The organism is Halochromatium roseum, from assembly GCF_016653315.1.
Lineage (GTDB): Bacteria > Pseudomonadota > Gammaproteobacteria > Chromatiales > Chromatiaceae > Lamprobacter > Lamprobacter roseus.
The window spans coordinates 1-56,952 of the sequence record NZ_NHSH01000076.1 but is presented as its reverse complement, the minus strand read 5'-3'; the positions used below and the strand labels follow the sequence as shown (position 1 = coordinate 56,952).

General features: G+C 62.3%; 53 protein-coding genes and 2 tRNA genes (1 of these 55 only partly in view). 16 read left to right on the top strand and 39 right to left on the bottom strand.

All coding sequences use genetic code 11. The annotated features are described in order from the left end of the window. Window positions 1–1,243 carry the 5' portion of a TonB-dependent receptor gene (locus CCR96_RS21380; protein ID WP_201223438.1) on the bottom strand. It extends 863 nt beyond the left edge of the window, so 1,243 of the gene's 2,106 nt are visible here — the first part of the coding sequence; its start codon is at window positions 1,241–1,243; its stop codon lies beyond the left edge, outside the window. Between the two features lie 648 nt (window positions 1,244–1,891). On the opposite strand from CCR96_RS21380, the gene CCR96_RS21375 reads away from it, so the two are divergent. Further along, complete coding sequence (locus tag CCR96_RS21375; protein ID WP_201223436.1) at window positions 1,892–3,070, top strand: ATP-binding protein; 1,179 nt, start codon at window positions 1,892–1,894, stop codon at window positions 3,068–3,070. A gap of 283 nt (window positions 3,071–3,353) precedes the next feature. Beyond that, window positions 3,354–4,928: an AAA-like domain-containing protein gene (locus CCR96_RS21370; protein WP_201223434.1), complete on the top strand. Its 1,575-nt coding sequence runs from the start codon at window positions 3,354–3,356 to the stop codon at window positions 4,926–4,928. A 132-nt stretch (window positions 4,929–5,060) separates the two neighbouring features. Here the strand turns inward: CCR96_RS21370 and CCR96_RS21365 are convergent, their stop codons facing one another. The 3 genes from CCR96_RS21365 to CCR96_RS21355 all read right to left on the bottom strand — a co-directional run bounded on the left by CCR96_RS21365 (window position 5,061) and on the right by CCR96_RS21355 (window position 8,344). Continuing rightward, window positions 5,061–5,393: a TonB-dependent receptor gene (locus CCR96_RS21365; RefSeq protein ID WP_242519276.1), complete on the bottom strand. Its 333-nt coding sequence runs from the start codon at window positions 5,391–5,393 to the stop codon at window positions 5,061–5,063. Between the two features lie 230 nt (window positions 5,394–5,623). Beyond that, window positions 5,624–6,076, bottom strand: coding sequence for a DsrE family protein (locus CCR96_RS21360; RefSeq protein WP_201223432.1), 453 nt, complete (start codon window positions 6,074–6,076; stop codon window positions 5,624–5,626). Between the two features lie 27 nt (window positions 6,077–6,103). Further along, the gene (locus CCR96_RS21355) at window positions 6,104–8,344 is read right to left on the bottom strand and encodes a TonB-dependent receptor (RefSeq protein WP_338035926.1); all 2,241 of its coding nucleotides are present in this window, start codon (window positions 8,342–8,344) and stop codon (window positions 6,104–6,106) included. 519 nt (window positions 8,345–8,863) lie between these two features. Between CCR96_RS21355 and CCR96_RS21350 the strand changes: the two genes are divergently transcribed. The 3 genes from CCR96_RS21350 (at window position 8,864) to CCR96_RS21340 (ending at window position 10,975) form a co-directional block, all read left to right on the top strand. After that, window positions 8,864–9,517 (top strand): sulfite exporter TauE/SafE family protein, encoded by a 654-nt coding sequence (locus tag CCR96_RS21350; protein ID WP_274601173.1) that lies wholly within the window; start codon window positions 8,864–8,866, stop codon window positions 9,515–9,517. A 67-nt stretch (window positions 9,518–9,584) separates the two neighbouring features. After that, window positions 9,585–10,553, top strand: a complete 969-nt coding sequence (locus CCR96_RS21345) for a sigma-54 interaction domain-containing protein (protein ID WP_201223428.1) — start codon at window positions 9,585–9,587, stop codon at window positions 10,551–10,553. 77 nt (window positions 10,554–10,630) lie between these two features. Then, the gene (locus CCR96_RS21340; RefSeq protein WP_201223426.1) at window positions 10,631–10,975 is read left to right on the top strand and encodes a hypothetical protein; all 345 of its coding nucleotides are present in this window, start codon (window positions 10,631–10,633) and stop codon (window positions 10,973–10,975) included. A gap of 84 nt (window positions 10,976–11,059) precedes the next feature. On the opposite strand, the gene CCR96_RS21335 is transcribed toward CCR96_RS21340, so the two are convergent. Continuing rightward, window positions 11,060–11,338, bottom strand: coding sequence for an ArsR/SmtB family transcription factor (locus CCR96_RS21335; protein ID WP_201223424.1), 279 nt, complete (start codon window positions 11,336–11,338; stop codon window positions 11,060–11,062). A 273-nt stretch (window positions 11,339–11,611) separates the two neighbouring features. Between CCR96_RS21335 and CCR96_RS21330 the strand changes: the two genes are divergently transcribed. Genes CCR96_RS21330 through cobJ form a run of 3 tightly spaced genes read left to right on the top strand, consistent with a single transcriptional unit; the run spans window position 11,612 to window position 13,844 of the window. Further along, window positions 11,612–12,235 (top strand): precorrin-8X methylmutase, encoded by a 624-nt coding sequence (locus CCR96_RS21330; RefSeq protein WP_201223607.1) that lies wholly within the window; start codon window positions 11,612–11,614, stop codon window positions 12,233–12,235. Then, entirely contained in the window at window positions 12,235–13,047 is an 813-nt protein-coding gene (locus CCR96_RS21325; protein ID WP_201223422.1) for a precorrin-2 C(20)-methyltransferase, read from the top strand. Before CCR96_RS21330 ends, CCR96_RS21325 begins: the two co-directional genes overlap by 1 nt. Continuing rightward, window positions 13,044–13,844 carry a precorrin-3B C(17)-methyltransferase gene (gene cobJ / locus CCR96_RS21320; protein ID WP_201223420.1) on the top strand — a complete coding sequence of 267 codons (801 nt, stop codon included), beginning with the start codon at window positions 13,044–13,046 and terminating at the stop codon, window positions 13,842–13,844. The genes CCR96_RS21325 and cobJ overlap by 4 nt, the downstream gene beginning before the upstream one ends. 44 nt (window positions 13,845–13,888) lie before the next feature. On the opposite strand, the gene CCR96_RS21315 is transcribed toward cobJ, so the two are convergent. From CCR96_RS21315 to tcuA, 3 genes are all read right to left on the bottom strand, one after another. After that, a complete protein-coding gene (locus CCR96_RS21315) occupies window positions 13,889–14,725 on the bottom strand; it encodes a cobalt-precorrin-6A reductase (protein WP_201223418.1) in 837 nt (278 codons plus the stop codon). Window positions 14,726–14,835: 110 nt separating this feature from the next. Continuing rightward, window positions 14,836–16,074 carry a tricarballylate utilization 4Fe-4S protein TcuB gene (gene tcuB / locus CCR96_RS21310; RefSeq protein WP_242519274.1) on the bottom strand — a complete coding sequence of 413 codons (1,239 nt, stop codon included), beginning with the start codon at window positions 16,072–16,074 and terminating at the stop codon, window positions 14,836–14,838. Between the two features lie 31 nt (window positions 16,075–16,105). Beyond that, the gene (gene tcuA / locus CCR96_RS21305) at window positions 16,106–17,428 is read right to left on the bottom strand and encodes an FAD-dependent tricarballylate dehydrogenase TcuA (RefSeq protein WP_201223416.1); all 1,323 of its coding nucleotides are present in this window, start codon (window positions 17,426–17,428) and stop codon (window positions 16,106–16,108) included. A 372-nt stretch (window positions 17,429–17,800) separates the two neighbouring features. Between tcuA and cobM the strand changes: the two genes are divergently transcribed. Then, window positions 17,801–18,586, top strand: a complete 786-nt coding sequence (gene cobM, locus CCR96_RS21300) for a precorrin-4 C(11)-methyltransferase (protein ID WP_201223410.1) — start codon at window positions 17,801–17,803, stop codon at window positions 18,584–18,586. Window positions 18,587–18,612: 26 nt separating this feature from the next. Here cobM and cobF read toward each other — a convergent pair whose 3' ends face one another. After that, window positions 18,613–19,461: a precorrin-6A synthase (deacetylating) gene (cobF, locus tag CCR96_RS21295; RefSeq protein ID WP_201223407.1), complete on the bottom strand. Its 849-nt coding sequence runs from the start codon at window positions 19,459–19,461 to the stop codon at window positions 18,613–18,615. A gap of 162 nt (window positions 19,462–19,623) precedes the next feature. Here cobF and hemP point away from each other — a divergent pair, with 162 nt between their 5' ends. Continuing rightward, window positions 19,624–19,806, top strand: a complete 183-nt coding sequence (gene hemP, locus CCR96_RS21290) for a hemin uptake protein HemP (RefSeq protein WP_201223406.1) — start codon at window positions 19,624–19,626, stop codon at window positions 19,804–19,806. A 178-nt stretch (window positions 19,807–19,984) separates the two neighbouring features. Here the strand turns inward: hemP and CCR96_RS21285 are convergent, their stop codons facing one another. Both CCR96_RS21285 and pssA read right to left on the bottom strand, forming a co-directional pair. Then, the gene (locus CCR96_RS21285; RefSeq protein WP_201223403.1) at window positions 19,985–20,452 is read right to left on the bottom strand and encodes a CBS domain-containing protein; all 468 of its coding nucleotides are present in this window, start codon (window positions 20,450–20,452) and stop codon (window positions 19,985–19,987) included. Between the two features lie 87 nt (window positions 20,453–20,539). After that, a complete protein-coding gene (gene pssA / locus CCR96_RS21280) occupies window positions 20,540–21,325 on the bottom strand; it encodes a CDP-diacylglycerol--serine O-phosphatidyltransferase (RefSeq protein WP_201223394.1) in 786 nt (261 codons plus the stop codon). Between the two features lie 300 nt (window positions 21,326–21,625). On the opposite strand from pssA, the gene hoxE reads away from it, so the two are divergent. Beyond that, window positions 21,626–22,120 (top strand): bidirectional hydrogenase complex protein HoxE, encoded by a 495-nt coding sequence (hoxE, locus tag CCR96_RS21275; RefSeq protein ID WP_201223392.1) that lies wholly within the window; start codon window positions 21,626–21,628, stop codon window positions 22,118–22,120. Next, complete coding sequence (gene nuoF / locus CCR96_RS21270; RefSeq protein WP_201223390.1) at window positions 22,117–23,745, top strand: NADH-quinone oxidoreductase subunit NuoF; 1,629 nt, start codon at window positions 22,117–22,119, stop codon at window positions 23,743–23,745. The genes hoxE and nuoF overlap by 4 nt, the downstream gene beginning before the upstream one ends. Before the next feature lie 31 nt (window positions 23,746–23,776). Here nuoF and CCR96_RS21265 read toward each other — a convergent pair whose 3' ends face one another. After that, complete coding sequence (locus CCR96_RS21265) at window positions 23,777–24,652, bottom strand: lytic transglycosylase domain-containing protein (protein WP_242519273.1); 876 nt, start codon at window positions 24,650–24,652, stop codon at window positions 23,777–23,779. 216 nt (window positions 24,653–24,868) lie between these two features. On the opposite strand from CCR96_RS21265, the gene CCR96_RS21260 reads away from it, so the two are divergent. The 3 genes from CCR96_RS21260 to CCR96_RS21250 all read left to right on the top strand — a co-directional run bounded on the left by CCR96_RS21260 (window position 24,869) and on the right by CCR96_RS21250 (window position 28,055). After that, window positions 24,869–25,813 carry a hypothetical protein gene (locus CCR96_RS21260; RefSeq protein WP_201223386.1) on the top strand — a complete coding sequence of 315 codons (945 nt, stop codon included), beginning with the start codon at window positions 24,869–24,871 and terminating at the stop codon, window positions 25,811–25,813. A gap of 148 nt (window positions 25,814–25,961) precedes the next feature. Further along, window positions 25,962–27,119 carry an ATP-grasp domain-containing protein gene (locus CCR96_RS21255; RefSeq protein ID WP_242519272.1) on the top strand — a complete coding sequence of 386 codons (1,158 nt, stop codon included), beginning with the start codon at window positions 25,962–25,964 and terminating at the stop codon, window positions 27,117–27,119. 9 nt (window positions 27,120–27,128) lie between these two features. Continuing rightward, entirely contained in the window at window positions 27,129–28,055 is a 927-nt protein-coding gene (locus CCR96_RS21250) for an isoaspartyl peptidase/L-asparaginase family protein (RefSeq protein ID WP_242519271.1), read from the top strand. Between the two features lie 56 nt (window positions 28,056–28,111). Here the strand turns inward: CCR96_RS21250 and CCR96_RS21245 are convergent, their stop codons facing one another. The 15 genes from CCR96_RS21245 to rpoE form a co-directional block, all read right to left on the bottom strand. Next, the gene (locus CCR96_RS21245; protein WP_201223384.1) at window positions 28,112–28,687 is read right to left on the bottom strand and encodes an endonuclease III domain-containing protein; all 576 of its coding nucleotides are present in this window, start codon (window positions 28,685–28,687) and stop codon (window positions 28,112–28,114) included. Between the two features lie 281 nt (window positions 28,688–28,968). Further along, a complete protein-coding gene (locus tag CCR96_RS21240) occupies window positions 28,969–30,192 on the bottom strand; it encodes a glucose-1-phosphate adenylyltransferase family protein (protein WP_201223382.1) in 1,224 nt (407 codons plus the stop codon). 297 nt (window positions 30,193–30,489) lie between these two features. After that, window positions 30,490–32,085, bottom strand: coding sequence for a 2,3-bisphosphoglycerate-independent phosphoglycerate mutase (gene gpmI, locus CCR96_RS21235; RefSeq protein ID WP_201223380.1), 1,596 nt, complete (start codon window positions 32,083–32,085; stop codon window positions 30,490–30,492). Window positions 32,086–32,222: 137 nt separating this feature from the next. After that, window positions 32,223–32,981: a pyridoxine 5'-phosphate synthase gene (pdxJ, locus tag CCR96_RS21230; protein WP_201223378.1), complete on the bottom strand. Its 759-nt coding sequence runs from the start codon at window positions 32,979–32,981 to the stop codon at window positions 32,223–32,225. Window positions 32,982–33,030: 49 nt separating this feature from the next. Beyond that, the gene (gene recO, locus CCR96_RS21225; protein WP_201223376.1) at window positions 33,031–33,909 is read right to left on the bottom strand and encodes a DNA repair protein RecO; all 879 of its coding nucleotides are present in this window, start codon (window positions 33,907–33,909) and stop codon (window positions 33,031–33,033) included. Between the two features lie 77 nt (window positions 33,910–33,986). Then, window positions 33,987–34,991 carry a GTPase Era gene (gene era, locus CCR96_RS21220; RefSeq protein ID WP_201223374.1) on the bottom strand — a complete coding sequence of 335 codons (1,005 nt, stop codon included), beginning with the start codon at window positions 34,989–34,991 and terminating at the stop codon, window positions 33,987–33,989. A 4-nt stretch (window positions 34,992–34,995) separates the two neighbouring features. Further along, window positions 34,996–35,679 carry a ribonuclease III gene (rnc, locus tag CCR96_RS21215; RefSeq protein WP_201223367.1) on the bottom strand — a complete coding sequence of 228 codons (684 nt, stop codon included), beginning with the start codon at window positions 35,677–35,679 and terminating at the stop codon, window positions 34,996–34,998. Window positions 35,680–35,681: 2 nt separating this feature from the next. Beyond that, window positions 35,682–36,143, bottom strand: a complete 462-nt coding sequence (locus CCR96_RS21210) for a DUF4845 domain-containing protein (protein ID WP_201223365.1) — start codon at window positions 36,141–36,143, stop codon at window positions 35,682–35,684. A gap of 8 nt (window positions 36,144–36,151) precedes the next feature. Next, a complete protein-coding gene (lepB, locus tag CCR96_RS21205) occupies window positions 36,152–37,003 on the bottom strand; it encodes a signal peptidase I (protein WP_201223363.1) in 852 nt (283 codons plus the stop codon). A gap of 101 nt (window positions 37,004–37,104) precedes the next feature. Further along, window positions 37,105–38,910 (bottom strand): translation elongation factor 4, encoded by a 1,806-nt coding sequence (lepA, locus tag CCR96_RS21200; RefSeq protein WP_201223361.1) that lies wholly within the window; start codon window positions 38,908–38,910, stop codon window positions 37,105–37,107. Between the two features lie 110 nt (window positions 38,911–39,020). Beyond that, the gene (locus CCR96_RS21195; RefSeq protein WP_420827286.1) at window positions 39,021–40,436 is read right to left on the bottom strand and encodes a DegQ family serine endoprotease; all 1,416 of its coding nucleotides are present in this window, start codon (window positions 40,434–40,436) and stop codon (window positions 39,021–39,023) included. Window positions 40,437–40,634: 198 nt separating this feature from the next. After that, window positions 40,635–41,111 carry a SoxR reducing system RseC family protein gene (locus CCR96_RS21190; RefSeq protein ID WP_201223359.1) on the bottom strand — a complete coding sequence of 159 codons (477 nt, stop codon included), beginning with the start codon at window positions 41,109–41,111 and terminating at the stop codon, window positions 40,635–40,637. A 10-nt stretch (window positions 41,112–41,121) separates the two neighbouring features. Continuing rightward, on the bottom strand, window positions 41,122–42,159 hold the full coding sequence (locus CCR96_RS21185; RefSeq protein ID WP_201223350.1) for a MucB/RseB C-terminal domain-containing protein: 1,038 nt from the start codon (window positions 42,157–42,159) through the stop codon (window positions 41,122–41,124). Window positions 42,160–42,190: 31 nt separating this feature from the next. Next, on the bottom strand, window positions 42,191–42,784 hold the full coding sequence (locus CCR96_RS21180; RefSeq protein WP_201223342.1) for an RseA family anti-sigma factor: 594 nt from the start codon (window positions 42,782–42,784) through the stop codon (window positions 42,191–42,193). Between the two features lie 65 nt (window positions 42,785–42,849). Then, window positions 42,850–43,428: an RNA polymerase sigma factor RpoE gene (gene rpoE / locus CCR96_RS21175; protein ID WP_201223340.1), complete on the bottom strand. Its 579-nt coding sequence runs from the start codon at window positions 43,426–43,428 to the stop codon at window positions 42,850–42,852. A gap of 357 nt (window positions 43,429–43,785) precedes the next feature. Between rpoE and nadB the strand changes: the two genes are divergently transcribed. Next, window positions 43,786–45,456: an L-aspartate oxidase gene (gene nadB, locus CCR96_RS21170; RefSeq protein ID WP_201223338.1), complete on the top strand. Its 1,671-nt coding sequence runs from the start codon at window positions 43,786–43,788 to the stop codon at window positions 45,454–45,456. A gap of 161 nt (window positions 45,457–45,617) precedes the next feature. On the opposite strand, the gene hypF is transcribed toward nadB, so the two are convergent. From hypF to CCR96_RS24260, 12 genes are all read right to left on the bottom strand, one after another. Further along, window positions 45,618–48,104, bottom strand: coding sequence for a carbamoyltransferase HypF (gene hypF / locus CCR96_RS21165; RefSeq protein WP_201223336.1), 2,487 nt, complete (start codon window positions 48,102–48,104; stop codon window positions 45,618–45,620). Window positions 48,105–48,380: 276 nt separating this feature from the next. Then, window positions 48,381–48,457 (bottom strand) — tRNA-Pro (locus CCR96_RS21160). A 35-nt stretch (window positions 48,458–48,492) separates the two neighbouring features. Continuing rightward, the gene (locus tag CCR96_RS21155) at window positions 48,493–48,861 is read right to left on the bottom strand and encodes a MerR family transcriptional regulator (protein ID WP_201223334.1); all 369 of its coding nucleotides are present in this window, start codon (window positions 48,859–48,861) and stop codon (window positions 48,493–48,495) included. After that, window positions 48,842–49,141: an integration host factor subunit alpha gene (gene ihfA / locus CCR96_RS21150; protein WP_201223332.1), complete on the bottom strand. Its 300-nt coding sequence runs from the start codon at window positions 49,139–49,141 to the stop codon at window positions 48,842–48,844. Before ihfA ends, CCR96_RS21155 begins: the two co-directional genes overlap by 20 nt. Before the next feature lie 109 nt (window positions 49,142–49,250). Then, window positions 49,251–51,752 (bottom strand): phenylalanine--tRNA ligase subunit beta, encoded by a 2,502-nt coding sequence (pheT, locus tag CCR96_RS21145; protein WP_201223330.1) that lies wholly within the window; start codon window positions 51,750–51,752, stop codon window positions 49,251–49,253. 89 nt (window positions 51,753–51,841) lie between these two features. Beyond that, complete coding sequence (pheS, locus tag CCR96_RS21140; RefSeq protein WP_201223328.1) at window positions 51,842–52,888, bottom strand: phenylalanine--tRNA ligase subunit alpha; 1,047 nt, start codon at window positions 52,886–52,888, stop codon at window positions 51,842–51,844. Between the two features lie 71 nt (window positions 52,889–52,959). After that, window positions 52,960–53,325, bottom strand: coding sequence for a 50S ribosomal protein L20 (gene rplT / locus CCR96_RS21135; protein WP_200251272.1), 366 nt, complete (start codon window positions 53,323–53,325; stop codon window positions 52,960–52,962). A gap of 88 nt (window positions 53,326–53,413) precedes the next feature. Next, a complete protein-coding gene (gene rpmI / locus CCR96_RS21130) occupies window positions 53,414–53,611 on the bottom strand; it encodes a 50S ribosomal protein L35 (protein WP_201223326.1) in 198 nt (65 codons plus the stop codon). 175 nt (window positions 53,612–53,786) lie between these two features. Further along, window positions 53,787–54,338: a translation initiation factor IF-3 gene (infC, locus tag CCR96_RS21125; RefSeq protein ID WP_420827285.1), complete on the bottom strand. Its 552-nt coding sequence runs from the start codon at window positions 54,336–54,338 to the stop codon at window positions 53,787–53,789. A 167-nt stretch (window positions 54,339–54,505) separates the two neighbouring features. Continuing rightward, window positions 54,506–56,437, bottom strand: coding sequence for a threonine--tRNA ligase (thrS, locus tag CCR96_RS21120; RefSeq protein ID WP_201223324.1), 1,932 nt, complete (start codon window positions 56,435–56,437; stop codon window positions 54,506–54,508). Window positions 56,438–56,621: 184 nt separating this feature from the next. Then, window positions 56,622–56,698, bottom strand: a tRNA-Val gene (locus CCR96_RS21115). 14 nt (window positions 56,699–56,712) lie between these two features. Then, window positions 56,713–56,952 (bottom strand): hypothetical protein (locus tag CCR96_RS24260; protein WP_207192042.1); only part of this gene is annotated, 240 nt, incomplete at its 5' end.

The following is a 56,952-nucleotide window of genomic DNA, read 5'->3' as shown; positions in this document are numbered from 1 at the left end:
CATCCCCAGTCACAGAGTGCCAGTCGTGGCGCAGCCCCGCTTGCAGGGTCCAGTCGCCGATGTCCTTGCTCTCGAAGGCGAACAGCGCCAGGTTACTCACCTCGCCGCCTGGCGCCAGTACCGTGGTCCCGCGCGAGTATTGAATCTTGTTGCTGTACTCGACGCCCAAGGTGCCGCCATCGAAGGGTCCGAGCGGACCATGAATGGCCTCGAGCCGGGCGACATAGCGATCGAATTCGAGATGGATGGTCCCATCATAGCCGGCGCTCAGTGGCTGTCCGGGGCTATTGGCCCGGCGCAGGTTGTGCTGCCAGGACAGGGTCGGCTTCAGCTCCCAGTCGGAGGCGAGCGGCATGGCGCCCGTCAGCTGGAGCTGGTCATTGTTCAGCCACAGGCCGATGCCTTGGCCGGTCGGCAGCAGAAAGTTGTTCTCGTTATTCCATTGGTTGTAGCGGACACCGAATTCGCCCACGTCGGTCAGCATGCCAGCGCCAAACTGAGCGTTGAGCTGATCGAAGTTGGTGAAGGGAAGCTCGCCGGTGAACTTGGGATCGCTCGGATTGCCCGACTCGGCGGCCGTCGCGGCATTGGGGGTCGTCAGGTTGCCCGCGGATCGGCCCATGATGCCGGCATCCAGGCTGAACCGATCGCTGCTCGCGCGCGCCTTGGCGCCGGTATCCCATTGTTCGTTGTTGCTGTGATAGACGAACAGGGTATCGGCCAGGGCTTCGCTCTCGCCCTCGGGCATGAACACGAACGCGGGGGCCTGCACATCGATGGCGCCACCAAGCGCACCCGAGCCGTAGAGCAGACTCGAGGCACCCCGGACCACCTCGATGCGCCCGGCGAGGAAGGGATCGATGTTGGGTGGATGCCGCTCGCCATACTGTTGATAATCGACACCGATGCCGTTCGACAACACCTGGATCTGATTGCCGCTGAGGCCGCGAATCACCGGCTTGCCGACCATGTTTCCGGCGGTGATCGAGGCAACGCCAGGCAAGGTCTCCAGGGTCTCACCGAGCGTGAACCGTTGGCGGCGACGCAGGTCTTCGCCGGAGAGCACCGCAATGTTCGCCGCCTGCAACAGCGGATCGCCCGGCACCGGCACGCCGGCGGTGACCTCGATGGCATCGAGCTCAATCGAGAACTCCTGATCATCGTTCATCGGTTGCGCGAGCAGTGACGTGGCAGGACTGCCGACGAGCAGCCCCGCTAAGAACGTGCGATGGACCTTGTGCATCAGGTTCGGCCTCATTGAGCAGCAGGGGTTTAGGGCGGAAACGTGATGGTATAACATAGACCATCGAGCAGCATCGACGCAACAGTCGTTGCTTTTCCGTCCTAGCGATCCTGGCTTTCCAACGAGCGGAACGCCGCGCTGCGTTCAATCAAGCCTGATGGCAAGCGGGGCCTAACGGTTGATCTGCCTCGCATCAATGACTGACCCCAGACAGTTTTCATACCTTTTTTAAAAAAAGTAAGATTCCTGCTGCATCAAACGATTCATAGCAAGAGGCAAACATGCCCCGTCGTGGTCTTCAGCAGCGCGGCATCGCCGTCGTTATCATCGGTTTATCCTTGACCTGCAATGGGATGATCGCGCAAGCACAAGTGGCAATCAGCATCGATGATGAGGTCTTGCTGCTTGACCCGATCGAGGTCAGCGCCGCACCGATCTACTCGGTCCAGTACCCTGGCGATACGTTTTGCGCACCGTCAGATCGACCCGAGCCAGGCGGTTGCCGAACGCCCACCGGAGCCCGTGTCTTACCGGCATCCCCGGCCATGGGGTACCAGTCGAGGCGCAGCCCCCCGCATCGGTATCCGTGCTGCTTCAGCATTTGTAAGCTGAACTTACAATCCATGCACTCTGGTCTAAACTGAGTGCATGATTCCTCGCGCCCTCGACCCCCATCTGCGCCAACTTGCGACCTATTATCCTGTGGTCGCGGTCACCGGCCCGCGTCAGTCCGGCAAGACCACGCTGTGTCGCGCCGTCTTCCCTGACCACCCCTATGTCTCGCTCGAGACCCTGGACACGCGTGATTTTGCCCGCGATGATCCCCGTGGCTTCCTCGCCCAGTACCGCCAAGGCGCGGTGCTCGACGAGATCCAGCGGGTTCCGGAATTGCTGAGCTACCTGCAAACCGAGGTCGATGAGCGACCTGAGGTCGGCCGTTTCGTTCTGACCGGGTCGCAACATCTTGGTCTCAGCGAGGCCATTGCCCAATCGCTCGCCGGCCGCTGTGGGCTGCTGACGCTCCTGCCACCCAGCTTATCCGAGCTGCGTGCGTTCCCGAACACGCCAGACGACCTCTGGACACTGCTCTGGCAAGGCAGCTATCCGCGCATCTATGATCGCGCCATTCCCGCCCATCAATGGCTCGGTGACTATCTTGCGACTTACATTCAGCGGGATGTGCGCCAGATCATCAATGTTGGCGACCTGCAGAGCTTCATGACGTTCGTGCGCCTCTGTGCCGGGCGCAGTGGACAAGAAATCAACCTCAGCGCGCTGGGCGCCGATGCGGGCGTCTCGCATAACACCGCGCGGGCCTGGTTGTCGGTGCTGGAGACCAGCTTTGTCCTGCATCGCCTCCCAGCATGGCATGCCAATGTCCGCAAGCAGATCGTCAAGGCGCCCAAGCTCCACCTCTTCGACAGCGGTCTGCTGTGTTACCTGCTGGGCATGCGTGAGCCCGAGCAGTTGCAATCACATCCGTTACGCGGGGCCATCTTCGAGAGCTGGGTGGTCGCCGAGGTTTACAAGGGGATCGTGCACAGCGGCCAACGGCCGAATCTGTTTCATTATCGCGAGAGCCGAGGGATCGAGCTCGACCTGCTGATCGAGAACGGACTTCGGCTCGACCGCGTTGAGATCAAATCGGGCGCCACCATCGCCAGCGACTTTTTTCGCAACCTGAAGCGTTTCCCCGAACGACCCGTGGATGGGTCCGCAAGCGATGACCAGAGGGCATTCTTGGTGTACGGGGGCGACAGCACCCAGCAGCGCTCAGACGCCTTGGTGTTGTCTTGGCGTGATGTTGGGAGAATAACGACGCCCTGAGCAAGGCCAGGGCCTGATCACGACCGGCCACCCTGGCGAGGTCGTTTCAGAACTTGACCTCGGCATGAGAACCGGCCGAGGCAAGGCGGAGTGGATTGAGGCGGTCATCCGACATACCCTCTAAACCCAAAATGAGCCTAGGGATTTTGGGAGGAGGATGCGCCCGATTCTCGGCCTGCGTATGCTACCACCTCTCAGTTTCTTTGCACCAAGGCAGGATCGTATTCAATAATGCCGCCCCCTTTCCGGTTTTCGCTCCTTTTCGCTCCTGCGACCGCTGCCGATGCGTTTTTTCAACACCGAAGGCCCAGTGCGGCCCGACGATCATTATTGTCTGCCGCCGCTACGCCGCTGGGATCTGGCGGAGGTGTTGGGGCTGATCGAGCAGAAGAAATACTTCCTGCTGCATGCCCCGCGGCAGACCGGCAAGACCTCCTGTCTGCTGGCACTGATGACGCATCTGAACCGCGAAGGGCGGTATCGGGCGGTCTATGCCAATCTGGAAACCGCCCAGACCGCGCGCGAGGACGTCGCCCGTGGCATGCGCGCGGTCTGTGGCGCGATCGCATCCGCGGCCGAACTCTACCTTGGTGACGAACGCCTCTTCGATTGGGTCGATACGGTCTGGCCTCGATACGGCGCCGACGGGGTGCTCAACGGTCTGTTGAAGCGCTGGAGCGAAGAGAACCCGCAACCTCTGGTGCTGCTCCTTGACGAGGTCGATGCCCTGGTCGGGGACACCCTGATCTCGTTGCTGCGCCAGTTGCGCGCAGGCTACACGCAGCGCCCGGTGGCCTTTCCGTCCACGGTGGTGCTGTGCGGGGTGCGGGATCTGCGCGACTACCGCATCCATGCCCGCTCAGAGGCCTCACCGATCACCGGTGGCAGTGCATTCAACATCAAGGCCAAGTCCCTGCGTCTGGGGGATTTCAACGCCGAGGACGTAACAACCCTGCTGGGCGAGCACACCGCCGAGACTGACCAGGTCTTCACGCCCGAGGCGCTCGCACGCGTTTGGCACCTGACCTTGGGTCAGCCGTGGCTGGTGAATGCCCTGGCCTACGAGGCCTGCTTTGAGATGGCTGAGGGGCGCGAGCGCACCCGCCCAATCGATGTGGCGCTGATCGAGGAAGCCAAGGAGCGCCTGATCTTACGTCGGGTCACGCATCTGGACCAGCTTGCCGACAAGCTGCTGGAGCCCCGGGTGCGGCGCATCATCGAGCCGATGCTGGCGGGCACCGCCCCCAAGGTGGTACCGGAGTCCGATCGGGATTATCTGCTCGATCTGGGTCTGCTGCGTCGCGCCGAGGGCGGTGGTCTGGTGGTGGCCAACCCGATCTATCGCGAGGTGCTGCCGCGTGCGCTGGCGTCCGGTCCGCAGGACTTCTTACCGCAGATCAGTCCGACCTGGCTGAATCCCGATGGTAGTCTCAACCCGGAGCAGTTGCTGGCCGCCTTCCTGGCCTTTTGGCGCCAACATGGTGAGCCGCTGCTCGGCAGTGCCCCCTACCACGAGATTGCACCGCATTTGGTGCTGATGGCCTTCCTGCAGCGGGTGGTCAACGGCAACGGCACGGTTGAGCGCGAATATGCGATCGGCCGCGGGCGCATGGATCTCTGCGTGCGCTATGCCGACGCCACCCTCGGCATCGAGATCAAGGTCTGGCGCGAAGGGACCCCGGACCCGCTCGGGGATGGGATGGTGCAGCTCGACGGCTATCTGGCCGGTCTTGGCCTAGACACCGGCTGGTTGGTGATCTTCGACCGCCGCGCCGCGGCCCCACCGCTCGCCGAGCGCCTCGCCGAAGAGGCGCACCTCAGCCCCGGTGGGCGCCGCATCCGCGTGATTCGGCTCTGAGTGGGCGAGCAGAGAGGGTTTGAGGAGGTCCCAGTCCGGCATCGGCTCGGGGGCCTCGTTCCAGGCGAGCGGTCCGCGTGCGGGCGGGATCGGGGCTGGATGTGGCAGCTCACCGATGTGGGTGAGTATCCATTACCCCCCAAACGGCACACTCAAACTGACCCGGATATCACGCCCCGGGCTCAGCGCATAGCCCTTGTAGGTATCGAGAAAATCCCGGTACTCGGTATCGAACAGATTGCGCACCGTGAGATCGACCCGAGCCAGGCGGCTGCCGAAGGCGCGGAAGGCAAAGCCCAGATCGAGATCGGCCAGGGTGTAGGCATCGGTCGATGCCGTACCAAAGGGCATCAGGTCGAACTGCGAGAACGGCTCGCCGGGCGCCGCGTCTTTTGCCGCAGCATGGCGCATGCCGATCGTTAGATAGGGCTCGCGAATCGGGCCGCGCTCGGAGTAGTCGGTCATCGCCTCGATAAAGGTTTAGCTCGGCTGACACAGCGCAGACTACTAAAACAGTTGAATAACTGTTCATCTATAGGCTAGAAGCCAGCCAAGCCTCAGTCAAGCCAGCCCATCGAAGGCCGCTTGTCCTGAATCAACACGATGACGATGCGATCGGCCGCTCCGATCGTCACCAAGCCGAGTATCTCAACCGCTCATCTAAGCCGGCCCCCTGGGCCGGCCATCTGAGCCGATCACCAGGAAAGCGTCTTCACCGTCGGATCGAACAGAATGCCCAGTACCAGGTCCGGATTCCCCATCTGAACGCCTTCGATAAAATCGTCCTCGGTGAGGCCCGCCGCCTTGGAGCAGACCGCGCAAGCGATCACCAGTCCGCCGTCCTTCGCAAACGCCTGCAGCATGTCTTGAATGGACCGGCCCTGCTCTTTCATCAGACCGTGGACATGGGATGGCCGCTTCTTGTCGGCCAGGTAGATCCCGTGCACATTGAGCCAGATCGCCACCGGCTTGTAGCCGCGCTTCAAGACCTTCTCATGCGCAAACTGGATCGCTTTGGCCGCCGCCCAGGTGTCATCGGTGGTCAGGTTGATGAACAGCCCGCCTTTGGCCTCCTCGGCCTGGGCGTTCCAGGACAAGCCCGTCAACGACAATAGCAAGATAAACGTCACAAAGAACCGATTCTTCATCGCTCAATCTCCGGTTGGTTAAGGTGGTCAGAAGCGGTAGCTTAAGGCCGCGTACAGCGAGCGACCCGGGCCCGGCACAGCGGTGCCCCACTGTGGCTGATTCGGCGCCGGCGGGATGGTCATGGTCGTGCCCTGGCCAACGTAGGCGCCTCCTAACGGCAAATCGTAGAAGCGATCGAAGAGATTCTCGACCCCCAGCTCCAGGGTCCAGCGCTGGGTCTGATAGCGGCTGCGGAGGTGCAGCAACGCATAACCGGCCGTCTCGATCTCGTTGCGTACCTGCGAGACGTCGTCCTTGGCCGCGACAAACTCGCCTTCCAAGGCATTCTGCCACCGGCCCTTGGTCTGGGTCAGGATCAATGTCGCATTCAGCGGCATGATGTTGTAGAGATTGTCCCCGGTGTCCTCATTCTTGCCTCGCGTGTAGCTGGCCGCTAGCTGCGCGCTGAATGCACCATAGGGCGTGCCGCTCGCCAACAGAAGGTCCGCGGAGAGGTCTATCCCAAAGAGCTGGGCCGATTGATTGGCGTATTTGAGCAGGGTGAAATCATCCTCCACCGGCACCGTTCGCGGGGCATTGGTCGCCGAATCCCACTGCACCGCGTCGATGTAGTCCTGCACGTAGGTGAAATAGGGGGTGATCTGGAGGCCCCAGCGTTGCTCGTCGGCATCATGCCAGTTGGCGGTGATGCTCAGCGTGCGCGCCACCTCCGGCTTCAAGTCGAGGTTACCGATGTAGCCATTGCCATCGCCGACGAAGTTGTTCATCAGTGCAGCCATCTGCCAGGTGGACCAGGCATAGCGCTCGTAGAGATTGGGCGAGCGGGTCTTCTGCCCCAGTCCAATCTCGTAGCGCTGCATGGCGTCCGGCGCGAAACGCGCGAGCCAAGCGAGGTCCCAGTTGTGATCGGTATTGGAACGGGAGCGGCTGTTGAACAGCTCTGCATCGCGAGTTTGGTTGCCGGGGCCGCCGGTCCCGCTCGTCGGCGGCGCCGCCAGGTTGTAGCCGCTCACGGGGCCGGCATCCATCTGGACTGCCTCGAAGCGGAGGCCAAGGAGGTGGGTCCAGCGTCCCTTCGTGAGCTCCCATTCGCCGAACGCCGCGTAACGATCACGCTGACCGTCGTTGATATTGTCGAAGGTATAGGGCCACATTCCGGCCCCGGATGGGGACCACCAATCATCGAGGCGATAACGCTGGTAGTCGGCGCCGACGCGCAGCAGGTCGTCCTGACCGACCGGGATCTCAGCGTTGGCGGTGAAGCCGAAGTTGCTGCTGTCGGTCTCCATCGGCATGCCCGCCGCACAGCCGACCATCATGCCGTTGACCATCCTGACACCCGATATCGGCGAGCAGGGCATGCCGTTCAACGCCGTATTGCCGCCAGAGCCCAGCGGCGGCTGACCAGGCCCGTACCAAAAGCGCTTGTCGTCGCCGAAGTCCATCTCGTGCCGCGTCTGCTGGTAGTAGACGCGCGCGTTGAGCTTTCCCCAGGCCAGATCACTGGCATAACCCAGGTTGAACTGGTCGCTCTGATTGCTGGTCATCTCCATCCGTTGGTTCGGAAAGCCCTCGTAGGGGATATCCTGGTGGTCGTAGCTCAAATCCAGCAGCCTGCGCCCATCCGTCCAGGCCAGCGTGAGCGACTGGTTGCTGGCCTCGTAGGCGGTGGAGCCGACCTCGTCGCGATCCAGGGTATGGCCCGCTCGACCGGTGAAGTCGTAATCCTTAAAGTTGCCACCAGCGCGATCGTTGTCGGCCTGTGTGTAAGCACCCGTATAGTTGAGGCTCAGCTGCTCGCTGGCGACCGTTGCGGATAGATTGCCACCCCAGCTGTCGCCATTGCTGCGGTAGAAGGCGCCCATCTCTCCTTCGACCAGTCGCTCTCCCGACTTGGCAAAGGCGGGCGGCGCAGACTCGACCACGATGGTGCCGCCAATGCTGTCGCCGCCGACGCTGACCGGGGTGACGCCGGCAAAGACCTCGATGCGTCCGACCGCTGTTGGATCGATGTAGGACATGGGCGGATTCATGTGGTTGGGACAGGACGCCAGCAGATCCATCCCATCCACGGTGGTGCGCAGACGCTCATCCGCCAGACCACGGATGGCGGGCAGACTGGAGACGCCGCCGGCGCCATAGGCACTGACACCGGGCAAGCCGGTCAGGAGCTTGGCGGTATCGCTGGTTCGCGCGCGCTGGGGCGCGATCGCACTCGGGCCGAGACTGAACGAACGGCCGACAGGAGGTTCCTCAGGGGCGGTCACTAGGATCGGCTCAAGGAGCGCGGGCGCATCCGAGTTGAAACCTACCTGGGCAGCCAGGTTAGGCGCAACCACAAGGCAAAGACCTGCGGCAACGAGCTGGAAACGGTTATGCATTGTCATGTCATCGATCGAGCAGCATTCTTCGGACACCGGCACCCTCAGCCAGCGCTGGCCAGGGTGGGCAATTCGGCGCGCCAAGGTTGATTAGTCGCGCCACTGGCGGATGCCTAAGCACTTGCTGCGCCATGCTTCCATTTCTTTTTAAAACAAATTGTTACGCAGAATGACAAGCGGAGGCGATCGCTGATCATGGTTAGCTCACACAGCAACAGCCGGCATTTCACACAGTTTCCTGCTGAACTGAGCCTGCATCATGGCGTTCAGGACGGCAACCGGATCGGAGCAAGACGCTGAAGATACCCTGCTATCGCCCCTGGTATCGCCGACCTGACTCCAGCCACTCGGCTCGAGCCGCCAACCGGAGCTAAGGTGGAGCCCTCGCTCGGTCTGTTCCTTTTGATGGGCCTGTTCGGGTCCGTACACTGCGTAACGATGTGTGGGCCGATCGCGGGCGCCCTGGCGCTGAGCCTGCCCACGGAGTGCCGCCGCAACCCGCTGCACCTGGCCGGATTCCTGGTCGCACTCAGCCTTGGGCGCATCCTGAGCTACGGTCTGGCCGGCGGCCTCGGTGGATTGCTGGGTTCGGCCATCGCGCAGAATCCGCTCGCTCCCTCCGTGCACGACATCCTGCGCGGGCTGGCGGCGCTGATCGTGATTCTGACCGGTCTCTATCTCACGAGCTGGTTTCCGCGCCTCAAGCAGATGGATCGGCTTGGCGCACCGATCTGGCGACACCTTGATCCGCTGCAGCGCCGCTTGCTGCCGGTGCACTCACGCCGACAGGCAGTGCTCTATGGGATGGTCTGGGGCTGGCTTCCCTGCGGGCTGGTCTATTACGCGGTGTTGTTAACCCTGGCTGCCGATGATCCACTGCAGGGCGCGCTGATGATGAGCCTGTTCGGACTGGGCACGTTGCCGGCGATCCTGGGGTTGGGCTCATTTGTTGGCTGGATCGCCGGGCTTGCCCGACGCCCCGCTTGGCGGGCAGCGGCGGGTCTGTTGCTATCGCTCATCGGTCTCGTCGGCCTCCTCCTCGGGGGAGACTGGTTTTGAGACTGAGCAGGCGCTTGCTATGCTCCATGATCGGTGGGGCTCAGTCCCCGGCAAGACTGAGTGCATCATGACCTTCGACGATCTGACGCGCAACGCAAGTGCCGCATTTCTCGACATCCTCAACGCCGCGCGGGTGGTGGCCGCGACCGATGTCACTGCGCTCATCTGCGGCGAGAGCGGCACCGGCAAGGAGCTGATCGCTCGAGCGATGCATGCGCAGAGCCCGCGCTCAGAGGCCCGCTTTCTCTCCATCAACTGCGCATCGTTGACCGAACAGTTGGCCGACTCGCTCTTGTTCGGCTATCGCAAGGGCGCCTTCACCGGGGCCGATAGGGACCATTGCGGTTACATCCGCGCCGCCACGGGCGGAACCCTGTTCCTAGACGAGATCGGCGAGCTGCCGATCGGGTCGCAAGCCAAGCTGCTGCGATTCCTGGAATGCGGCGAATGCTTACCCCTGGGCGAGGTGCAGCCCATTCTGGTCGATGTGCGTCTGATCGCAGCCACCAACCGTGAGCTTTCAGTGGATGCCGAGACCGGGCGCTTTCGCCAGGATCTGCTCTACCGTTTGAACATCGTGCCGCTGGTGCTGCCACCGCTGCGTGAGCGCCGAGAAGAGATCTACACGCTCTTGCAGCGCTTCCTCGATGAAGCGGCCGAAACCCACCGCCTCAGACCACCGACATTCAGTCAGCCTAGCCTGAAGCTGCTGCGCCAGCACAACTGGCCAGGCAATGTGCGCGAGCTGCGCAATCTCGCGATCCGCATGACGATCTTGTTCCCCGGTCAGCGCATCGAGCCGGCGAATCTTCCCTTGGAGATGCGCATGCCGATGCGCATGCCAAGCCTCGAGCGGACCGATTCACAGCAAGGCCTGCGCCTCCCCAAGGAGGGCATTGTTATGCATCAGCTTGAGGTCGACCTGATCCGCCAGGCCTTAGCGCGTACTGGTGGGAATCGCTCGCATGCGGCGAACCTGCTTGGCCTCACCCGCGACACCTTGCTGTATCGGTTGAAGAAGTACGCCATCGGGTGAGTCCTTAGCCTGTCCTGGGCCTGCGAGCACCAGCGCGTCGAGAACGACTCGCCGCTCTAGAGCAAGGTCACCGGACCATGATCATCACAATGGTCGCCGTGTGGATGATGCAGTCGACCGTCAACGATGTAGTCGACATGATCCCCGTGCGGCACCGCCTCATGGCCACAGCCGAGCCCATGCACATGGCCGTCTTCCTGGCACGCGGTGAGCCGGTGCTCGCAGCCGTCGGGATTGGTTGCGCTGATGGCGATGACGTGCTCGTCGTAGTGGACGAGACCATCGACCTCATGCGGATGATGCAGATGGCCATCGTGCAGATAGTCAATGTGATCGTCGTGGCGCAGGGCCTGATGACCGCAGCCAGGGCCATGGTGATGGTCGTGGTGAGGATGGGACTGGCAGTGTTGGCTCATCGATAGCGCTCCGGTTGAAGCCGTTTCAGCTGATTGCGCCGATACGGCGATTGTGGAAGACATTGAGGCATTCAACAGCTCGCTTCGGCGTCAATGAGTGTGCCCAGGCGAGGCGTCATTGGTGTGTCGGACATGACCGACCATGTCATCGAGCATGTGCTCGACATGGGCATCGGCAACGGAGTAGTAGGCATGGCGCCCTTCTCGCTCCACCTTGAGCAAGGCGGCGGTGCGCAGCAGACGCAGGTGATGACTCACTAGCGACATCGACAGGTTGCTCGCATCGGCGATCTCGGAGACCGAACGGCGTTGATGACGACAACGCAGAACGATGCCCAGCCGCGTGGGATCGCCCAACAGGGCGAACATATCGGCCAGGGCCTGGCGTTGGTCAGGACTGAGCTCAGTGGACAGATCGCATACTCCTAAAACAGTTGAATAACTGTTCACATGTAGCCTAGAAGGCTGATCGCGCTGTGTCAAGCCAAGCCGCGCGAATCATCGGAGTCAAGCCGATCAACTGATGCCGATCAGCTGATCCAGGACCTAGCCCCAGCGACAGGCTCGGGTTAATCTTGACGGTTTGGCCTTGCAGCAGGTACCGCTTGGTCCTGCTCGCCGTGCCGCAGCCAGTTGCCCATGATGTACGACTATAACCGCGACGCTCACGCCATCTACCGCGACTCCTTCGCCATCATTCGCCGCGAGGCGGATCTCAGCCGCATCCCGCCTGATCTCGAGGCGCTGGCGGTGCGCGTCGCCCATGCCTGCGGCATGCCGGACGTGATCGATGACCTCCGCTTCTCACCAGGTGCCGGCACGGCTGGACGCGAGGCGCTCGCGGTTGGCGCGCCGATCCTCTGCGATGGGCGCATGTCGGCCGAGGGCATCACCCGCGCCCGGCTGCCGGCAGACAATGAGGTGATCTGCACGCTCTCCGACCCGCAGGTACCAGCGCTGGCCAAGCAGATCGGCAACACCCGCACCGCCGCCGCACTCGAGCTCTGGCGCCCACGGCTCGAAGGCGCGCTGGTGGTGATCGGCAATGCCCCGACGGCGCTGTTCCGGCTGCTCGAGCTGATCGATGAGGGGGCTGCCAAACCGGCCTTGATCCTTGGCTTCCCGGTCGGCTTCGTCGGCGCTGCTGAATCTAAGGAGGCGCTTGCTGCAGACAGCCGTGGAGTGCCGTTCGTTACGCTGCAGGGCCGTCGGGGTGGTAGCGCCATGGCCGCAGCGGCCGTCAACGCGCTAGGGCAGGATCACTGATGGCGGCCGTCGATCCAATCGCCAGCGTTGATCTAGGCACCGGCCTCGATCCAGTCACGCCGATCAAGCCCACAGACCCGGCGAAGCCAGGCCGACTGTTCGGGCTCGGGGTCGGCCCGGGTGATCCGGAGCTGATCACCGTCAAGGCCCTGCGGCGACTGCGCGAGTCCGAGGTGATCGCCTACTACGCCGGCCCGCGCAAGCGCGGCAATGCGCTGACCAGTGTCGAGTCCTGGCTGCGCGAGGATCAGCAGCGCCTACCGCTGATCTATCCGGTCACCGGCCGCCCACCTCCGCCGCCGTTCGACTACGAAGGCACCATGCGCGCCTTCTACGATGCCTCCGCCGAGCGTGTCGCCGAACATCTCCGCGCCGGGCGCGATGTTGCCGCGCTCTGCGAGGGTGATCCGCTGTTCTACGGCTCCTTCATGTACCTGCACGACCGCCTTGCCGATCGCTTCGAGACTGAGGTGGTACCCGGCGTCTGCTCGGTCGTCGCCAGCGCCTCGGTGCTCCAGACGCCGCTGGTCTACCGTGATCAAACCCTGCTGGTACTGGCTGGCACCCTACCCGAGGCGGACCTGGAACGGATGCTCGCCAACGCCCAGGCCGCCGCCATCATGAAGCTGGGCAGCAACTTCGCGAAGGTGCGCCGGGTCATCATGACGCTGGGGCTCGGCGATCGGGCGCTCTATGTCGAGCGCGCGACCATGACCAACGAGCAGATTCGCCCACTCGCCGAGGTCGACCCCGCGCAGGTGCCCTACTTCTCGATGATCCTGGTACCAGGCGAGCGCTGGCAAGCCGCATGAGCAGGCAACCCAGCAGCACTCCGCCCAGGCCCCAAGGCTGGCTGCGTGTGATCGGGCTCGGTCCTGGTGACCCGGCCTTACTCGCCCCAGCCGCGCGCGCCGCGCTGAGCGAAGCCGAAGACATCATCGGCTATCGCACCTATATCCAGCTCGCGGGTCCATTTCGGGATGATCAGCGCGTCCACGACTCTGACAACCGGGTTGAGCTGGAACGCGCACGTCATGCCTTCCAGCTCGCCGCCGCCGGGCATCGCGTCGTCGTCGTTTCCTCCGGTGATCCCGGCATCTTTGCGATGGCGACGGCGGTGATGGAGGCGCTGGAGCAGGCCAAAGACCCGGTTTGGGGTGCGGTCGATCTGCAGATCATCCCCGGCATCTCCGCCGCCCAGGCTGCCGCCGCCCGAATCGGCGCACCGCTCGGGCACGACTTCTGCACCCTGTCACTGTCGGACAATCTCAAGCCTTGGTCGGTGATCGCGCGCCGTTTGCAGCTGGCCGCCGAGGCCGATCTGGTGATCGCGCTCTACAACCCGAGTTCGCGCGCTCGGCCGCATCAGTTCAGCGAGGCCCTGGCGCTATTGCGTGCGCATCGCGCGCCTGAGACCCCAGTGATCCTGGGCCGGTCGATCGGTCGCATCGACGAGCAGGTCATTGTCACGACGCTCGCCGAGGTCGATCCTGAACAGGTCGATATGCGCACGGTCATCATCATCGGCTCCTCGCAGACCCGCACCCTTGAGGCCGCCGAGGGGCAGCGTTGGGTCTATACGCCGCGCTGGTATCCAGAAGCGGGATAGACTCATCATTGGTTCGCGATCGATCTGTAAATTCAGCGCTCGCCTCAAGGGTCCAGGGCACTCTGGTCTGTCTCCAACACCTGCGCCAGCCAGTCTCCTGCGCTGCTGACATCGGCGCAGCTTGGCAGTGTCGGGCGCGATGGGCGCTGCCGGATCACGACGGGGATCTCGCGCTCACGCGCGGCGATGAGTTTGGCTGCTGTTGCCTCGCCGCCACTGTTCTTGCAGACGATGGCATCGATGCGATGTGCGTCGAGCAGTGCCCGCTCGCTGGCCAGGTCGAAGGGGCCGCGCGCGAGCAGTAGTTCAGCGTTCGCGAAGGTAGGCAGCGGCTCCGGTGGGCTGACGCAACGGATCAGGAAGTGGACGGCCGTCAGATCGATAAACGGCTGGAGATCCTGGCGTCCAAGCGCAAGCAGCACACGGCGCGCCCCAATCTCCCGCAGCGTTTCGCAAGCACTGTCCCAGTCTGCAACCGAGTGCCAGCAATCACCGGGCTCGGGCTGCCAGGCGGGTCGCTCCAGCCGCAATAATGGTAGACGGAGCGCCTGGCAAGCCTCGGCCGCATGCCAGCCCATGGTCGCGGCAAACGGATGAGTCGCATCGACGACCGCTGCGATTCGCTGCTCGCGCAGATAGTCGACCAGCCCAGCAACCCCACCAAACCCACCGATGCGGGTCTCACCCGCGGGTAGCCGCGGGCTGCTGGTGCGACCGGCGAGCGAGCTGATCACGCGCCAGTGAGCAGGGTCGAGCGCTCGCGGCGTTGGCTGACCGGGCTGACCGGGCTGACCGGGCGGCCGTGCTTGCCGATGCGCGGCCAAGGCCTCAGCCAGCGCGTAGCCCTCCGTCGTGCCGCCAAGGATGAGAATGCTGTTCATCCTATCAACCACTCTGCGTTCATCTGCGTCATCTTCTGCGGTTGAACTGCTCTTTTTGGGTTCATCCTTTTTTCCTACTCTGTCACTTCTTTCCTACTCTGTCACGGCAGCTATCCCCGCTGTTGCCGTTCTAGCGCATCGCGCCAGAGCGCAGCCAGCCGATAAGGAGCATGCACCAGTTTGCTATACGGCAGCAGCAGAAAGAGCGCCAGCACCAGTCCGAGGTGCCAGATCAGCAGCAGTGCCATCGCCGCCGTCTCGCGCCAAAGCAACAGTAGCAGCCCACTAAGGGCGACGGCGCCGAGCAGCCATAAGAGCGCCTGATTGGCGTTTTGGGTCTCGGGCGTGTTGGGCTGCGGATCAGCGCGTGCCCCCATCCATCCAAGACCCATCACCCCGATCAGCATCAGCAACCCGCCAACGCTGCCGAGCAGCACCGGCGCGCTGCAAAAGGGATACGGCGCTAGGCGTCCGAGCAGATGATGGTAGAGGGTCGCCGCAATGGTGGCCGCGAAGCTGAGCAGGAAGCCATAGAAGAGCGCATGATGCCAACGGCGTCGCCAACGCGATGGGGTGGCGTCAAGATCCGCGCAGCCAGCCCCGCCGCCTTGCAGATGGCTCAGTGCCAACATCTCTGACAACGCGGTTTTCAGCGCTGCAAGTCGTCGTCTCTGTGGCAGCAGCACATGCTCATCAGTCCCCGCGCTCGCCCGAACTCCCGCGCTCGCCCGCCAGAACCGACCCACCCCTAGCCCAAGCGCGAGCAGCGACCAGCCTAGCGAAAGTCCAGCAAGCAGCACCATCCAGCCCCAGGGCAGCACCTGATAAAAGGCCCCCGGTCCCCGATGCACCGCCCAAACCTGATCAACCGGAACGCTGATCAGCACCAGCATCAGTAACGGCAGGGTCGTGACCAGCGAGGCCAACAGCGCCGCCCGATGCGGATTCGCGAACAGCCGCGCCAAGGGCTGTGGCCAGGCATGCCTTGCATAGCTGTCGGCGCGGGTACGCGCCAGCGCACGCGGGACATTGAGCGCAAACGGATGCGGTGGTGCGTACTGGCAGGCGTAGAGGCAGCTGCGGCAGTGATGACAAAGATTGGCGAGTTGGTCCAGATCCCCAGCTACGAGCAGCGGGCGGCGTTTTGCAGCGTCGAACACCGGGCAGAGACCGTTGCAGTAGCCGCAGACGTTACAGAGATGCAGCGCGCGCCGGGCCTCGGCCTCGGCCGTCGATTGCGGCTGCTCCACGGCAGACCGCTGAGCGGCCCAGTCCAGCCTCTCCAAAGTCATCGCTGAATCGACCCAGTGGCTTGCCGCCACTTCAATCACCGCCGCAGGATCAGCCATTTTCCTCACTGCTGCTGTCTCTCTCATCAACCTATACACCGCAGATGGCGTTACGTACCGCGCCCTCCCCGGCCGCACGTCCCGTCGCCAGCCCAATCATCAGGGCCAAACCGGAGAGATAGCCGCGACTGAGTAGGTTCGGCGCCATCAGCATCCCGGCCGCGAACAGATTGTCGATCGGGCCATACGTTTGATGACGGACTCTTAGCGAGGCATCAACAGCGACGCCGTGATAGGTGAAGGTGATCCCGGGACGCATCGGATAAGCGAAAAAGGGTGGCTCGAACGGTCGCACCGCGGCATTGTATCTGTCCAGTGCCTGCTCAAGCGCAGCCGCAGGGATACCGAATTGCTGAGCTAGGTCAGCAATGCGAGGAGCGCTGATCGGTGGATAGAAGGACGGCACCTCGACCTGCAGCCCCTGCCGGTCGAGAATCAGATAGCCGATCTGCCCCGGGAAGTCGGCAAGCCGCTGGCCCCAGGCCGAGTAGCGCGTGGAGGCCGTATCCGCGCGTTCGTCATAGTGACGCTGGCCATGGCGATCGACAACGATACCGGCATGCATCGAGCGCACCCGGGTCACGATGCCGCCGTCATCGGCCGGCGAGCGGGCGTCGACGGCGACCAGATAGGCGGTTGTTGGGTCGCCCACCGCCGCAACGCCCTGGCTCAGCAGGCTGCGGAGCACCGAGCTGGTCGCATGCGGCGTGCCGCGGTTGATGAAGCCATCGGCGCCGGCGCCACCGTGCGTTCGCAGCCAGGCCCGATCCGCTTGCGCACCGCCCGAGCAGAGGATGGTGGCCTTAGGATGGACGCGCTGCCCACCCTGCTCTCCGAAATGCACCGCTTGCACAGCGCCGTTGTCGAGGATAAGCGACTCGACGCTGGCGCTATAGCGGATATCCACGCCTAACCGTTCAGCGGTCGCATAGAGGGCGTTGAGCATGGTCTTGCCACCGCCGAGCAGGAAGGCAGTCTTGCGCGAGCGAGGCAGGCCACCGCCTGCCACCGGCTGTAATTGCGCGCCGGCGCCAAGCAGCCAGTTGGGAAGATCAGTTGAGCGCTCAATCAACAGGCGCAACAGCGCCGGGTCTTGATCACTGCCGGCAACCCGCGCCAGGTCGCTGCGAAACTCGGTCTCAGGATAAGGGCCGGCCGAGAACGGTGACGGACCCTCATGCACGTAGCGGAAATTGCGTGAATGTCGGCTGTTGCCACCACGCTCTCCTGCCGGTGCGCGCTCGAGCAGTTGCACCGAGGCGCCCGCGCGACCCGCCGTGATCGCGGCACAGAGCGCTGCGGCACCGCCGCCGACGACCAGGACATCAGGCTGTGGCACATCAGGCTGTGGCATTGTTGATGGTCTTCAGGATGAACATCGTTGACAGGCTGATGGGTCGCTCAGTCAGAAGCCCAGGGGTCGGCGGTTATCGGTTGATCCGATCCGACGATCAGCTGACACTGCGCTGCGAGACGAAGAAATTGATGGACACTTTCTTTGCTCAAAGCATCTCTCGTTCACACTTGCTATTGGTTTCCTTCCTTATGACGTCCACTCCCTCCATCACGCTCAGCCGCTCCAAGCACTGTTACAGGCTGCTCACCGCGTTCGGTACAGGCCCCAACTGTGCCTACATCTTCAGCAACTGCGCCCATAGGATGCGCTCCTCGTTGAGCGCAGCCGTCCAGTTCTTGTGCCCAGCCCTGGCTCAGGGGGGACACCCGCATGGGTAAGGTCTGGTTTGTCGGTGCCGGCCCAGGCGCGCCGGATCTGATCACCCTGCGCGGCACGCGGCTCTTGGCCGAGGCTGGCGCCATCCTCTATGCCGGCTCGCTGGTCGCTGAGACCGCCTTGCAGTGGGCCTCGGCCGACTGCGAGATCGCCGATTCCAAATCGATGGATCTCGAGCAGGTTACCGACTGGCTGCTCGAGCGCGCAGCCCGTCATCAAACCGTCGTGCGCCTGCAGACCGGTGACCCGACCCTCTATGGCGCGCTCGCCGAGCTCGCGCGGCCCCTAGATCGCGCCCAGATCCCGATCGGTATCGTGCCAGGCGTCTCCTCGGCGATGGCCTCGGCCGCCGCCGCCGGGGAATGCTTGACCCTGCCCGAGGTGACTCAGAGCGTCGTCTTCACCCGTCTAGCGGGACGCACCAAGATGCCGGCGACCGAATCCCTGGCATCGCTGGCCGCACATCGGTGCAGCCTCTGCATCTTCCTGGCGATCGATCGCATCGCGCAGGTCGCCGAGACCCTGATCGGCGCCGGCTGGGCCGAATCGGCCCCGATCGTGGTCGTCTACAAGGCGACCTGGCCGGGCGAGGAACAGGTCTTGCGCGGCACCTTGGCCGACATCGCCACGCGCTGCCAGGCAGCCGGCATTGAGCGTCAGGCGATGATCCTCGCCAGCCCTGCCCTAGGCGCACGCGCGCTGACTGGGGCCAAGACCTCAAAGCTCTATGACGCCCAGTTTCCGCGCCGGTTTCGTCCTGCGCAGACGGCCAGCGATTGACAGGATTTACAGCTACTCAGCGCGCGTCAGCGCGCGTCGATCGCGACAGCCCCTGTGCTCGGCTCATCATGACCCTCTTCCCTGCCCTGAAAGCGAGGCCTGTCGCGCACCCGGTCATCAGGGCGCCGCCGCAGCAGATAGGTATCCATGATCCAGCCCTTGCGCTCACGCGCACGACGCCTGGTCTCGAGCAGTTCATCCTGCACCTCATCCAAGGCGCCAGCGATGAGTAGCTCGTCATCGGTGCCCAGATAAGCGCCCCAGTAGATGTCCATGTTCTGGCCGGTAAAGCGTTGAAACGCCTCCTCACCATCGAGCATCACGAAGGCGTTGATCACGCTGCTCGGATCGCACTGCGCCATCTGCCGACCCGTCGTGATGCTGATCGTCTCGCCAACGCGGTTGAGTGGGATGCGATGCTGGGCGGTCAACGCTTGCACGGCGCTGATGCCTGGGATCACCTCGAGCGCATAGCGATCGGGAGCCGCGGTGACAATGGTGCTGATCAGGCTCACCGTCTGATCATAGAGCGCCGGATCACCCCAGATCAAAAAGGCCCCAGATTGACCCTCTGCGAGTTCCTGCTCGAACAGCTCGACGAACAGCCTACGCTTCTGCGCATGCCAGGCCTCGACACCCTGCTGATAACCCTTGGCGGTACTCCGCGGCGGGCTGCTTGCGGTGACGACCCGATAGCGGCCAGGCTCGAGGTAGCGATCCATGATGCGGCGCCGAATCTCCAACAGCTCTTCCTTGCCGCGCCCCTCCTTCTCGAGCATGAAAAAGACATCGACGCGACGCATGACCTCGATGGCCTGCACAGTCAGGTATTCAGGCCCACCGGGACCGATGCCGATCAAAGACAGGGTCTTCAAACCCTCACCTCACTCCCAGGTTAAAAATATTGTTAATGCTAGTCACTCGCATTTGTATTGCAAAAGCGTAGCAAGCTCGCTAGCATCAGCCCTGTGAGAGACGGGCAAGCAACGCTCGGCCAGCCACTTCACTCCCAGCGCATCCACCACCAGAGGTGATCCATGAGCCCACGCATGCATCCTCAATCATCCGACAAGATCGCCACCGGCGTTTCGTCGGCACAAGCACGTCGTCTGCACAGCGAGCAACTCCTGCAAGGCAACCGTCGGGTCGTCATCGAGCATGGTGACGCAAGCTACACGCTCCTTTTAACGCGTAATGACAAGCTGATTCTGGTCAAGTAGCCAGACGTTCGGGTCGGCGGTCAGGCGGTGCTGATCATCGGCCCGAGCACCCTCGGGCACAGCTGGACACAGGCCAGCAAATCCTACGTTAGGACGACAACCAACATCATCTACAAGCGGAACCATCCTGAGCCGCAGGAGGGCGGCCCAGAGTGCATAGAACCATGCCAAGTCAGGCTTAGGACGCCTTCAACGCCCCCGTCATGTTGGCGTGAAAAATCGCTTTATGGACATCCCCCAAACTCAACATGCCGATGAGCGTTCCGCCCTTCTCGGCCACTGGAATGCGCCGAAACTTATTCTTGACCATGATTGTCGCCGCACGCAGCACGTGCATGTCGGGATCGACTGCGATCGGATTCTTGGTCATCAATTCATCGACCGTTTTCTCCAAGATCTCCCCGTAGCGACCCATCTGGCGATCCATATCCACTGAGTGCATCCCCTCGGTCATCAAGCTTTCCACGGTCGGGAAGAGGCTATGCAGCATGTCTTTCTCGGCGATGATCCCGACCAACCGGTTTTCATCGTTCACCACGGGTACACCATGAAACCGAAACAGGCACATCAGTGATGCGACCTCGACGATCTTGGTATCGGGCTTGACTGACCGTACCGCCCCACTCATCACGTCGCGTACTTTCATCGTTCTACTCCTCCGTTCTTTTTAGGTGGCAACCGGCTGTAACCGGATTCGAGGATTATAGCCATTGGCCTTGGCGCGAGTGCTGCTTCAACCTGAACCTGAGCCCTTGCGTCGACGGCGTCCCTCGCTCAGGCGTTGTCGCCGCTGGATCAGGGTCAGAACCGGCCCAGAGACCGCATAGCTGAACGCCATCAAAAACAATAGCACCGGCGGATCGAGCACCACTAGCGCAAAGCCCAACATCAGCAGCACCATGAACATGAAAGGCACACGGCCGTGCAGATCAAGCACCTTGAAGCTGTGGTAGCGAAAGTTGCTCACCATCAGCAAGCCGGAGCAGGCGGTGAGCAGTGCCATCAACAGACTGACGCTCGCGCCGCTGATGCCATTGTCGGTGCCGATCCAGATCGCGCCGGCAATGATCGCCGCCGCTGATGGGCTCGGCAGCCCTTGGAACCAACGCTTGTCGGCGATACCGACCTGGGTGTTGAATCGCGCCAAGCGCAAAGCCGCCGCCGCGGTATAGATAAAGGCCGCCAGCCAGCCGAGCTTACCGAGACCGGACAAGGCCCATTCGTAAGCGACCAACGCCGGCGCAACACCAAACGCCACCATGTCCGAGAGGCTGTCATACTCGGCGCCGAAGTCGCTTTGGGTGTGGGTGATGCGCGCGATGCGCCCATCGAAGCCATCCAGCACCATGGCGGCGAAGATGCCAAGGGCAGCGGCCTCGAACTGGCCCGCATTCGCCGACAGGACAGCGTAGAATCCGGCAAACAACGCCGCCGTGGTGAACAGATTTGGCAGCAGATAGATGCCACGGCGTCGTTCGGCCGCACGCGGCGCGCTCGGCGGATCATTAGGATCGGTCATTGGGGTCAGACTCGGAGTCGGCTATGCGTGTGAACTCGCGTATAGGCCCGTCGTTAACAGCGGGCTCGGGGTCAGTATAGACGCCAGCGCTCGCCCTGTTGAAGCGCATTCCACCCATCCGATGAGGCTGCGCAGCACGGATCGAAACACGGGTCGAAACACAGATCGAAGCAAACAGTCGAACAGCATCATCGATTCTTCGTTTGGAGCTGAGCAGCAAGTCGCGATTTAATGATGTCTGGCGATCCCATCCGCCACGGCCGCAACGTACCCGCAGGCACTCAACTAAGGGGCCATACCATGCAGAGACAACGACCCGACTTGCCCAGCGCTGACAAACGCTGGAAGCTGGTCAACGCCACGATGCGGCGCAACGGCTATGCCGAGCACGCCTTGATTGAAGCCCTGCACAGCGTCCAGGACGCGTTTGGGTTTCTCGACACCGATGCCATGACCTTCGTCGCCGACTCGCTCGATCTGCCGCTGAGCAAGGTCTACGGGGTTGCGACCTTCTACCATCTGTTCATGCTCAAGCCGCAGGGCCGGCATACCTGCGTGGTCTGCACCGGCACCGCCTGCTACATCAAAGGGGCCGGAGCCTTGATCGAAGGCATTGAACAACGCTTTGGCGTCAATCCCGGCGAGACCACCGACGACAAGGCCCTCTCAGTGATGACCGCGCGCTGCGTCGGCGCTTGTGGTCTTGCACCCGCCGTGGTCCTCGACGGCGACGTTATCGGCAAGCTCGGCACCGACAAACTGGTCGAGCGCATCGAGCAGGAGATCCGCGAATGAACCTCGACGAGCTTGACGATCTGGCCCGCACCTTCACCGAGGAATCCGCCAACCTCTCGCATGAGGTGCGTGTCTGTATGGCGGCCAGTTGCCAGTCGTCTGGTGCCCAGCCGGTGCTGGATGCGCTGCGCAAGGCACAGGACGCCAGCGGCGCCGACCATTGTCGTGTCAAAGGGGTTGGCTGCATGGGCCTCTGCTCGGCTGGCCCCTTGGTCACGCTCAGCGAGCGTGATGCCGGCCTCAACGAGTCCAAGATCTACCGCGAACTGACCCCGGACCATGCCGAGTCGCTGATCAGCGCCGTACAGGGTGACACCAGTGCCGAGGAAGCATTGGCCAGTCAACGCTGCCCGAGCGACCTGCCCTTTTTTCAGCGGCAGCAGAAGGTGGTGCTCGAACATGCGGGCGTCATCGACCCCGACAGCTTCAAGGGTTATGTCGCGGTCGGCGGCTATCGCGCGATGGTGCAGGCACTCACCGAGATGACCCCGGCCGAGGTCGTCGCTGAAGTGACCACCAGTGGCCTGCGCGGGCGCGGCGGCGGCGGCTACCCCACCGGCCTCAAGTGGTCGACGGTCGCCAAGATGCCAGGCGAGCAGAAGTACGTGATCTGCAATGCCGACGAGGGCGACCCAGGCGCCTTCATGGACCGCGCGATCCTCGAGTCCGATCCACACCGCGTGCTCGAAGGCATGGCCATCGCCGCCTATGCGATCGGCGCTAATAAGGGCTATATCTACGTCCGCGCCGAGTATCCGCTTGCGGTCGAACGGCTGAAGAACGCCATCCGCAAGGCCAAACGCCAGGGCTTTCTCGGCAACCATGTCTGCGAGACCCAGTTCAACTTCGATGTCGAGATCCGCCTCGGCGCCGGCGCCTTCGTCTGCGGCGAAGAGACCGCGCTGATGGCCTCGATCGAGGGCGGCCGCGGTCAACCACGTCCACGCCCACCCTACCCGGCTGAGTCCGGGCTGTTCGGGCGCCCAACGCTGATCAACAATGTCGAGACCTATGCCAACATCGCCACGATCGTCTCCGAGGGCGGTGACTGGTTCGCCAGCATTGGCACCGAGCGTTCCAAGGGCACCAAGGTCTTTGCCCTCGCCGGCACCATCGTCAACACTGGCCTGATCGAGGTGCCGATGGGCACCACGCTGCGCGACATCATCGAGGTGATCGGCGGTGGCATCCCAGACGGCAAGGCCTTCAAGGCGGTGCAGACCGGCGGCCCCTCGGGTGGCTGCGTACCGGCCGAGCATCTGGACATCGCGGTCGATTACGATAGCCTGAAGACGCTCGGGACCATGATGGGCTCGGGCGGCATGATCGTCATGGACGAGACCTCGAGCATGGTCGATGTCGCGCGCTTCTTCATGGAGTTCTGCATGGACGAATCCTGCGGCAAGTGCGTGCCCTGCCGCACCGGCACCCAGCAGATGCACGCACTGCTCGACAAGATCGCCAAGTCCAACGCGACCCATGCCGACTTGGCGTTACTGGAAGAGCTCTGTGAGGTCGTGCAAGCCACCAGTCTCTGCGGGCTTGGTCAGACGGCGCCGAATCCAGTGATGAGCACGCTGCGCTATTTCCGTGATGAGTATGAGGAAAAACTTGCTGGCGGCTGAACCCTGGCAGGCGTGGCAACCGCTTAACCGCCTAGTTGCGCGGCTTCAGCCGCTGCAACTCAAACATCGGCTTGCTGTCGGGTCCACTGCTGTGGAGCCCGGGGTCGAGCGACCGCTCAGAGAGGGTGGGACGGATGCGCAACCGCAAACGTGAGGGATCGATGCGGCGCACCACGCGACCCCTGGCTCCGGCGCCCGCATTCGCCATCGCTGGTGTCAGCGTGATTCCAGTGAGTTCACGTGCCTCGAGCGAATAGGGAGCAACCCCGCGCTTCTTTAGGTAGCTGCTCAGCACGCGATGGGTATAGCGTTGGGTCTCAGGATAGGTCACAAAGCCATTGTGGCGGCTCAGCGCACCCTCGCCAGCGTTATAGGCCATCACCGCCTTACCGATGCCGAATTGACCGAGCAGGCGCTTGAGATGGCGGACCCCCGTCCGAACGTTGGTCTGAGGATCGAACAGGGCCTCAACCGAGTTGACACCATAATCTGCTGCGGTCTCCGGCATGACTTGCATCAACCCGACCGCACCCACTGGAGACACCGCATGCGGATCATAGCCAGACTCGGCAACCACCAGGGCATCAACCAGATCGATCTCGACCCCATAGCGCTTTGCAGTTCGCTCGACCAAGGCCTTCAGCGCCTTGCGGCTCGGCACAGGTCCGCTCGGCGGTGTTGGGAGAGACCTCAACTCCGCTGAAACAGGTTCAGACGCCACCTTCGCCTGCGCGACATCGGCCGCAGCGAGCGCCGGAACAAGACTGGTGACGACGACGAGCAGGATGACGAGTAGAACCAGGTTACCCTGAAACAAGCGCTTCATCGTCCAGGGTGACGATGCGCTCAGTACATTAGAGATAAACCATCGCATGTCGGCACACCCGAAGTTGATGATACAAGGCATCGATAACACTCATGGTCAGCCAAGGGCATGAATACTGGCAGCAAGGGGAAGGATACTGAGATACTCCAGGATCGATGATACAGGCTGCAATCGCGTTCCCCTAACGGCATCGCTCGACTCCTGCACCACAGCACGCCTAAGCGCTTGCCAACAAGACACCTCTAGTCTGCGATCATGGCCGCGCCCAGACCTGATATTTTGCGCACGATAAGCACGATGAGCGAAAAGATCCCCAACGGAACCGTCGCCGAGGTGCAGGGCCGGCGCTGCATCCACTACGACGGTTACTGGATCAAGTACTACGAGCCGCCGCCGGAAACCCTAGCCGCGAAGAAGGCGCTCATCGAAGCGCTGACGCGCCGCCTGTTCAATCACGTCGAACATGGTATCAACATCCCCGGCATCCGCCTCGCCGAGGCGCGAGCCGCCTACGAAGCCGAAACCAACCCCGAGCGCAAGCGGGTGAATGGCGCGATGCTCGCGGGCGCACTCTTCAACCGCGCCGCCACCATCTTCACCAAACTGGTCGAGCTGCAGGCCGACGGTGTCGAGGTCGAGCCGGATGATGCGCTGATGCGCGAATGCGGCGACTATCTGCTCGAGGCCCTCGACCTCGGCCACATGGTGCGCCACCGCGGCGGTGACGAAGGCATCGACGAGCTCTGGGGCGAGCCATTCAAAGCCTTCAGCCAGCCCATCGCGGCCTTCTACGAAAGTCGCTACGTGAAGATGGCGATGACCATGCGCGATATCGATCGCATCACCGCCACCCTCACCACCACCTTCGAGGGCAGCACTCAGGTTCGTGGGCTTGCTCCGCTGTTGAACGATCTCGGCGAAGCGGCTAAGCGTAAGTGCGAGATCCTGCGAACCGATCCGGCGATCTTCCACGTCTGGCCAGCGTTCGTAGTCGCTGGCGATCGACTGCGAAATATCCAGCCTTCATTGCCGCCAGCGCCCTCGATGATGGAGATCCATGAGGCACAAGAAGGCAACCGCATCCTGAAATCCAGTTCCGCCCTCGTCAGTCACATGGTGCGCGCGCGCGCGCCGATGCCGAAGAGCTGCCGCGAGTTGATCGACAAATGCCACCAGTTCCGGCGCACCTTCATCGAGCCTCGGCTGCGCAAGGTTCAGCAGCCTTATGGGCCGGCGGGCTGAAGCGCAGCCTGCTCTAGGCCAGTCGCATCAGCCGCCCTCGCCTCGAGCCATCGCTTCGTCGCAGCACGCCATCAGGGAAGCTGGCCTGCGACTTGCTTTCCAATCCGCGTCTCATAACCGAAACCACAGGCGATGGACGGACGTTAGCATGGGCGCAACGATCAATCACTCGGCTCGAAACCCAACCGCCAATGCCAACCTGGCTGGCACGCTTCCACCGGCTCGAGGCCCAAGAATCTTCAATCACGACATCATGGGCTGCACTGCCGAAGGTGTGCTCGGTAACCAGCTCTACTCAGGCCGCGCGCTCGGCGCCAGCGATCCCGGCGATCTGATCCAACTGCACCCAGACCTAAAGCCGCAGTGGACCACGATCTGCAGTCATTATCAGCGCATCGGCCTCAGCCACAGTACTGAGGTCATTTGGGACATCGACACGGGGCTGCTCGCTGTACACCCGCAGTATGAGCCCTCAGTGTTCTACTTCGGCGACGCCGAGCAAGACCGACGCCCCGACCCGCGCTGGCATCGCACCGTCGACTACATCAACTCGAAGAACCGGTTCATGGCGCTCGCCGATGATCTCGGTGTCCCGGTACCGCGGACGCTCTGCTTCGATGAGGTTGCGCTGATCGACGACGGCGCCATCGACGCCGCGCCCTATCCCTGCTATCTCAAAGCCGCAATCTCGGTCTCGGGTGTGGGCATCTACCGCTGTGATGATCCACAGGCCTTGCGCACCGCGATCCAAGGTTTCCAGCCAAGCGTACCGGTTCAGATCCAGGACGAGGTGCGCACGGACTGCTTCCTGAATCTCCAGTACGAAGCTGTCGATGGCCGCCAGGTGCGGGTCGCGGCCACCGAGCAGATCCTGGATGGCTGCGTCCATCAAGGCAACCGGCATCCAGTCCCAGCACCACCCTGGGACCTGGTCGAACCGATGGCCGAATGGCTGGTTGAGCAAGGCATGCGCGGGGTATTCGCCTTCGATGTCGCGGTCGTCGAGAATAACGGGGACAGCGAGCATCTCGCGATCGAGTGCAATCCACGCTGGAACGGCGCCTCCTATCCGACCATGATCGCCCGCAAACTCGGCATCGAGTACTGGCTCGCCCGCGCCTTCCCGACCCGGCATCGGATGCTCGCCGACATCGATCTCACCGGCATCGAGTACGACCCGGGCACCGGTGAAGGGGTTATCCTGGTGAATTGGGGGCCGGTGCTGGTGGGCAAGCTACTGGTCCTACTCGCCGGCGACCCCGACCGCCAACAGGCGTTGGCGCTCGCCCTCAACCAGCGGCTCTAAGTGGATGGCATGATCGACACCTACTCCCTAATGATCCATGGCGGCGCCGGTGCGCTCGACAACGTCTCCGACGAGCGTATCGCGGTGCGCTATTTGGAGAGTATTCGCGTCACCCTAGAACACGGGCGCACCATCCTTGAGCGCGGCGCGAGCGCCGTCGAGGCGGTCGAGAGCTGCGCCTCACAGCTCGAGGACGACCCGCTCTTCAACGCTGGCTGCGGCTCAGTGCTGAATGAGAACGGCAAGGTCGAGATGGATGCCGGGATCATGGACGGGCGCGATCTCGCCGCCGGCGCTGTCGCTGGCATCGGCAACATCGCCAACCCGGTGCAACTGGCACGACTGATCATGGATGGCAGCGAGCACGTGATGTTGATCGGCGACGGCGCCCTGGAGTTTGCCAAGCATTGCCAGGTTCGCTTAACGCCCGACCACTACTTTTTTACCCCTGACCGGATCAAGCAGCTGGAACAAGCACGCTTGCGAGGGCGGATGACGCTCGACCATGACGACGAAGGCGAGGATCAGAAATACGGCACCATCGGTGCCGTCGCACGCGACCGACAAGGCAACCTAGCGGCTGCCACCTCGACCGGCGGTATCGTCAACAAACGCATGGGACGGGTTGGTGATTCGCCGATCATCGGCGCTGGGGTCTACGCCGACAACGCCAGCTGCGCCGTCTCCGCGACCGGTTACGGCGAAGATTTCATGCGCACGGTCTTCGCCAAAACCGTGGCCGACCTGATCGAGCTGTGCGGCGGCAGTGCGCGCTCCGCGGTCGATGACGGGCTGGCCTACCTCAGCCGCAAGGTTCAAGGCCGTGGCGGTCTCATCTGCATCGATCACGCGGGGCAATGCGCTAGCGGCATGACCACCAAGAAGATGATCCATGGCTGGATCGAGCACGGCGGCGAGACCATCTGCCGTTTCTGAGCGCACCTAAACCGCACTCGGCCCGATGCTGCTGATGCGCTCGTCGCATCCGCATGTCAGAGCCGCTGACTCCCATCCTCGCGCTGCTGGCAACCTTGGCTGAGCAGACAGACCTCACAGCCCGGTTTGCGTGCGCGGCAGACCTCCTTGGCGTGGCGAACGATCAGCGCGTGATATTCGTTGAAGCAGGCCACATCCGGGCCCAGCGCGGCCTCGACCTGCTGGCGAATGTCTTCATAGCCTTCGTCCCCGACGATCAGCCCCAGGCGACCAAACAGCCGCCGAGTATAGGCATCGACCACGAACACCGGCCGCTCGAAGGCATAGAGCAGGATATCGTCGGCGGTCTCAGGCCCAATGCCGTTGATCGCCAAGAGCCAATGCCGCAACTGGTCGGTCGGCAACGCCGCCAGCGCGACCTCGCCGCCAGCTTCGAGCAGCGCCTCGCAGAAGCTGCGCAACCGTCGCGCCTTGACGTTGAAATACCCGGACGGCCGGATCAGTTCCGCCAACACCGGCTCGGCGAGTGCTAATACCGATTCAGGCCGCAGCGGGATCTCTGCCCGCAACTGGCTCAAGGCCCGCTCAACATTGGTCCAGGCGGTATTCTGAGTCAGAATGGCGCCGAGCATGACCTCGAAGGCCGTTTCAGCCGGCCACCACTGCTGCTCCCCGTAAGCGGCAAGCAGCGCGGTATACAGACTCGAGATCGGTGCCGCGCTGATGTCGCGCTCGACCTCATCTCGGACGCCGCGCGTTTCCGACTTCAGGAGCTGGCTACAATCGGCCGAGCTAGGCTTAGCGCCATCATCAGGGCTGATCTTACTCGCTGTTTGGCGACTCGCTGTTTGGCAACGCCTCGGCCGAGGGCTTAGGCCGGGGCTCGGTGTCGTCCTGGGCTTGCGTGCTTGGCTCAGATGACCTGCCCCTTGAGAATGACAACAATCCCCTCATCAGACACCTCGAAACGTTCAGCGTCGGCGCGGCGATCCTCGCCGATGCAGGCACCCGCTGGAATCACCACATCCTTGTCGCAGATACAGCGCCTAACGCGCGCGTTAGCACCGATGCGCACGCCCTCGAACAGGATCGCCTCGTCCACGATGGCGCCATCCTCGACCTGCACCCGCGGATAGAGCACCGAATGACTGACACCACCACCGCGGATCACGGTGCCAGCAGCCAGCATCGAGTTGACGAAGACCCCCTCGTTACCCGAGGTCGGCCCCGGCACCGTCCGGGCCGGAGGGTACTGCCCTTGATAGGTCAGGATGTTCCAGTCTGCCTGATACAGGTTAAGTGGTGGCTCCGCCTTAAGCAGGTCCATATTGGCGCGAAAATACGCATCCGTAGAACCGAGATCACTCCAATAACGATCTTGGGTCACGCGCCCGCGCTCGCCGCCAAATCGATAGGCCGTTGGCGGATTAGAGCAGGTCGCGCGGCCGTCGAGCATCGGCGATACGAGTTGGGTCGCGAGGTCTACGCCTGAGTCCATTCCCGCCTCGGTGGCAGCCGCCAGGGCCTCAATCTGCTCCAGCAACAGCGCCTTGTCGATCAACACGACGCCCATGGTCGACTCATAAGGCGCGTCTAGGTCGAGGGCATTGCTTATGGCCGTAATACGATCCGCCGCATCGACCTCAACCTTAACCCCACCGGACGCTGACCCGGGGCCCGCCCGGCGCAGCGCGCAGGTCAGTCCACCACCCTGCTCGCGGTGGAATTCGATCAGCTCCGCGTAATCCATCCGGTAGACCAACCCACCGTCGAGCAGCAACACCGTATCGGCCGAGCTGCGCTCGATCAGATAGCGGTTTTGGCGCAAGGCGTCCATGGCATTGCGATACCAACCGCTGTCATAGCGCATCTGCGGCGGTACTGCGGTGATGAACTCGCCAAGCTCCGCATTGAAGAGCGACCAACCGTCGCGCAGATGTTTGTGCAGCGAATGCGATTTGTACTGACTGAGCACTAGCACCTGGCGCAATCCGGAGTGCAGACAGTTCGCCAGCGTGAAGTCGATGACACGATACTTGCCAGCCACCGGCACGGCCGCTTTGCAGCGATGCTCGGTAAGGAGTGCGGGGGTTCCGCGCTCGGCGGCAAAAACGAAGGTAAGGGTCTTCGATGACATTGGCAGTCCTGTGGTTGAACTCGGCAACAGATCACCGGGGGATCAGGCCAATCCGGGCCGACCCCACCGTCGACAATTCTGAGCGCATTGTAAGCCAAGGCGGCCCCAGCAAGACCAAGCACTGCAAACAACACGAGACGATGCGCTGGCATAAGTGCACCTCAGAGGATCATGCATGGAGGAAGGGGCGACCGAACACGCTTGCCGATGAGATGCGCCATCCCTGCGCAAATATGTCATCGGGCGCCTCACAATGGTGCGGAGATGTCGACTGATCAACGTCGCTGATTCACCGAATCAGCCCGTCCTCGCCATCCCAAGCCGATCAACCGAGACATTCGGCTGTGGGGCCATCGCTTCGAACAGCAACGACTGCCCTGACATCTCGGCCACCGCTGGCAGCCCCATCAGTTCGAGGACCGTTGGGGCCACATCGGCCAGGGTGCCGTTCGGCCGCAGCACCCAGCGCTCCTGATCGATGACCATAAAGGGCACGGGATTGGTCGTATGCTGAGTATGTGGCTCGTCCGTCTCCGGATCGACCATCATGTCGCAGTTGCCATGATCAGCGGTCAGCAGGGCCGAGTAGCCGTTGGCCACGGCCGCATCCAGCACCCGACCGGCCTGCTGATCCAACACCTCGACCGCATGCACTACGGCGTCCATGTAGCCAGTGTGGCCGACCATGTCACCATTGGCAAAATTGACCACGATGAACCCGTAGTTGCCGGTCTCGATCGCCTCGACCACCGCATCGGCAACCTGTGCCGCACTCATCTCGGGCTTGAGGTCGTAGGTCTTGACCTTGGGCGACGGGATCAATCGATGCACCTCGCCGGCCGCTGGCTCCTCGCTGCCGCCGTTGAAGAAGAAGGTCACATGCGCATATTTCTCGGTCTCGGCGCAGTGAAACTGCTTGATGCCCTGGGCGCTGAGCACTTGATTCAAGGTCGTCCGCGGGACCTCTGGATCGAACGCATGCGGCAGCCCGAAGCGCTTGTCGTAGACCATCATGCAGGTCAGATCAGCGCGCGGTGCCGAGCCGCGATCGAAGCCATCGAAGTCGTCGAGCGCCAGCGCGGACGCCATCTGCCGCGGCCGGTCTTTGCGGAAGTTGAACAGCACCATTGGGTCATCGGGCTCGAGCCCCTTCCAATCCGCGATGACGCTCGGATGGATGAACTCGTCGCCCTCCCCGGCAGCGTAGGCCGCGTCGATCGCCGCTCGCGCCGTTGCCGCGCCACGTCCCTTGCCAAGCACGATCGCGCGCCAGGCCCGCTCGGTGCGGTCGAAACGGCGATCCCGGTCCATCGCGTAATAGCGGCCGCTGACGGTGACGATGCGTCCATTCGCGCCCTCCAACGCCGCTTCGATCTCGCCGAGGCCGTTGAGCACCGATTTCGGCGCGGTATCCCGGCCATCGGTGATCATGTGCACCAGCGGCGTCACCCCTTGGAGTCGGCACAGCTCGATCAGCGCCAACAGATGACGCGAATGGCTGTGCACGCCGCCCTCAGAGACCAAGCCTAAGAGCTGCAGCGGTCGCTGTTTGGCCTTAGCGGCCTTGACGGCATCGAGCAATGCCGGATTCTTGAAGAAGCTGCCATCGGCGATCGCATCATCGATCAGCACCAGATCTTGGCGTAACAGGCTGCCGCTGCCGAGCGTCATGTGCCCGACCTCAGAGTTGCCCATCTGCCCGGTCGGCAGACCGACACCGGCACCAGAGGCGTTCAGCTGGGTGTAGGGATAGCGAAAGAAATACTCGTCGAGCCGCGGTGTCTTCGCCTGTGCGATGGCATTGTGGAGCTTACTCGGATTGATGCCGAAGCCATCGAGGATGACCAGGACGACCGGGCGTCTCGGGGTCGCCGACTCTGCAGTGGTGGCCATGATCGGAAATCCTTAGGTTGTGGAAAGTCTCTAAAGATGAAGCAAGAGACGTTCCTTTTCCACCTAGGTTTGATGACCATGAGAAAGGTTCGACTCTGGCCCCAGACCGTTGGGGTCAGAGCCATTGTCCGCGATGCTCAGTCAGACCGCAACAGCGCGGCCTGCACCATCAGACGTTTCATCTCGCTGACCGCAGGCGCCAGCCCCGAAAACAGGGCGCGGGCAACGATGGCATGCCCGATATTGAGCTCACGCACGCCGGGCAGGGCGGCAACGGCCTCGACGTTCGGATAATCCAGCCCGTGACCCGCATTGACCTGTAGCCCGAGCTGCTGACCATGCGCGACAGCCGCCGCAATGCGCTGTAGCTCTTCGGCGCGCAGCTTGGGTATCACGGCGTCGGCATAGCGCCCCGTGTGGATCTCCACCACCGGCGCCCCGACCGTTACCGCTGCATCCAACTGGGCCGGCTCTGGATCGATGAACAGCGAAACGCGTACCCCAGCCTCAGCCAAACGCGCCGTCTGCTCGGTCAACTTGCCGATCTGACCCTTGACATCCAGACCACCCTCGGTAGTCAATTCTTCACGCCGCTCTGGGACCAGGCAACAGTCGGCCGGGCGCAGCTCGCAGGCTATCTGAACCATCTCTGGCGTTGCCGCCATCTCAAGATTCATGCGCGTCTGGAGGATGCCTTTCAGTAGGTGCACATCGCGATCCTGGATGTGGCGGCGATCCTCACGCAGGTGCAGCGTGATGGCATCGGCGCCGGCCTGCTCGGCGACCAGTGCAGCCTGGATCGGCTCCGGGTAGCGGGTACCGCGCGCGGCACGGATGGTCGCAATATGGTCGATATTGACGCCGAGGAGGATCGGCGCCCCGCTGAGCTCTTGCATGATGGCTCCAGGGTTGAGGATGGAGTTAAGGATGGAGTTAAGGGTGGAATCAAGTCGACGGACGACGAAACAGCTCACGACTGCGCAACGGCTTCGGCCCAAGATGAGGGGCAAGCGCCGCGCGCATCAGGGCGCGAGCGGGCCCAAGATCAGTGCGCTGCAATGGTGCACCAGAGGCCAAGCGCTGCAGCGTGACCCCGCTGATCATCACTGCCGCCGCCTGAGACATCGCCGGTGATGGCTCGTCAGCTGATGGCTTGTCAGCTGAGGTCTCCAGGGTAAAACGTTCAGCGCCCACGGGCTCGCAGACAGCGTCATCAGCCATCGGGGTTTCACGCATTCGCGCTCCGGTATGCAACGCCGCAACCGGATCGCTCAAGCGGACGCTGAGCCCCGGAACCGAGATCAGACCTTGGTCCGACCTGTAGCAATAGTCGCGGACTGGCTCAATCGGCTTGCCCTGACGGTCGGACTGGAGATCGAGCGCGTAGCCTAACTCTTCAAGCAGGCGCAGCTCGAAGCGGCGCAACACTGCATCCAGCGGCTCGCTCACCAGATCCGCCAAGGCCTGTTGATAGAAGACGAACAAGGCCTCGTGCGGGTCCTCGCGATCGATCAAGCGAATCAACAGCTCGTTCAGGTAGAAGCCGCAATAGAGCCGCTCAGCCACAAGCGCGATGCTGGGCGCGGCGGCCTCGGCCCGCGTCAGGGTCTTGACCTCGCCACGTCCGACCCAGCCCAGCCAGAGCGGCTGAAACGGCTGCAGCAGCGCGGCCAATGCCGAGCGCCCGCGCGGTGCCGACTTCGCGCCCTTGGCGATGCAGGCAAGCCTACCCTCGTCGGCGGTAAAGAGTTCGATCAGCAAACTGGTGTTGCGATAGTCACGACGATGCAGCACGAAGCCGCGCTTGAGTGTCTGCACGCTCATCAAGATGCCTAAGCGCTGCTTTGGGACCGGACCGGGTCAAACCGCTCATCACTGGCGGTCATGGGCAATCGCCGTGATCAGTATTCGCCGTAACCGAGACTCGCGAGCGCCGCCTCGTCACTGCTCCAGCTATCCTTGACCTTGACCCAGACCTCCAGATGCACAGGCCGACCAAACAGCTTCTGCATCTCGAGGCGTGCCTGCGATGCCGCAGCTTTTAACGCCTCGCCGCGGCGGCCAATGATGATTGCCTTCTGGCTCTCACGCTCGACCCAGATCAAGGCACGGATGCGCGCGCGAGGCCCCTCGCTTTGCCTCTTTCCGCTCGGGGTTTCCAAGGTGAAGGACTCGATCTCAACCGTCGTTCGATACGGTAGCTCCTGGCCGTAGCGCTGCATTAGCTGCTCGCGCAAGAACTCAGCCGCCAAAAAACGCTCGGAGCGATCGGTGAGCTGATCGTCCGGAAACAGGCGTTCGCCTTCAGGTAGTGCCGCGAGCACCTCGGCCTCCAGGCGCTTGATCTGATCGCCCTTGGTGGCCGAGACCGGCACGATTGAAACGAACGGATGCCGTTCCGACAAGGACTGCAGAAACGGCAGCAGACGCGCCTTATCCGCAATGCGATCGGTCTTGTTCACGGCGACGATGGCGGGCGTGCCGGCTTTGACGATCTCGGCCAGCGCCAACGCATCCTCATCACCGAATTGCAGCGCCTCGATCACGAACAGCACCAGATCGACGTCGGTGAGGATCGATCGCGCCGCGCGGTTCAGGTAGCGGTTCAGGGCATTACCGCCGCGCTGATGCAGGCCAGGAGTATCCACATACAGGATCTGACCCGCGTCCAAGGTCGACACGCCAAGGATGGTGTGGCGTGTGGTCTGCGGCTTGTGCGAGGTAATCGCGAGCTTCTGCCCCAGCAACCGGTTCAGCAACGTCGACTTGCCCACGTTCGGCCGCCCGAAGATCGCAACATAGCCACAACGGCTCGAGCCACTGCTCGTTGCATTCGTGGCTGAGGGATCGACAGGCTGATCAGTGGCCTCAGCGAGTGCTGAGTGTTTGTCTTTGGAATCACTCATGCGCTCAATCCTTCTCGCTCAGAAGGCTGAGCATGGTCTCGGCTGACTGCTGCTCGGCACGGCGCCGACTGGAACCGTCACCCACACATTCGCGGCCGTCGGCAGGCAGCCGACAGCGTACCTGAAAGCGCTGCGCATGCTGTTCACCGGTCACCGCGGTCACCTCGTATTCGGGCAAGGCCAGACGGCGCGCCTGGAGCCACTCCTGCAAGCGCGTCTTCGGGTCCTTGCGCGCATCCTGGTTGGCGACATCGGCTAAGGCCTCGGCAAAGACGCGGAGGATCATCTGCTTGGCGCCGGTGAAGCCCTGATCCAGATAGATCGCGCCGATCAGGGCCTCGAGCGCGTCGGAGAGCACCGAGTCGCGCGCATGGCCACCTGAGCGCAGCGCGCCTGAATCGAGCCGCAGGTAGTCGCCCAGACTCAGCGAGCGTGCAATCTTAGCCAACGCCTCGCGGTTGACCAGAGTCGCCCGCCGCCGCGTCAGGTCACCCTCGCTGGCATCAGGAAAGCGCTGCAGCAGCACCTCAGCGATGACGAATCCGAGCAGCGCATCGCCCAGAAACTCGAGCCGCTCGTTGTTGATCGGACCAGCGCTGCGGTGGGTGAGGGCCTGCTCGATCAGGGCCAGCGATCTTGGCGGCTGCCCGATCAGCGAAGCTGCCAGGCGCATTGGGTCGGTCGTCATGGCTACGGCAGCACGACCGAGTGCTCGAAGTGCATCAGCACGTCGACATTAAAGCCGACATGCTGCTGCACCTGATAATCCAAGTTCAGCAGGGTGTCTTCACCCTCTCGCGAGAGATGAAAGTCCTTTGCGTCGACCGAACTCACGGCATCGATACCGAGCTGTCGGGTAACAGCGGCCAGGATCGCTCGCGATCCGGCACCGGCCAGCTCTGGCCGCTCAACCACCCGCTCCATGATGTTACGCACCTGAAAGTAGGTGAGGTAGGACGGCGCCATCTTGATCCCAAGGCTGACGAAAAACACCACCAAGAGCAGCACGACCAGCACCTTGCCGAGCCCGAAGCCACGCTGCGGGCCGGGCAGCCTGGCATGCTTTTCGCCGCGGCGCAGCCTCGCCAAACGCTGAGCGGGCCGGCCGTGCTTGGGTTCTCTTTGAGACTGGGGCATCATGGGTCGATTCATGCAAGCGCTCAATGGATGACATTACCGATACGGCCGAAGGCAATCGGAAAGCCATCACGATTGCCGTCCCAGCTCATCCAGATTGCGAACGCCTTGCCGACCAGGTTTTCCTCGGGCACGAACCCCCAGCAGCGGCCGTCATTGCTGTTGTCGCGATTGTCGCCCATGACGAAGTACGTGTCCTCCGGCACCGTCACCGGGCCACGTGCCAAGACACCGCAGGAGCGCGGAAAATCCCCTGTACGTGGATTGATCAGGATCTCGTGTTCAAGATCATCACCAACCGCTTCCACCACCTCAATGAGACCGGTCGGCTGGCCATTGTCGTCGATGTAATCACCGAGTGGGATCTGCCCCAGGGGCTCCCCATTGACGTAGATCGTCTTGTCACGATAGTAGACTTGGTCGCCAGGCAGGGCGATGACGCGTTTGATGTAATCCACCGATTCATCGCGCGGAAAGCGAAACACGATCACGTCGCCACGCTCGGGCTCTCCGAGCTCGACAAATTTGGAATTCAGCACCGGCAGGCGCAGCCCATACGAGAACTTATTCACCAAGATGAAATCACCGACCAAAAGGGTCGGCATCATTGAGCCAGACGGGATACGGAACGGTTCGACCACAAACGAACGTAACAGCAGCACGATCAGGATCACTGGAAAAAAAGAACGCGCGTACTCGACCAGTACCGGCTCTTTGTATCCCATCGCCGCGCCCTGAGCGCTCTCGCCCGAACCGCTCGCGGCCGCGGCCGCCAACCGGCGACGCTTAGGCGCCCAAAGCAGCGCATCGAGCAGCCAGATTCCCCCGGTAAGGAAGGTGGCAGCAACAAGGAAGGTCGGAAAATCGAAGCTCATGGCGCGGGTGCGTCTCCTGATCCTATGACGACGATCCGAACGCCGAGCACTCGAGCGGCGATCAGTGGCGGTAGGAAAAATGTGATGGCGCGGGAAAACCGTTAATTATCCTTGCTGGATTGCAGCACCGCAAGGAAGGCCTCTTGCGGGATCTCGACGCGCCCGACTTGCTTCATGCGCTTCTTACCCGCCTTCTGTTTCTCCAACAGTTTGCGCTTGCGGGTCACATCGCCGCCATAACATTTGGCGGTGACATTCTTGCGCAAGGCCTTGACCGTGGTGCGGGCGATGATCTTGGTGCCGATCGCGGCCTGGATGGCGACCTCGAACATCTGCCGTGGGATCAGTTCCTTCATCCGCTCGGCGAGTTCGCGGCCACGGTGCAGTGAGTTAGAGCGATGCACGATCAGCGACAGCGCATCGACCCGCTCGCCATTGATCATCAGATCCAGCTTGACTAGATCGGCCGCATCGAAGCGCTTGAGTTCATACTCGAACGAGGCATAGCCGCGGCTCACCGACTTCAGCCGATCGAAGAAATCCAGCACCACCTCATTCAGCGGCAGCTCATAACTGGCTTGCACCTGGCCGCCAAGGAACTGGATGTTCTTCTGCACGCCGCGCTTTTCGACGCAGAGATTGATCACGCCGCCGAGCAGATCCTGCGGCACCAGGATATGCGCCTCGATGATCGGCTCGCGAATCTCCTGGATCTGATTGGTCTCTGGCAGGTTGGCCGGATTGTCGACATTGATCACCTCGCCATCGTTCAACACCACCTCATAGATAACGGTAGGCGCCGTGGTGATCAGCTCCAGATCGTATTCACGCTCCAGCCGCTCCTGGATGATCTCCATGTGCAGCATGCCGAGGAAGCCGCAGCGGAATCCGAAGCCGAGCGCCTGCGAGGTCTCCGGCTCGTAGAACAGCGCTGATTCATTGAGCCGCAGCTTGGCGAGCGCATCGCGCAAGTCTTCGTAGTCGTCCGAGGAGATTGGATAGAGTCCGGCAAAAACGCGCGGACGGATCTCGCGGAAGCCCGCGAGCCGCTCTGTCGCCGGCCGGTCAGCACCGGTGATGGTATCGCCCACCGGGGCGCCGTCAATCTCCTTGATCCCGGCAGCGACAAAGCCCACCTCACCGGGCCCGAGCTGATCGCGCGGGGTCTTCTTGGGCGTGAAGATGCCGACGTTATCGGCCTGATGCACACGCCCGACCGACATCACCTTGATCTTGTCACGCCGCCTGAGCGTGCCCTCCTTGACCCGAATCAGCGACACCACGCCGACATAGGGATCGAACCAGGAGTCGATAATCAGCGCCCGCAGCGGCGCCTCGGCATCACCAACCGGCGGTGGGATCTTCGCCACCAACATCTCTAGCAGCTCAGGGATGCCGAGCCCGGTCTTGGCGCTCACCCGCAGCGCATCCTCGGCATCCAGGCCGATGATCTCTTCAATCTCGTTGATCACCCGCTCCGGCTCGGCCGAGGGCAGATCGATCTTGTTCAGCACCGGCAGCACCTCGAGCCCGAGATCGATGGCGGTGTAGCAGTTGGCGACGCTCTGCGCTTCGACCCCCTGCGCGGCATCGACCACCAGCAACGCACCCTCGCAGGCCGCCAGCGAGCGCGAGACCTCATAGGAGAAGTCAACATGGCCAGGCGTGTCGATGAAGTTCAACTCGTAGATCTGCCCGTCCTTGGCCGGGTAATCCAAGGTCACGCTCTGCGCCTTGATGGTGATGCCGCGTTCACGCTCCAGGTCCATCGAATCCAGCACCTGATTGCTCATCTCGCGGTTGGTCAGGCTGCCGCAATGCTGGATGAAGCGATCGGCAATCGTCGATTTGCCATGGTCGATATGGGCAATAATCGAGAAGTTACGAATGTGACTGAGATCGGCCATCGGCAAGCGAAATCCTTAAAAGTAACTGAACGTCAAGTTGAGAAGAGAGTCCAGAAAGAGTCCGAAAAGGGTTATGAATAGGGTTCAGAGAACGCTCAGAGGGGGTTCAACTACTCTGGTGGCAGCCGCATGGCGTAGAACATGCGTCCATCGCCACGCTGGACCAGCACCGCGACCGACGCGCCAGCCGGGGCAGCCTCGACCAGCCGATCAAAGTGCGCCAAGCCTTGCACCTGCTCGTTGCTGAAGCTCAGGATCAGATCACCCGCACGCAAACCCGCACGCTCAGCGGGGCCAGTCTCGACGCGGTCAACCAGCACGCCTGGGTGATCAAGACCGAGCAGCTCGCGCTGATCCTCTGGAACTTCCTTCATCACCAGGCCCAAGCGGTTCGCCGCCGGCGCGGCCGGATGACCCTGCGGGATCAATGCCGTCTCGTCCTCTGGCAGTTCAGCCAATGTGACGGCCACCTCGTGACGCTCGCCGTTGCGCAACAACTCGACCTGGACCGTGACGTCGACCTTGGTCACACCAACCAGCGGCGGTAGGCTACTCGAGGTCGGAACGTCGAGCCCATCGAAGGTCAAGATGATATCCCCGGCGCGTAGCCCGGCCTTCTCCGCCGGACTGTCCGGCAACACCTGTGAGACGAGGGCGCCGACTGGATGCGGCAGACCAAAGGGCTCGGCGAGATCCCGCGTGACGTCTTGGATCAAGACCCCGAGCCAGCCGCGACTGACCCGGCCCTTGTCCTTGAGCTGGTCGACGACATCGATCGCAACATCGATCGGAATCGCGAACGAGAGCCCCATGAAGCCGCCAGTGCGGCTATAGATCTGAGAGTTAACGCCAACCACACGCCCCTCGAGATCGAATAGCGGGCCGCCCGAATTGCCGGGGTTGATCGCCACATCGGTCTGGATAAAGGGCACATAGTTCTCGGACGGCAGCGAGCGCCCCTTGGCGCTGACGATGCCCGCCGTCGCCGAGTGCTCAAAGCCGAACGGCGAGCCAATCGCAAGCACCCATTCGCCCACCTCGACCGTCTTAGAGAGGCCAAGCTCGACTGCTGGCAGATCGGTGGCATCGATCTTCAAGAGCGCGATGTCGCTGCGCTCGTCGGCGCCAACCAACTGCGCGACAAACTCGCGCCGATCGCTCATGCGCACGATGATCTCGTCAGCGGCCTCGACCACATGGGCATTGGTCAGGATGTAGCCGTCCGGGCTGAGGATGAAACCCGAGCCCAGTGAGCGGCCTTGATCGCCATCATCCGGTAAGGGTCCATCCTCATCGAAGAAGCGGCGAAAAAAGTCGTAGAGCGGGCTATCTTCCGGCAAGCCCTCCTCCGGCTCGAACTGCTGCGGCCCCGAGCCGTAGCCCTGCTTGCTGCTGATATTGACCACCGACGGACCATAGCGCTTGACCAGCGGAATGAAGTTCGGCAGCGCGGCAACAATGCCAGGGCCAGTCGAATCAGCCGCCGGAACCGGCGCAGCAGGACTCGCCGCGAGGCTGGACGCCATCTGCGCGAGCCCAAGCAGACCGACCGCGATGAAAACGAGCAGAGGCTGATACCGATGACGCATGAATATCCCGAGCTAGTGGTGACCAACGCACCCGAAACCGGCAGGCGCCGGCAGCGACAACCGGTAACGATAACAGAAGCCGACCGCGTCGACTGCACTGTGACAGGATCTTGAACCAACCGACGGGAGAACCGGTCAGTGCGTGCTAGGAAGGCCGACGCTGAGGCCATGGGTTGCGCGACGCAGCAGCACGGCCCGCCAGCGTGGATCGACCGCCAGCCGGCGACTGTAGAGATGGGTCACAAGCAGCCCGGCGCCAAATCCGAGCGCACCGGTCAATAACGGCAGCCCCTGATCCATGGCGCCGTCTAGCCGCGGTAAATCGCCGAGGATTGCTCCCGCCAAGAGACCGAACAGCGGAACCATGTAGGCAACCACCGCGGCCTTCAGCAAGGCCCCCTCGGGGATGCCGACAATCACCTCATCGCCTGGGCGGACCCTAAGTTTGTCAACCAACAGCAGGCGCTGCGGCCGCCGGCCAAGCACCCGATCCAGGAGTGAGACACCACAACCGGAACGCGCGCTACAAGCGCCACAGGTCGAACGGCGAACGATCTCGACCTCAGCAATTCCAGCCTCGCTCGCGATGACGATACCCTGTTCTTCAATCATGGTTCTTCCATCATGGTTGAGTCCTCACCGCAGCAGCGATGGCTTGAACTGTCTGCAGCGGCGCCTCGCCAACTGCGGTGATCTGATATCCGTTGAGTGAGCGCCCGGCAGCATTCATCGCACCGATGCGCTTGTGTCCGGCGAGTCCGTATCCCTGATCAGGCTCGATATAGACCGAAACCACAGAGAGGCCATCGCTTACCATGAACCAGCGGCGCTGTCCTTTAGTCCCTTTGGTATCGGTTGCCGGGGGGTCACCGGCCACCACGGCATAGCCCGCCGGCAATTCAGAAAACGACCAGGGCGCCAGATCGATCGGCGCTGAGGCCGGCGCCGAGTGCGCGAGACCGGAGTTGACCGAGACCGCGGCCTCGAGCGGCTGCAGTGGGGCCGCGTTTGCGGCCATCGCATCAGCAGACGCTCGGCCCAGGAACTCGATCTCGGTGAACATGACCTGCTCGATCGGCGTTGCTGAGCTGTCCATCAGGTCGGTCTTCAGCGGCAGCCCGGTGTCCTTGTCAACAAAGAACCGATAACCGTAGCGCAGGTCATCCTTCGGAATGATACCAACGACCAGGGTATCGCGCCCGGCAACCCGCGACTGGCCGAGATGATGAATCAGATAATGTGGCCGCAATCGCTCCGCATCGAGCGTACCGGAGTGCAAGGTCGCGGCGTGGGCCGAATGCCGCGGCACCGAGATTGCGCGCGCATCGGGCAACACGCAGGTCACGGTCTGTCGGCTGCGAGCAACCGCACGCACCGGCCCGCTGAGGGCTAGCAGGCTCTCATGCGCTTGGCCACCGTTGATCCGGTGCGCAATCCGCAGCGTCGAGAGCTCATGGCCGTTGAGATAGACCAGGGTACCCTCGTATTCGAGCTCGGAGAGGGCTTTAGACATCTGCCCAAGCAACGCAATCGGAGCAGGCCCGGCCTCCGGAGCCTGCTCAGCATCGTTCGCCGCGCTCACCCATGGCAGCAGAAAACCGAGCAGCAAACTGATAAGCAGCACACTCAAACGACTGCCGAGCGCAGCGACGAGTTTCATCTGATGCAGCAGCCTGTGCAGCGACATTGCATCAACGAACACCACTGGGACCAACCACAGCAGCATAGGGGATAAAGCCGGTCAGCCCCGATGCTGACGCACGCTCGCGATGGTCGACCAGCAAGGCATCCAAGGCGGTTGAGCTGACGGGCTCATCCAAGGCCCAGCGCTCGACCATGGGCTCAGTCAGCGCCGCATACTCTTGAACCGCAGCTGGGTCAGACTGTGCGATGGGCGATGACTCCAGACTTGGCCCAAAGCCGCTGCCTGTCATCAATCCCGGACCGATCATGATGGCTACCGCGACCAGGCTAGCGGCGATCGCGAGCCCAACAGCCGAGCGGTTGATCGACGACGATCGACGGGATGCTTGGCGCTTGCTCGGCCGCATCACCACCGGTTCGGAGGCAAGCGCAGCCGCAACCCTAGCGCTCACGGCCCGTGCCGCCGGCATCGCAGGCTCTGCTCGCAACAGCTGACCGATGAGGATGCCGCGCTCAAAGCGGGCGCGCAGCGCTGCATCTCGCTCGACGGCATCGATCGCAGCCTCGAATCCGCCGCCGGGACCAGGCTCTCCATCGATCATTGCCGCCAGGTACCGTTGATCCGAAGTGGGTGTGGTCATGCTGTCGCCTTCACTCGTCAGTCGTTCATGATACGGATTCGACCTGCGGGCAGATACTGCTCTGCTCATCCCTCGAGCAATGGCCGGAGCCGTTTGTCGATCGCTTCACGGGCACGGAAGATCCGTGAGCGCACCGTTCCGATTGGACACTCCATCGCGGTTGCAATCTCTTCATAGCTCATACCGTCGATCTCTCGGAACATGATCGCAGCCCGAAGATCGTCCGGCAGTGCATTCAAGGCATCCTGCACCGTGTTCGCAATCTCGTCGGTCAGTGCTTCGCGTTCGGGTGTGGAGCAGTCGCGCAGTGCTGCGCCCATGTCCATTTGCTCGGCCACTTCAGCGTCGACATCATCGCCAGGCGGACGCCGGCTCTGAGCGACCATGTAGTTCTTTACCGTATTGATCGCAATTCGGTAGATCCAGGTATAGAAAGCCGACTCGCCGCGAAAGCCGGGCAGCGCTCGGTAGGCCTTCAGGAAGGCCTCCTGGGTCACATCCAAGACCTCGGCGCTATCGCGCAGGTAGCGACCGATAAGCGCGGCGATCCGTTGTTGGTACTTCAGCACCAGCAGATCGAAGGCCCGTCGATCTCCAGCCTGCGCCCGCTCGACGAGCGCCTGATCGACCTCGCGCTCAGACACCGGGTCGCTCCCGAGCCCGTCGGATTCTGCTCACCTGGCGCATTGACACCACCCCTCCGATGAAAGTTCTCTACTGACCAAGTCGCAGCTTGATATATCGCAACACAAATCTTCAGCTTCGTGTTTGCCCGATTTTGTGCCGATTTCCATCGACATCGTCTAATCTTTGTCCACACATAGACTTAGACAAGATTCAAGAAGCGGATCTCACCGAATCCCCCGCTCTGTGGTCAAAGCCATTGACCCAACGCCTAGCAGGCGACGCAACCGCTCACCTGCGGCATACTCTGTTGCAAGCCCCGATTGCAACCCAATCGTCATTATCCGTTTCTGCTCGCGCGAGGAAGCCAGACACCCATGCCCAAGCTTTACCGCCATGACGTCCTGATCATCGGCAGCGGTGCCGCAGGCCTCAGCCTCGCGCTGCGTCTGCCATCAGCGCTCTCGGTTGCTGTGGTCTCCAAGCGTGAGCTCCAGGAAGGCAATACCCTCTACGCCCAAGGTGGCATTTCCGCAGTGCTCAACGCCACCGACACCATCGACGCCCACGTACAGGATACCCTGAAGGCCGGCGACGGGCTTTGCGATGAATCCATCGTGCGACTCGTCGTCGAGCGCGGCCCCGGCAATATCCATTGGCTGCTTGAGGCTGGCGTTCAATTCACCCGCGATGACAGCGGCACCGGCTCCAGCGGCTACCATCTCACGCGTGAAGGTGGCCATACGCATCGCCGCGTCATCCATGCCGCTGATGCGACCGGCCGCGCCGTCGAGACCACCCTCACCGACCTGGTGCGCGCGCGCAGCAACGTCGAGCTGTTCGAACATCATGCCGCGATCGACCTGATCACCGACCGCAAGCTCGGCGGCAGCGAGAACCGCTGCCTCGGCGCCTACCTGCTCGACAACATGACCGACGAGGTCAATACCTTCCTGGCCCGCTTCGTGGTCATCGCCAGTGGCGGCGCGAGCAAGGTCTACGTCTACACCAGCAACCCCGACGTCGCCACCGGCGATGGCATCGCGATGGGCTGGCGTGCCGGCTGCCGGGTCGCGAACATGGAGTTCATGCAGTTTCATCCAACCTGCCTGTATCACTCCAAGGCCAAGTCATTCTTAATAACTGAGGCGCTGCGCGGCGAAGGTGCGAAACTCAAGCTGCCCGACGGCGACCGCTTCATGCCGCGCTTCGACGAGCGCGCTGAGTTGGCACCGCGCGACGTCGTCGCCCGCGCCATCGACCACGAGATCAAGCGCACCGGCAGCAAGTTTGTCTATCTCGATATCTCGCACCGCCCGGCCGACTTCATCACCGAGCATTTCCCAACCATCCATGCGCGTTGTCTGGAGCTGGGCATCGACATCACGCGCGAGCCGATCCCGGTGGTCCCAGCGGCCCACTATACCTGCGGCGGGCTGCTCGTCGATGCACGCGCCCGCACCGATCTGCCAGGGCTCTATGCGATCGGCGAAACGGCTTACACCGGCCTGCACGGCGCCAATCGCATGGCCAGCAACTCGCTGCTGGAGTGCCTGGTGTTCGCCGAGCTAGCGGCCAAGGACATCGCCGCGCTTGCAACCGGCTGGACCGCCCCACCCGAGGTGCCCGCTTGGGATGCAAGCCGCGTCACTCAAGCCGATGAAGAGATCGTAATCTCGCACAACTGGGAAGAGCTGCGGCGCTTCATGTGGGACTATGTCGGCATCGTGCGCACCAACAAGCGCCTGCAGCGCGCCAAGCGCCGGGTCGACCTGCTGCGCCAGGAGATCATCGAGCATTACAGCCATTTCCGGGTCAAAACCGACCTGCTCGAGCTACGCAATCTGGTCGATGTCGCCGATCTCATCGTCCAATCCGCGCAGCGCCGACGCGAGAGTCGTGGGCTGCATTACACGCTGGACTTCCCCCAGAAAGACCCAAGTCAGCTGCGCCCAACGGTGTTGATCCCGAACCGTTACCGCCCCCGCGGCGGCGCTTGGGGCGCGGCTCCTGGCGCCAACGCGGACCACTGCAACGATCTGCCCTGAGGGCGATAAAGGGTCAGCATTACCCTGATTACCCTGAAACAAGCGTTCGTCGTCCGGGGTGCGACGCACCCTTACAATCACTCAACGTCTACAATCACTCGACGTCACTCGACGTCACCGTGACGGTCAAGCGACTCCTCTTCTAGAGCAGCACCAGGCCATCATCGGCGTGAGCCGAAACAGGCCACCGCAGCGATCACCGCCTGGCCGAGCGCAAGACCGCCATCATTGGCTGGCACCCGCGTGTGAGTCAGCACCTGCAGTCCGCGCTCGCGCAGCGCTTTGTGCGTGGTCTCGAAGAGGGTGCGATTCTGGAACACCCCGCCCGAAAGCGCGACAGCCTCAACACCATGCTGTTGCGCTAACTGCGCGGCCAGCTCAGCGACGGCATCGGCAAGGCCGGCATGGAAACGCGCCGCGATCACTGCGGCCGGCACCCGCGCTGTCAGATCATCGAGCAGCGCCGTCCACATCGGCGTCGGGTCCAGCTGCCAGCGCTTGGCACTGTTATCGCGATGGTCGTCGCCGCCGCTATGATCACTGCTGTCGCGATGATCGATCGCGAACGCATAGCCGACCTCGCCCAGCGCGCAACGCGCTAGCGTCTCGAGTTCAATCGCCGCCTGCGCTTCGTAAGCGATACCGTCGGCGCAGATCCCGAGCGCCACCGCGACGGCATCAAACAGACGCCCGGCCGAGGTGGTATGCGGTGAGTTCAATCCCTTCTGAATCATCTCCTCGATCACCGTCAGCGGCCGCACCTGCAGCCTCTGAATCGGCTCCAAACCACCCCAGCGATCGAGACACTGCGGCCAGCCAAAAACGCTTTCGAGCTGCGCATAAAGGCAGCGCCAAGGCTCACGGATGGCGCGCTCGCCGCCGGGCAGACTGAATGGCCGCAAATGGCCGACGCGCTGCCACTGTCGATAGTCACCGAGCAGGAATTCGCCGCCCCAGATGGTCTGATCAGAGCCATAGCCCAGGCCATCGAAGATCACCCCAAGGACCGGACCAGCATCAAGCGGCCAGTCCGCATCCGCCAAAACGGCACCGAGATGCGCGGCATGATGCTGCACCTCGACCAGCCGTGCGCCCGTCTCCGACGCCAGCCGCCGCCCGAGCGCAGAGGAGCGATAATCGGGATGGCTGTCGACAGCGATGATCTCGGGCTGATGCTCAAACAGCGCTTGATAGAGCGCGACCGTGCGCTCGAACTCACGCGCAGTGCGCGCCTCTTCAAGATCACCGAGATGCTGTGACAACGTCGCCTGGCCATCGCTGAGCAGACAGAGACTATTCTTCAATTCGCCGCCGAGCGCCAGCACCTTGGGTGCAGCCTCAAAACCCGACGCTAGCCTGAGCGGCGTTGGTGCCGCGCCGCGTGCCCGCCGCAGCCAGCGGGTGCGGCCTTGAATCACCCGCGCCACCGAATCATCGACCCGATTGACGATCTCGCGATCATTGAGCAGCCAGGCATCAGCGATGCCGGCCAGGCGCTGCAGCGCATCCGCGTTGTCGATACATTGCGGCTCATCGCTCAGGTTGCCGCTGGTCATCACCAAGGGGCGGTCCCAGTCCTGCAACAGTAGCCAATGCAAAGGGCTGTAGGGAAGCATCAGGCCCAGCGCCGACTGCCCTGGCGCAACCTCAGCGGCCAGTGGCGACAGATTGCCCAAACCCAGATCCAAATCGCCGTCGAGAGCGACCTGATCGAGCAACACAATCGGCGCCACCGTCGAGTTCAGCAGCTCCGCCTCGGCTGGACTGACCGCGCAGTAGCGGCGGATGACCTCGAGATCCCTGGCCATCAGCGCGAAGGGCTTGGCGGCCCGCCGCTTACGCTCGCGCAGCCTAGTGACCGCGCTTGGATGAGTCGCGTCACAGGCCAGATGGAAGCCACCAATGCCCTTGATGGCAAGGATCGCACCCCGCGCCAGCAGTCGGCTGGCGGCATCGATCGCATCGCGCGGCGCTGGATCAGAAAACGCTAAGCCAGCCTCCGCTTCAGCTGCATCCAGCTCACCTCCTTCGGCGTCAGCCAGCCAGACCTTGGGGCCACAGACAGGACAGGCATTCGGTTGGGCATGGAAGCGGCGATCAGCCGGATCGCGATACTCCGCCGCACAGGCCGGGCACATCTCAAACGCAGCCATACTGGTGTTGGCGCGATCGTAGGGGATCGCACGAATGATGCTCAGCCGCGGCCCACAGTGGGTACAGTTGATGAACGGATAGCGATAACGGCGATCGTTGGGGTCGGCCATCTCAGCCGCACAGGCGGCACAGGTCGCCGCATCCGCAACCACGCCGGTCTGTACCCTGCCCGCGCCACTCTCGACGATGCTGAAGCCCGCAGGCGCCGGCCCCTCGCAGAGCCGCCGTTCGATGCCATCGATACGCCCAAGCGGTGGACACTCGACCATCAGGGAGCGACAGAACTCATCGATCTCAGCGCTACTGCCCCAAAGCCGAATCAGCACGCCCTCGCTGTCGTTGCAGACATCGCCGGATAAACCAGCAGCGGTAGCAAGACGCCAGACCGTTGGGCGGAAGCCAACCCCTTGCACGAGGCCGCGCACTCGGATCGACTCACCTTCGGTCTCGTTATGCAGACGCAATCGCTGGCATGTAATCTGTTCTTTAGACATGATCTGCAACAGATAATCCTATAAACCGCAGATACGCGCAGATTAAAAGAAGATAAAACAAGGCCCTAGAAGGTTGAGCAAGGTCACCTAGCGAGTGAGGTATTGAGGAGCAGCAGCCTACTGAAATCGCGGCGTTAATCTGCAAAATCTGCGGTCAAAATGCTCTTTTTAGCAGCGTTTTTTAGGAGAATCGTGGTCGGGCGTGCAGCGAAGGCACAAAAAACGCGAGACATAAAAAACGCGGCAACAGCCAAACCGTTACCGCGTTCTTCAAGATGGTCCGGGCGGCAGGATTCGAACCTGCGACCCCCACAACCCCATTGTGGTGCGCTACCAGACTGCGCTACGCCCGGAAAGTCCACCAGCATAACCCCAAGCGCGGCTAGGGTCAATGTGAACGACGGCGAAGGTCGTGCAGGATCTCCTCGAGTTCTAAACGCACCTGTTTGATGATCTGATGGCTCTGCGTACTGTCCTTTTTCGCCGGCTCTCCGCTCAGCTGCTGGCGCGCACCGCCGATGGTAAAGCCCTGCTCATAGAGCAGTCCGCGGATACGACGCACCATCACAACATCATGATGCTGGTAGTAACGGCGGTTGCCACGACGTTTTACCGGCTTTAGCTGCGGGAACTCTTGCTCCCAGTAGCGCAGCACGTGCGGCTTGACGTCGCAAAGCTCACTCACCTCACCGATGGTGAAGTAGCGCTTGGTTGGGATCGGCGGCAGTTCTTTGAGGCTAACGCTCGTTTCCAACATAGGCTTCGACCCGCGATTTCAATTTTTGTCCGGGCCGGAAGGTGACAACGCGCCGCGCAGTGATCGGTATCTCCTCACCGGTCTTCGGGTTCCGCCCCGGTCGCTGTTTTTTCTCGCGGAGATCGAAATTGCCGAAGCCGGAGAGCTTGACCTGCTCACCCTGCTCTAAGGCTGTGCGGATCTCCTCGAAAAACATCTCGACCACGTCCTTGGCCTCGCGCTTATTCAGCCCGAGCACTTCGAACAGATGCTCCGCCATATCCGCTTTGGTGAGTGCCATAAAAACCTACTCTGCTCCTCAAAACCATCAGGGGAGGCCGTAAAAAAGCCTGCGCCAAAGACCAAAGCGGCAGGCGGCACAAGACGCCCGACCTCCGCGTCGCCAGGGCTCAGGTCCGCAGCTTAGCTCCCAGTTCTTGCTCAAGCCGCTCGACCACGGCTTGCACCACAGCGTCCACATCAGCATCAGTAAGTGTCTGAGAAGAGGCTTGTAAAATCAATCCGAAAGCTAAGCTTTTGTGATCTGATTCGATCTTGTCACCCTGGTATTGATCGAACAGGATCAGCTGCTTGAGCAAATCGCCAGCGCTGGCCATCACCGCCTGCCGCACCCGCTCGAACGGCAGCGCAGCCGGAACGACAATCGCCAGATCGCGGCGGATCGACGGAAACCGCGACAGCGGCTCGAACGCCGGTCGCTCGCCAACACCAAGCGCGGCGAGGTCGATCTCGAACAGCTGCACCTCATTGGGCAGTTCAAGCCGTCGTGCCAGCAGCGGATGCAGTGTGCCGATCCAGCCAATCGACTGTTCGCCGAGCCAGAGTTCGGCGCTCTGTCCCGGATGCAGCGCCGGATGTGCACCAGACTCCGAAGCTGGCGGCGCTAACCGGAGCGCATCGAGCCGGCCAGTCTGCGTCAACACCGCCTCGAGATCGGCCTTGAGGTCGAAGAAGTCGACCAAACATTTGGTCGCACCCCATTGTTCAGCCAGCACTGTGCCCACCACCGCGCCCGCCAGACTCGGTGCCTGACGCAGGTTGTCAGCGCCACCGAGAAACCGCAGCCCAGTCTCGAACAGACGCACCCGTGGCTGCTGACGCGCCAGATTTTGCCGCATCACCTGAATCAGGCCCGGCCAGAGGCTGCTGCGCATCACCGAAAGCTCAGCCGAGAGCGGATTGGCAAGGCTCAAGGGCGCCGATGATGGGCTCGGGTCAAACCAGCCATTTTGCTCCGGGCTGACGAAGCTGTAGGTGATCGCCTCAAAGTAGCCGCGGGCGACTAAGGTGCGCCGTGCCAACTCAAGATCAAAGGCCATCTCTTGCGGCGCGCGGGTGAAGGCCGCGGAGCGTGCATGGGTCACCGGGATCGCGTTGTAGCCGTAGATGCGGCCAATCTCGGCGATCAGGTCCACCTCGCGCTGGATATCAAAGCGCTGCGAGGGCGCAGTCACCTGCCAGCCTTCGGCGCCGGGGTCATCGCTCACGCGGTTCTCTGTCGCCCCCTTCTCGCCAGCATCCTTCCCGTCTGTACTGTTCCCGCGAGCACGGTTCTCGCAGGCCCCGTTGCGGCTTGGCTCGAGCGTCATCCCGAGCCGGCTTAGGATATCCATCACCTGCGCGTCCTCGGGCGCGATGCCAAGCACCTGCCGAATACGGGTGCGCCGCAGCAACAGTGATACCGGCCGCGGCAGATCGCCCTCAGAGCGTGCTTCGACCACAGGCCCGGGACGACCGCCAGCAATCGCCAGTAGCAGCGCGGTTGCGCGCTCGATGGCCCGCTGCTGCAGCATCGGATCGACGCCGCGCTCGAAACGGTGCGATGAATCGGTGTGCAGCCCATAGCGGCGCGCCCGTCCAGCAATCGCCTCAGGCGCGAAGAACGCGCTCTCGAGCAGGATATCGCAGGTAGTCTCAGAGACGGCGCTGGCTGCGCCCCCCATGACACCCGCCATCGCCACCGGCCCGTTGCTGTCGGCAATCACCAAGGTATCGTCATCGAGTTCGACCGCCTCGTCATTGAGCAACGCCAAGCGCTCGCCGGACCGTGACAGTCGCACTTGGATCGGACCTTCGAGCTTTTCGAGATCGAACGCATGCAATGGCTGACCAAGCTCAAGCAACACATAGTTGGTCACGTCAACCATCGGCGAGATCGGCCGCAGCCCACTGCGACGCAGCCGCTCTGTCATCCACAACGGCGTCTCGGCGCTCGGGTCGAGATCGCGGACGATGCGACATAGATAGCGCGGGCAGGCAGCTGGAGCCTCGAGCTGCACGCTGTAGCCATCATCGTGCGTTGGCGCCACCGGCGTTGCCGCCGGCGCAGTCACGCTCAGGCGGTTGAGCACACCGACTTCGCGCGCGACACCGGCGACACTTAGGCAGTCGCTGCGATCGGGGGTCAGATCCAGCTCAATCGCGTGGTCGTCCAACGCCAGCCAAGCGCGCAGATCCTCGCCCACCGGCGCATCGCCCGGCAGGGTCATGATACCGTCCGAACGCTCGGCCAAGCCCAGCTCAGAGGCCGAGCAGATCATGCCCTGCGAGGCGACACCCCGCAGCTTGGCCTTCTTGATCTTGAAGTCCCCGGGCAGCACGGCGCCGATCCGCGCCACCGGCACCCGCTGCCCAGCCGCGACATTGGCTGCACCGCAGACGATCTGCAGCGGCTCGTCCTCGCCGACATCGACCCGACAGACCCGCAGCTTGGTGGCATCCGGATGCGGCTCAACGGCCAAGACCGCCCCGATGGCGACCCCGGAGCAGGCCGGCGCGACCGGCTCGAGCGCATCGACCTCAAGGCCAGCCATGCTGAGCTGATCGCAGAGCGCCTGCACCGCATGCGGCGGATTCACCCACTCGCGCAGCCAGGATTCACTAAAGCGCATAAGCCACCCCGCGCAAACGCGCCATTCGAGCCTTACTGTTGTTCACGTGATGATTGGAATCAGGACCATTGGGGTCAGGACCACCGAGGTCAGGCGAACTGCGACAGGAATCGCAGATCGTTATCGAAATAGAGCCGTAGATCATCGACGCCATAACGCAGCATCGCTAGACGCTCCACGCCCATACCAAAGGCGTAGCCGAGCCATTGCTCGGAATCGATGCCGACCTGGCCAAACACCTCCGGATGGATCATGCCGCAGCCCAAGACCTCCAACCATCCGCTCTGCTTACAGACTCGGCAACCCCGACCGCCGCATTTGACGCACTGCACGTCGACTTCGGCGGAAGGTTCCGTGAACGGGAAATAGGAAGGCCGGAAGCGCAGCTTGAGATCGTCCTGTTCGAAGAAGTTACGCAAGAAGTCATACAGCACACCCTTGAGATCAGCGAAGGTCGCCTCGCGATCGACCAAAAAGCCTTCCACCTGATGGAACATCGGCGTGTGCGTCAGATCCGAATCGCAGCGATAGACGCGTCCAGGCGCGATGATACGCAGCGGCGGCGGCTGGGTTTCCATCACCCGAATCTGTACCGGCGAGGTATGGGTGCGCAGCAGCCGGCCATCCGGGAAGTAGAAGGTGTCATGCATCGCCCGCGCTGGATGATGCGCCGGGATATTGAGGGCCTCGAAGTTATGGTAGTCGTCCTCGACCTCTGGCCCCTCGGCAATACTGAAGCCCGCATTGGCGAACAGACGTTCGATGCGAGCCATCGCGCGTGTCACCGGATGCAAAGCACCTGGCGTTTGACCGCGCCCAGGCAGGGTTACATCGATGCGCTCATCACGGAGCTGCGCCGCGAGCCGCTGCTCCTCGAGACCAGCGCGTCGCGCATCCAACGCGTCCTGAACCATCCGCTTCGCGTCGTTGATGCGCTGACCCGCAGCTGGCCGCTCTGCTTTCGGTAAGGCGCCGAGCGACTTCAGTTGTGCGGTCAGCAGACCACTCTTGCCTAGGTAGCGCACCCGCACATCATCGAGTGCAGCAAGATCTGCAGCCGCGTTGACCGCCGCTAGCGCGGCAGACTCGAGATCCGCCAGATCAAGCGTCGGATCGGCATCAGGGCGTTGCGTCATGGGTTCCCCTAGAGAATCGCGCGCCGTCCCCGCACCGGGAGACAGCACGTCGGCCCTCACTCGCTACATCATTAAGAGGCTTCAGCCAGGGCCGCCTTGGCCTGCTCGGCCAGCGCACCGAACGCCGGCTCATTCTCGAATGCGAGCTCGGCGAGCATCTTGCGATCGATCTCGACGTTTGCCTTGTTGAGCCCGTCGATCATGCGGCTGTACGACAGCCCATGCAGGCGCGCGGCAGCATTGATCCGCGCAATCCAGAGCGCACGGAACTGGCGCTTACGCTGACGGCGATCACGGTAGGCGTACTGACCGGCCTTGATGACCGCCTGCTTGGCGACCCGGTAGACCTTGCTGCGGGCGCCGTAATAACCCTTCGCTTGGTCGAGGACCTTCTTGTGGCGAGCGTGCGCGGTCACGCCGCGTTTAACGCGTGGCATATCTCTTCTCCGAAGTGTTCAAATCGTCATCGTGGAGCAAGGTTTGGCTCAGCAGCCAATGTATCCCTACTCAGCGACCCAAGGGGACTCAGCAATAAGGCATCATCCGACGTGCCGCCCGGTTGTCGGCCTTGTGCAGCAGGTGATTCTTACGCAGCTGACGTTTCCGCTTGGTTGCCTTCTTGGTCAGAATATGCCGGCGATGCGAGGCATTGCGTTTGAACAGTCCAGATGCCGTACGCGCAAAGCGTTTCGCGGCACCACGATTCGTCTTGATCTTGGGCATTTTTTACTCCGTAGTGTGCTTGCCGCCGATCCAGTCGGCAGCTTATTGGATGCGGCGCATCGGAAGCCCGGCCCGAGCGCCGCGTATTGGATACGCGCGACGAACAACAGTTAGCAGACGGAGCAGAGCGCATCGCCATTCCAGACGATAAAGCGTCTCCATCACGGTCACGTTGTTAGTGCTTTTTAGGCCCTAGGACCATGATCATCTGCCGCCCTTCCATCTGCGGCTGTTGCTCGACAATGCTGATGTCGGATAGATCTTTTTCGACCCGCCGAAGCAGATCGAGGCCCAACTCACGGTGCGCGTGCTCACGGCCACGAAAACGCATGGTGACCTTCGCCTTATCGCCCTCATTCAGGAACCGGGTCAGGTTCTTGAGCTTGACCTGATAGTCGCCGATATCAGTACCAGGTCGAAACTTGACTTCCTTAACCTGAACCTGCTTTTGCTTTTTGCGCGCCTCGTTCTGTTTCTTTTTCTGATCGAACCGAAAGCGCCCGTAATCCATCAGCCGGCAGACCGGTGGATCAGCGTTGGGATCGATCTCGACGAGATCCAGGCTCACTTCAGTCGCTTTCTGAACGGCATCAGCGAGGTCGAGAATACCGACCTGGCTGCCATCCTCGGCAATCAAACGGACCCTTGGAACCGAGATCTCATCATTGACGCGGTTGCGTTTTGGTGCAGCGATAGCAGACTTCCTCCGAACTACGAAAAGACCGATAGCAGCGCGATGCCTGACAGGCCAGGACCCAGCCTGGAGGCCAGCACAAAGCGACGCTCGATAACAACACGCCTATCGGGCCGCGCGACTCCCAACATACATCAACGGCTTACATAAACCCGGTTAAGCGGACAGGCCGAAAATAGAAATGCAAAAGCAGCGGTGACTCAGGACGGGATGGCCCCGTTGGCACGCTCGGCAACCTCGTCACCGAGTCTCTGCGCTAACGCATCGAGCCTGACCACCCCTAAATCCGCGCCTTGGCGATTACGGAGGGCCAGGGTCTGGCTCTCCATCTCGCGATCGCCCGCCACGAGCAAATAGGGCACCTTCTGCAGCGTGTGCTCGCGAATCTTAAAGCCGATCTTCTCGTTCCTCAAGTCGGAATCGACACGGAACCCCTTATCTCGCAACACCTTAGCCACCTGCTCGGCATACTCACGCTGATGATCGGTAATGGTCAGCACGACCGCCTGCACCGGCGCCAGCCAAAGCGGCAGTGCACCTGCGTAGTGCTCGATCAAGATACCAATGAAACGCTCCATCGAGCCAAGAATGGCACGGTGAATCATCACCGGCACCTGCTTCGCATTGTCCTCGCCGATATAGTAGGCACCAAGCCGGCCAGGCATCGAAAAATCGACCTGAATGGTGCCACATTGCCAGCTACGGCCGATACTATCGCGCAGTGTAAACTCGATCTTGGGGCCATAGAAGGCGCCTTCGCCGGGCTGCACGCGAAACTCCAGACCCTTGTCGCGCAGCGCCTTATCAAGCGCCGCCTCGCCCTTATCCCAGAGCTCATCGCTGCCGACTCGCTTCTGCGGACGCAACGAAAGCGCCAGATTGATCTGATCGAAGCCAAAGTCGTGATAGGTCTCAAACACCATCTCGATCAGCGTCGCAACCTCTTGCTGCAGCTGTTCCTCGGTGCAAAAGACGTGGGCATCGTCCTGCGTGAAGCGGCGCGCGCGCATCAGCCCGTGCAGGGTTCCGGAAGGCTCGCTGCGATGCACAACGCCAAACTCGGCGATCTTCAGCGGCAGTTCGCGGTAGCTCTTCAGCCCCTGATTGAAGATCTGGATATGCCCCGGACAATTCATCGGCTTGATCGCGTAATCGCGCTCATCGAGCTGCGTCGTAAACATGTCGTCGGCGAACTTTTCCCAGTGCCCGGAGCGCTCCCAGAGTGAACGATCCAGCACCTGCGGCGTCTCGACCTCCTGATAGCCATACTCCTCAAGCTTGCCGCGCATGTACGCTTCGACCTGACGATAGATGATCCGGCCCTTTTGGTGCCAGAACGCCATCCCCGGCGCCTCGTCCTGAAAGTGGAATAGATCGAGCTGCTTACCGAGCTTGCGATGATCGCGCTTCTCGGCCTCTTCGAGCCGGCGCAGATAGGCCTTGAGCTCCTTTTTATCGCGCCAAGCGGTGCCGTAGATGCGCTGCAACATGGCATTGCTCGAATCCCCGCGCCAGTAAGCCCCCGCCAGTTTCATCAGCTTGAAGCCATTGCCGAGCTTGCCGGTGCTAGGCAGATGCGGACCACGGCAGACATCGAACCAGTCACCCTGACGGTAGACCGAGACCTCTTCGCCTTCGGGGATGATGTCGTCAATGATCTCGACCTTATAGGTCTCACCGAGATCGCCAAACACCGCCTTTGCGTGCTCACGCTCCCAGACCTCGCGTTGGATCGGCAGATCACGCTTCACGATTTCGTGCATGCGCTGCTCGATCGCAGTCAGATCATCGGGGGTAAAGGGCTCATCGCGCGCGAAGTCGTAATAGAAGCCGTTCTCGATCGCCGGACCGATGGTCACCTGCGTGCCTGGATAGAGTTCTTGGACAGCCTGCGCCATCACATGTGCCGCATCGTGACGCAACAGATCCAGCGCAGCCTCATCACGACTGGTGACAATCGCAACCTCAGCATCATCCGCCACCGAATAAGCCGCATCGACCAGCTGGCCATTGACCCACCCTGCCAATGTCGCCTTCGCCAGACCGGCCCCGATATCAGCGGCGATCGACTGCACTGTCACGGGCCCCTCGTACTGTCGCTGGGAGCCATCTGGAAGGGTGATCGTTGGCATCTCGAAACCTCTCGAGTCAGTGGTGGCCGATACGAGAGGCCACATGAAAAGGGCAGACAGCCGCAATGTGCCCACCAGAAACCAAAAACCGCCAGCCCCAGATACGCGGTGCGCAGATGCGCGCCGGTTAAGGCTGACGGCTCCGGTGGCCCGACACCATCCTTATTGCCGATGACCGAATGATTGGTAGGCGCGATTGGACTCGAACCAACGACCCCCACCATGTCAAGGTGGTGCTCTAACCAGCTGAGCTACGCGCCTGTCGAAGCCGGCCATTATACGGCTTGGGCAAGATCAGTCAATAAAATTTCTAACTGAGACATTTGCGCTGCGGCGATTTTCGGCCACCCGGCCCCTGCAGCCCCAGAGCGTTTTCGCTGGCGGAGCAGCGCGAACGGGGCCTGCAAAGCGCGCGGAAGGGCCACGAGGCCCTTCAGATGAGAGCCATTCTCATCGCTCGCGAACCACAGGCAAGCGCCACCCTCGGGAGCCTTGTCCCGATCCAAAACCGCCTG

Coding starts and splice junctions, on each gene's coding strand:
- CCR96_RS21375 (WP_201223436.1), top strand. CDS start 1,892: ATGATTCCTCGCGCCCTCGACCCCCATCTGCGCCAACTTGCGACCTAT.
- CCR96_RS21370 (WP_201223434.1), top strand. CDS start 3,354: ATGCGTTTTTTCAACACCGAAGGCCCAGTGCGGCCCGACGATCATTAT.
- CCR96_RS21365 (WP_242519276.1), bottom strand. CDS start 5,393: ATGACCGACTACTCCGAGCGCGGCCCGATTCGCGAGCCCTATCTAACG.
- CCR96_RS21360 (WP_201223432.1), bottom strand. CDS start 6,076: ATGAAGAATCGGTTCTTTGTGACGTTTATCTTGCTATTGTCGTTGACG.
- CCR96_RS21350 (WP_274601173.1), top strand. CDS start 8,864: ATGGGCCTGTTCGGGTCCGTACACTGCGTAACGATGTGTGGGCCGATC.
- CCR96_RS21345 (WP_201223428.1), top strand. CDS start 9,585: ATGACCTTCGACGATCTGACGCGCAACGCAAGTGCCGCATTTCTCGAC.
- CCR96_RS21340 (WP_201223426.1), top strand. CDS start 10,631: ATGATCATCACAATGGTCGCCGTGTGGATGATGCAGTCGACCGTCAAC.
- CCR96_RS21335 (WP_201223424.1), bottom strand. CDS start 11,338: ATGTTCGCCCTGTTGGGCGATCCCACGCGGCTGGGCATCGTTCTGCGT.
- CCR96_RS21330 (WP_201223607.1), top strand. CDS start 11,612: ATGTACGACTATAACCGCGACGCTCACGCCATCTACCGCGACTCCTTC.
- CCR96_RS21325 (WP_201223422.1), top strand. CDS start 12,235: ATGGCGGCCGTCGATCCAATCGCCAGCGTTGATCTAGGCACCGGCCTC.
- cobJ (WP_201223420.1), top strand. CDS start 13,044: ATGAGCAGGCAACCCAGCAGCACTCCGCCCAGGCCCCAAGGCTGGCTG.
- CCR96_RS21315 (WP_201223418.1), bottom strand. CDS start 14,725: ATGAACAGCATTCTCATCCTTGGCGGCACGACGGAGGGCTACGCGCTG.
- tcuB (WP_242519274.1), bottom strand. CDS start 16,074: ATGGCTGATCCTGCGGCGGTGATTGAAGTGGCGGCAAGCCACTGGGTC.
- tcuA (WP_201223416.1), bottom strand. CDS start 17,428: ATGCCACAGCCTGATGTGCCACAGCCTGATGTCCTGGTCGTCGGCGGC.
- cobM (WP_201223410.1), top strand. CDS start 17,801: ATGGGTAAGGTCTGGTTTGTCGGTGCCGGCCCAGGCGCGCCGGATCTG.
- hemP (WP_201223406.1), top strand. CDS start 19,624: ATGAGCCCACGCATGCATCCTCAATCATCCGACAAGATCGCCACCGGC.
- CCR96_RS21285 (WP_201223403.1), bottom strand. CDS start 20,452: ATGAAAGTACGCGACGTGATGAGTGGGGCGGTACGGTCAGTCAAGCCC.
- pssA (WP_201223394.1), bottom strand. CDS start 21,325: ATGACCGATCCTAATGATCCGCCGAGCGCGCCGCGTGCGGCCGAACGA.
- hoxE (WP_201223392.1), top strand. CDS start 21,626: ATGCAGAGACAACGACCCGACTTGCCCAGCGCTGACAAACGCTGGAAG.
- nuoF (WP_201223390.1), top strand. CDS start 22,117: ATGAACCTCGACGAGCTTGACGATCTGGCCCGCACCTTCACCGAGGAA.
- CCR96_RS21265 (WP_242519273.1), bottom strand. CDS start 24,652: ATGCCTTGTATCATCAACTTCGGGTGTGCCGACATGCGATGGTTTATC.
- CCR96_RS21260 (WP_201223386.1), top strand. CDS start 24,869: ATGAGCGAAAAGATCCCCAACGGAACCGTCGCCGAGGTGCAGGGCCGG.
- CCR96_RS21255 (WP_242519272.1), top strand. CDS start 25,962: ATGGGCGCAACGATCAATCACTCGGCTCGAAACCCAACCGCCAATGCC.
- CCR96_RS21250 (WP_242519271.1), top strand. CDS start 27,129: ATGATCGACACCTACTCCCTAATGATCCATGGCGGCGCCGGTGCGCTC.
- CCR96_RS21245 (WP_201223384.1), bottom strand. CDS start 28,687: ATGCTCGGCGCCATTCTGACTCAGAATACCGCCTGGACCAATGTTGAG.
- CCR96_RS21240 (WP_201223382.1), bottom strand. CDS start 30,192: ATGTCATCGAAGACCCTTACCTTCGTTTTTGCCGCCGAGCGCGGAACC.
- gpmI (WP_201223380.1), bottom strand. CDS start 32,085: ATGGCCACCACTGCAGAGTCGGCGACCCCGAGACGCCCGGTCGTCCTG.
- pdxJ (WP_201223378.1), bottom strand. CDS start 32,981: ATGCAAGAGCTCAGCGGGGCGCCGATCCTCCTCGGCGTCAATATCGAC.
- recO (WP_201223376.1), bottom strand. CDS start 33,909: ATGAGCGTGCAGACACTCAAGCGCGGCTTCGTGCTGCATCGTCGTGAC.
- era (WP_201223374.1), bottom strand. CDS start 34,991: ATGAGTGATTCCAAAGACAAACACTCAGCACTCGCTGAGGCCACTGAT.
- rnc (WP_201223367.1), bottom strand. CDS start 35,679: ATGACGACCGACCCAATGCGCCTGGCAGCTTCGCTGATCGGGCAGCCG.
- CCR96_RS21210 (WP_201223365.1), bottom strand. CDS start 36,143: ATGAATCGACCCATGATGCCCCAGTCTCAAAGAGAACCCAAGCACGGC.
- lepB (WP_201223363.1), bottom strand. CDS start 37,003: ATGAGCTTCGATTTTCCGACCTTCCTTGTTGCTGCCACCTTCCTTACC.
- lepA (WP_201223361.1), bottom strand. CDS start 38,910: ATGGCCGATCTCAGTCACATTCGTAACTTCTCGATTATTGCCCATATC.
- CCR96_RS21195 (WP_420827286.1), bottom strand. CDS start 40,436: ATGGCGTCCAGCCTCGCGGCGAGTCCTGCTGCGCCGGTTCCGGCGGCT.
- CCR96_RS21190 (WP_201223359.1), bottom strand. CDS start 41,111: ATGATTGAAGAACAGGGTATCGTCATCGCGAGCGAGGCTGGAATTGCT.
- CCR96_RS21185 (WP_201223350.1), bottom strand. CDS start 42,159: ATGAAACTCGTCGCTGCGCTCGGCAGTCGTTTGAGTGTGCTGCTTATC.
- CCR96_RS21180 (WP_201223342.1), bottom strand. CDS start 42,784: ATGACCACACCCACTTCGGATCAACGGTACCTGGCGGCAATGATCGAT.
- nadB (WP_201223338.1), top strand. CDS start 43,786: ATGCCCAAGCTTTACCGCCATGACGTCCTGATCATCGGCAGCGGTGCC.
- hypF (WP_201223336.1), bottom strand. CDS start 48,104: ATGTCTAAAGAACAGATTACATGCCAGCGATTGCGTCTGCATAACGAG.
- CCR96_RS21155 (WP_201223334.1), bottom strand. CDS start 48,861: ATGTTGGAAACGAGCGTTAGCCTCAAAGAACTGCCGCCGATCCCAACC.
- ihfA (WP_201223332.1), bottom strand. CDS start 49,141: ATGGCACTCACCAAAGCGGATATGGCGGAGCATCTGTTCGAAGTGCTC.
- pheT (WP_201223330.1), bottom strand. CDS start 51,752: ATGCGCTTTAGTGAATCCTGGCTGCGCGAGTGGGTGAATCCGCCGCAT.
- pheS (WP_201223328.1), bottom strand. CDS start 52,888: ATGACGCAACGCCCTGATGCCGATCCGACGCTTGATCTGGCGGATCTC.
- rplT (WP_200251272.1), bottom strand. CDS start 53,325: ATGCCACGCGTTAAACGCGGCGTGACCGCGCACGCTCGCCACAAGAAG.
- rpmI (WP_201223326.1), bottom strand. CDS start 53,611: ATGCCCAAGATCAAGACGAATCGTGGTGCCGCGAAACGCTTTGCGCGT.
- thrS (WP_201223324.1), bottom strand. CDS start 56,437: ATGCCAACGATCACCCTTCCAGATGGCTCCCAGCGACAGTACGAGGGG.